The 40,721-nt window shown below is 71.4% G+C and carries 34 protein-coding genes (1 of these 34 only partly in view); 21 read left to right on the forward strand and 13 right to left on the reverse strand.

Annotated features, from left to right (window positions below; all coding sequences use genetic code 11):
* Positions 1-276 carry the end of a spermidine synthase gene (locus HG543_RS02195; RefSeq protein ID WP_246356693.1) on the forward strand. 546 nt of this gene lie to the left of the window's left edge, so only the last 276 of its 822 coding nucleotides appear in the window; its start codon lies off the left edge, out of view; the stop codon is at positions 274-276.
* Positions 277-292: 16 nt separating this feature from the next.
* Here HG543_RS02195 and HG543_RS02200 read toward each other — a convergent pair whose 3' ends face one another.
* Positions 293-1,282 carry an AraC family transcriptional regulator gene (locus tag HG543_RS02200; protein WP_169342958.1) on the reverse strand — a complete coding sequence of 330 codons (990 nt, stop codon included), beginning with the start codon at positions 1,280-1,282 and terminating at the stop codon, positions 293-295.
* Between the two features lie 177 nt (positions 1,283-1,459).
* On the opposite strand from HG543_RS02200, the gene HG543_RS02205 reads away from it, so the two are divergent.
* The 4 genes from HG543_RS02205 to HG543_RS56145 all read left to right on the forward strand — a co-directional run bounded on the left by HG543_RS02205 (position 1,460) and on the right by HG543_RS56145 (position 3,505).
* A complete protein-coding gene (locus HG543_RS02205; protein ID WP_169342959.1) occupies positions 1,460-2,113 on the forward strand; it encodes an NAD(P)-dependent oxidoreductase in 654 nt (217 codons plus the stop codon).
* Between the two features lie 7 nt (positions 2,114-2,120).
* Entirely contained in the window at positions 2,121-2,603 is a 483-nt protein-coding gene (locus HG543_RS02210) for an anthrone oxygenase family protein (protein WP_169342960.1), read from the forward strand.
* An 87-nt stretch (positions 2,604-2,690) separates the two neighbouring features.
* Positions 2,691-3,047 (forward strand): YciI family protein, encoded by a 357-nt coding sequence (locus HG543_RS02215; protein ID WP_169342961.1) that lies wholly within the window; start codon positions 2,691-2,693, stop codon positions 3,045-3,047.
* 332 nt (positions 3,048-3,379) lie between these two features.
* Positions 3,380-3,505 (forward strand): hypothetical protein, encoded by a 126-nt coding sequence (locus HG543_RS56145; RefSeq protein WP_281404352.1) that lies wholly within the window; start codon positions 3,380-3,382, stop codon positions 3,503-3,505.
* Positions 3,506-3,907: 402 nt separating this feature from the next.
* Here the strand turns inward: HG543_RS56145 and HG543_RS02220 are convergent, their stop codons facing one another.
* Positions 3,908-4,792, reverse strand: a complete 885-nt coding sequence (locus HG543_RS02220; RefSeq protein WP_169342962.1) for a DMT family transporter — start codon at positions 4,790-4,792, stop codon at positions 3,908-3,910.
* A 123-nt stretch (positions 4,793-4,915) separates the two neighbouring features.
* Between HG543_RS02220 and HG543_RS02225 the strand changes: the two genes are divergently transcribed.
* From HG543_RS02225 to HG543_RS02235, 3 genes are all read left to right on the forward strand, one after another.
* Complete coding sequence (locus HG543_RS02225; RefSeq protein WP_169342963.1) at positions 4,916-5,812, forward strand: LysR substrate-binding domain-containing protein; 897 nt, start codon at positions 4,916-4,918, stop codon at positions 5,810-5,812.
* Positions 5,813-5,879: 67 nt separating this feature from the next.
* Positions 5,880-6,371: a MarR family winged helix-turn-helix transcriptional regulator gene (locus HG543_RS02230; RefSeq protein ID WP_169342964.1), complete on the forward strand. Its 492-nt coding sequence runs from the start codon at positions 5,880-5,882 to the stop codon at positions 6,369-6,371.
* Complete coding sequence (locus HG543_RS02235) at positions 6,361-7,089, forward strand: DUF8817 family protein (protein WP_169342965.1); 729 nt, start codon at positions 6,361-6,363, stop codon at positions 7,087-7,089. Before HG543_RS02230 ends, HG543_RS02235 begins: the two co-directional genes overlap by 11 nt.
* Here the strand turns inward: HG543_RS02235 and HG543_RS02240 are convergent.
* Complete coding sequence (locus HG543_RS02240; RefSeq protein ID WP_169342966.1) at positions 7,079-7,687, reverse strand: hypothetical protein; 609 nt, start codon at positions 7,685-7,687, stop codon at positions 7,079-7,081. The two genes, HG543_RS02235 and HG543_RS02240, sit on opposite strands and share 11 nt — an antisense overlap.
* Before the next feature lie 223 nt (positions 7,688-7,910).
* Between HG543_RS02240 and HG543_RS02245 the strand changes: the two genes are divergently transcribed.
* Positions 7,911-8,951: a pirin family protein gene (locus HG543_RS02245; protein ID WP_169342967.1), complete on the forward strand. Its 1,041-nt coding sequence runs from the start codon at positions 7,911-7,913 to the stop codon at positions 8,949-8,951.
* A 29-nt stretch (positions 8,952-8,980) separates the two neighbouring features.
* Here the strand turns inward: HG543_RS02245 and HG543_RS02250 are convergent, their stop codons facing one another.
* Complete coding sequence (locus tag HG543_RS02250) at positions 8,981-10,183, reverse strand: serine hydrolase domain-containing protein (RefSeq protein ID WP_169342968.1); 1,203 nt, start codon at positions 10,181-10,183, stop codon at positions 8,981-8,983.
* 154 nt (positions 10,184-10,337) lie between these two features.
* Between HG543_RS02250 and HG543_RS02255 the strand changes: the two genes are divergently transcribed.
* Both HG543_RS02255 and HG543_RS02260 read left to right on the forward strand, forming a co-directional pair.
* On the forward strand, positions 10,338-10,769 hold the full coding sequence (locus tag HG543_RS02255; protein ID WP_169342969.1) for a YciI family protein: 432 nt from the start codon (positions 10,338-10,340) through the stop codon (positions 10,767-10,769).
* A 57-nt stretch (positions 10,770-10,826) separates the two neighbouring features.
* Positions 10,827-12,134, forward strand: a complete 1,308-nt coding sequence (locus HG543_RS02260; protein ID WP_169342970.1) for a sigma-70 family RNA polymerase sigma factor — start codon at positions 10,827-10,829, stop codon at positions 12,132-12,134.
* A 15-nt stretch (positions 12,135-12,149) separates the two neighbouring features.
* Here the strand turns inward: HG543_RS02260 and HG543_RS02265 are convergent, their stop codons facing one another.
* The 4 genes from HG543_RS02265 to mutS form a co-directional block, all read right to left on the reverse strand.
* On the reverse strand, positions 12,150-13,949 hold the full coding sequence (locus tag HG543_RS02265) for an N-acetylmuramoyl-L-alanine amidase (protein WP_169342971.1): 1,800 nt from the start codon (positions 13,947-13,949) through the stop codon (positions 12,150-12,152).
* 85 nt (positions 13,950-14,034) lie between these two features.
* Positions 14,035-14,799, reverse strand: coding sequence for a DUF3592 domain-containing protein (locus tag HG543_RS02270; protein WP_169342972.1), 765 nt, complete (start codon positions 14,797-14,799; stop codon positions 14,035-14,037).
* Positions 14,800-14,868: 69 nt separating this feature from the next.
* Entirely contained in the window at positions 14,869-15,903 is a 1,035-nt protein-coding gene (locus HG543_RS02275) for a DUF3616 domain-containing protein (protein ID WP_246356694.1), read from the reverse strand.
* 104 nt (positions 15,904-16,007) lie between these two features.
* A complete protein-coding gene (gene mutS, locus HG543_RS02280; RefSeq protein WP_169342974.1) occupies positions 16,008-18,773 on the reverse strand; it encodes a DNA mismatch repair protein MutS in 2,766 nt (921 codons plus the stop codon).
* A gap of 160 nt (positions 18,774-18,933) precedes the next feature.
* Here mutS and nhaA point away from each other — a divergent pair, with 160 nt between their 5' ends.
* Both nhaA and HG543_RS02290 read left to right on the forward strand, forming a co-directional pair.
* Positions 18,934-20,283 carry a Na+/H+ antiporter NhaA gene (nhaA, locus tag HG543_RS02285; RefSeq protein WP_169342975.1) on the forward strand — a complete coding sequence of 450 codons (1,350 nt, stop codon included), beginning with the start codon at positions 18,934-18,936 and terminating at the stop codon, positions 20,281-20,283.
* A 24-nt stretch (positions 20,284-20,307) separates the two neighbouring features.
* A complete protein-coding gene (locus HG543_RS02290; protein WP_169342976.1) occupies positions 20,308-22,005 on the forward strand; it encodes an AarF/UbiB family protein in 1,698 nt (565 codons plus the stop codon).
* Positions 22,006-22,040: 35 nt separating this feature from the next.
* Here HG543_RS02290 and HG543_RS02295 read toward each other — a convergent pair whose 3' ends face one another.
* Together HG543_RS02295 and HG543_RS02300 are read right to left on the reverse strand one after the other, a co-directional pair.
* Positions 22,041-22,505, reverse strand: a complete 465-nt coding sequence (locus HG543_RS02295; protein WP_169342977.1) for a DUF2267 domain-containing protein — start codon at positions 22,503-22,505, stop codon at positions 22,041-22,043.
* A gap of 220 nt (positions 22,506-22,725) precedes the next feature.
* Positions 22,726-24,042 (reverse strand): amidohydrolase family protein, encoded by a 1,317-nt coding sequence (locus HG543_RS02300; RefSeq protein ID WP_169342978.1) that lies wholly within the window; start codon positions 24,040-24,042, stop codon positions 22,726-22,728.
* Between the two features lie 214 nt (positions 24,043-24,256).
* Between HG543_RS02300 and HG543_RS02305 the strand changes: the two genes are divergently transcribed.
* Positions 24,257-25,381, forward strand: coding sequence for a right-handed parallel beta-helix repeat-containing protein (locus HG543_RS02305; protein WP_169342979.1), 1,125 nt, complete (start codon positions 24,257-24,259; stop codon positions 25,379-25,381).
* Positions 25,382-25,461: 80 nt separating this feature from the next.
* Here the strand turns inward: HG543_RS02305 and HG543_RS02310 are convergent, their stop codons facing one another.
* From HG543_RS02310 to HG543_RS02320, 3 genes are read right to left on the reverse strand one after another with little or no spacing between them, the layout of a single operon-like run.
* The gene (locus HG543_RS02310) at positions 25,462-28,581 is read right to left on the reverse strand and encodes an efflux RND transporter permease subunit (RefSeq protein WP_169342982.1); all 3,120 of its coding nucleotides are present in this window, start codon (positions 28,579-28,581) and stop codon (positions 25,462-25,464) included.
* Positions 28,578-29,798 (reverse strand): efflux RND transporter periplasmic adaptor subunit, encoded by a 1,221-nt coding sequence (locus HG543_RS02315; RefSeq protein WP_171818206.1) that lies wholly within the window; start codon positions 29,796-29,798, stop codon positions 28,578-28,580. Before HG543_RS02315 ends, HG543_RS02310 begins: the two co-directional genes overlap by 4 nt.
* A gap of 5 nt (positions 29,799-29,803) precedes the next feature.
* Complete coding sequence (locus HG543_RS02320; RefSeq protein WP_169342983.1) at positions 29,804-31,204, reverse strand: TolC family protein; 1,401 nt, start codon at positions 31,202-31,204, stop codon at positions 29,804-29,806.
* Between the two features lie 293 nt (positions 31,205-31,497).
* On the opposite strand from HG543_RS02320, the gene HG543_RS02325 reads away from it, so the two are divergent.
* From HG543_RS02325 to HG543_RS02355, 7 genes are read left to right on the forward strand one after another with little or no spacing between them, the layout of a single operon-like run.
* Positions 31,498-33,357 carry a MopE-related protein gene (locus HG543_RS02325; RefSeq protein WP_343073250.1) on the forward strand — a complete coding sequence of 620 codons (1,860 nt, stop codon included), beginning with the start codon at positions 31,498-31,500 and terminating at the stop codon, positions 33,355-33,357.
* Between the two features lie 21 nt (positions 33,358-33,378).
* Positions 33,379-34,077, forward strand: a complete 699-nt coding sequence (locus HG543_RS02330; RefSeq protein ID WP_169342985.1) for an ATP-binding cassette domain-containing protein — start codon at positions 33,379-33,381, stop codon at positions 34,075-34,077.
* Positions 34,074-34,847, forward strand: a complete 774-nt coding sequence (locus tag HG543_RS02335) for an MlaE family ABC transporter permease (RefSeq protein ID WP_169342986.1) — start codon at positions 34,074-34,076, stop codon at positions 34,845-34,847. Before HG543_RS02330 ends, HG543_RS02335 begins: the two co-directional genes overlap by 4 nt.
* Positions 34,844-35,590 (forward strand): MlaE family ABC transporter permease, encoded by a 747-nt coding sequence (locus HG543_RS02340; protein ID WP_169342987.1) that lies wholly within the window; start codon positions 34,844-34,846, stop codon positions 35,588-35,590. The genes HG543_RS02335 and HG543_RS02340 overlap by 4 nt, the downstream gene beginning before the upstream one ends.
* 7 nt (positions 35,591-35,597) lie before the next feature.
* Positions 35,598-36,344, forward strand: coding sequence for an ATP-binding cassette domain-containing protein (locus HG543_RS02345; RefSeq protein ID WP_169342988.1), 747 nt, complete (start codon positions 35,598-35,600; stop codon positions 36,342-36,344).
* Positions 36,337-37,347, forward strand: a complete 1,011-nt coding sequence (locus HG543_RS02350) for an MlaD family protein (protein ID WP_169342989.1) — start codon at positions 36,337-36,339, stop codon at positions 37,345-37,347. Before HG543_RS02345 ends, HG543_RS02350 begins: the two co-directional genes overlap by 8 nt.
* Before the next feature lie 19 nt (positions 37,348-37,366).
* Positions 37,367-40,120 carry a phospholipase D-like domain-containing protein gene (locus HG543_RS02355; RefSeq protein WP_169342990.1) on the forward strand — a complete coding sequence of 918 codons (2,754 nt, stop codon included), beginning with the start codon at positions 37,367-37,369 and terminating at the stop codon, positions 40,118-40,120.
* The last annotated feature ends 601 nt before the right edge of the window (positions 40,121-40,721 follow it).

The raw sequence follows: 40,721 nt of genomic DNA on the forward strand, positions 1-40,721 counted from the left end.
AACGTGCTGCGGTTCCCCGGCAAGTGGAACTCCTCCATGGCTCGCACCTGGAAGGAGAGCTTCGCCCAGCTCCACACCTTCACCGTGGAGGAGTCCGCCAATCAAATCCTGGTCGGCCTGTCCGACTCGAGGCGGCGCACCCGCGCGGAGCTGAACGCTCGCGCCGAGCAGCTCGCGCGTGAGTGGGGCGTCGCCTTCAGCCTGCGCTCACGGGTGGCCCGGGAGTACCGGGAGTCTCCCTGGAAGGGTTCCGCCGCGAAGACGGGCCCGAAATGACGGCACGGCGTTCGTGTCAGTTCCGCTCGCTCACCAGCGGAGGGCGTGCACTCGCGGCCTCGGGGTTCCGCCTCACCGCTCCCGGTGAGATGCCGATGAAGCGCTTGAAGGCGCGGCTGAACGCGGCCTCGGACTGGTAGCCCAGGCGGCTCGCCAGCTCGCCGAGCGCCGGCTTCTCCTCCTTCAGCGAGTTGAGCGCCACGTGCATCCGCCAGCGGGCGACGTAGTGCATCGCGGGCTCACCCACGAGCTCGGTGAAGCGCGCCGCGAAGGCCGAGCGTGACATCGCCGCCTCGGACGCCAGCGACGCGAGCGTCCACGCACGCGCGGGCTCGCGGTGGATGAGCATCAGCGCGCGGCCCAGCTGCGGATCCTGGAGCGCGCCGAGCCAGCCCGTGCGCGCCGCGGGGGCCTTCTGCATCCACGCGCGGATGGCCTGGATGACCAGGATGTCCGCCAGCCGGGTGATGACCGTCTCCCCTCCCGGGCGCAGCTCCCGCGCTTCGAGCGCCATCAGCCGCAGCGTGCTCTGCATCCAGTCCGCGTGGGCGGAGTCCGCCGCGTCCTGGTGGATGACGCGAGGCAGGAGCTTCAGGAGCGGATGCGCCGCGGGATGGTCGAAGCGGACGACACCGCAGATGAGCGTCGTCCCCGCGCCCCCGCCTCCGTACCGGAGCAGCGAGTACCGCTCGCTGAGCATGTCCTGCGGAAGGCCGACCACGTCCGGCGTGGCCACGCCCGGCTCCGTCCAGAGCCGGTGGCCCGCGCCGTGCGGAACCAGCGCGAAGTCCCCCGGCTGGAGGCAGAGCGGCTCGCCGCCCCCGGATTCGAGCCAGCACCGCCCCGCCGTCACCACATGGAACCAGAGGCAGTCCGGCATCGCCGGCATCTCCAGCCCCCACGGTGCCGTCAGCTCCGACCGGCAATAGAAGGTGCCCGTCATCCGCAGGAAGTGCAGCGCCTCGCCGAGCGGGTCCACCGGAGTCCACATCCGCCTGTCCGTCATGCCCCCAGGATGCCCACGGCCCACCCGGTCCGTCCAGGCATCCTGGACGAATGAGCATGAATGAGCGACGTCCGGTCATTGAGAGTCCAGCCCCAGGAAGCCATCTTGGACGTGTGAAAGCGGCCCCACGCCCTTCCGACGGACGGAAGCGGGACATGGGGCCGAAAGGGAGCGGTCATGAGAGTCCTGGTGGTGGGTGCAACGGGAGGTTCCGGTCGGGCCACGGTGAACGCGCTGCTGTCCGCGGGGCACGAGGTGACGGCCTTCGCCCGGAGGCCGGAGGCGCTCGGCGTCACGGCGGAGCGCCTGAAGGTCTTCCAGGGGGACGCGATGAAGCCCGGCGACGTGGAGCGGGCCGTCCAGGGACAGGACGCGGTCATCGTCACGCTGGGCATCACGGAGAACGCCCTGCTCGTCCGGCTGCGCGGCAGCGCGGGCACGCCGCTGGACGTGCGCTCGGCGGGGACGCGAAACGTCATCGCCGCCATGCGCAAGCACGGCGTCCGCAAGCTGGTGGTGCAGACCACCTATGGCGTGGGCGAGACGAAGGGCCGGCTGCCGCTGTCGTGGAAGCTGATCTTCGCGCTGCTCCTCCAGCCGCAGATCCGCGACACCGAGCGTCAGGAGCGCGAGGTGCGCGAGAGCGGCCTCGACTGGGTGCTCGCGCAGCCCGTTGGGCTGACGGACGACGCGAAGGAGGAGGTCTTCCCGTCGCCCGTCGGGGAAGCCCGGGGGATGAGTGTCTCCCGCCGGAGCGTTGGCCGCTTCCTCGTCGAGGCGGCGGAGAGCGCGCGGTACATTGGCAGGTCGGTGGCCCTGTCCGCCGCGTGAGCGTCCCATGCCCCACGGTCAACCCCTCGCGTGGCCGCTGCTGGCGGCCCTCGGCTCCGGCCTCATGGCCGGTGTCTTCTTCGCGTTCTCCGCGATGGTGATGAAGGCGCTCGCCCGCCTTCCGCCCGCGGAGGGCATCCGCGCCATGCAGTCCATCAACGTCGTGGCGCTGACGCCGGCCTTCATGACGGTGTTCTTCGGCACGGCCGTGGTGTCGGTCGTCGCGGCGGTCTTCGCGCTGCGCGCCTGGGAAGCGCCGAGCGCGCGGTACGTGCTGCTGGGCAGCGTGCTGTACGTGTTCGGCGTCGTGGTTGTGACGGCCGCGTTCAACGTCCCCCGGAACAGTGCGCTGGCGGCCGTGGACCCGGCCCACGTCGATGCCGCGGCGCAGTGGACGCGCTACGTCTCGGGTTGGACCGCGTGGAACCATGTCCGCATGGTCGCGGCGCTCGGGGCCCTGGTGTCGTTCCTGTTCGGGCTGCGGGTGTGACCTACCTGCACAGTTACATGTCGGAAGAACGACACACCGGGGCAGGAAGGGCTGGGTTAGTCTGCGCGCCCAGAGAGGAGCCGACACATGCCGTACATGCTGATGATCATGGAGCCCCGAGGGCAGCGACGGACCCGCACCCGCGAGGAGGGAGAGCACGTCTTCGAGCGGATGGTGCGCTTCGGAGAGGACCTCAAGTCCCGCGGGCTCCTGCTGGCGGTGGAGTCGCTCCAGTCGGACACAAAGGGGGTCCGGGTCGAGGTGCGCAACGGCAAGCGCAACATCAGCGACGGCCCGTTCACCGAGGCCAAGGAGATGATTGGGGGCTTCTTCCTCCTGGACTGCAAGACGAAGGAGGAAGCCGTCACCATCGCCCAGCAGTGTCCCGCCGCCGAGTGGGCCACCATCGAGGTGCGCGGCGTGGGGCCCTGCTTCGACGACTGAGCGTGCCGTTCGCGCGGCGGGTGGACGGCCCGCCGCGCATCATGCGGGTGACGTCAAGCCCAGAATACCCCTCGTGGGGTAGTCTCCTGATGCTCGCTTGAGCGAAGGAGGCTGGTGTGCTGCGTCAGGAGAGAAAGGTGTTACCGAGACTGCTGATGGGAATCGGCCTGCTCGGAGCCTTGCAACTGCCGACAGCTCATGCGGAGCCTCCCCATACGAAGGCCCCCGGATGCATCAAGCGTGGATGGCCCGCGACCGTCACATGCGGAAGCACTGCGTGCTTCGTTTCGAGCTGTGGCGAAGGAAAGTGTCCCTACTGCTTCATTGAGGGCATGGAGAACCTCGCCATCAAGGGATGGGCAGTCTACACGTGCATGAATGGCGACACCGTGACAGGGAAGGCGCTGCTGTTCAACACGCTGCCCCTCAATGCGCGCCTGGGACCCTTCTGTGGCTGAGGTTTCGTGGGAGCAGGAAGCTGCCTTGGTGGCTGAGGCGCTCAACCTCCTGACCGTGCTGGCCGCACCTCGTCTCTACGCAAGGTGGTGCATGCAAGCCCCGCCTGCGGAACTGCTTACAGCGCTCCGGTCCCGCATGGCGGCGCTCGCAACTTTCTGCGCGAAGGCGTGGGGGAGCCCAGATGCGGAGCGCTTCCGGTCAGCAGCCCCCAAGGTGCAGACGCTTTCCGAGGCCCTGTCAGGCGATTCCCCCGGTAACCTCATGGAACCCGGATGGAACGCCCAGGCTCGCGAGTGCTTGGACGCGCTGGGGATCCCGGTGCCTCCTGAAGGCTGGGAAGCCTTCGAGGGGTGGCGTGCCGGCGGTGAGTGAGAGGCGGACCGCCCTTTTTGCAGTGACTCCTACCCCGCCTTTCGCTGGCTCAACCCCACGCTGCCGAGGATGAGCGTGCCCGCGACGAGCATGGTGGGCGTCATCGGCTCCCCGAGCAGCAGCCAGGCCCAGGCCACGCCGAACAGGGGGACCACGTAGGTGACGGTGGAGGCCCGAGCCGCGCCGATGCGCTGGATGAGCCGGTAGAAGAGGACGTACGCGAGGCCCGTGCACAGCACGCCGAGCATCCCCGCCGCCAGCCAGGACACCGCCGGAATGGGCTGGGACGGCCAGGTGGCCACCGCGAACGGCAGCATCAGCAGCGCCGCGCAGGACAGCGTGGCCGCGGCGACCGCGCCGGCCGGCAGGCCGTTGAGCTGACGCCGCACCAGGTTCGAGCCGATGCCGTACAGGAATGCGGCCGTCGTTCCCGCCGCGGCGGCCTCGCCGATGCTGGCCCCCGCCATCTTGCCGCTGGCGAGGATGACCACGCCCACGAAGCCCGCGAATATCGCCACCGCGCGCCGAGAGCCGATGCGCTCCTTGTAGAAGAGGAAGGCCACCAGCGCGGTGAACAGCACCGACATGCTGTTGGAGATGGCGCCGATGCCGGCCGGTGCCCGTTGCGCGGCCCAGGCGAACAGCGCGAACGGCACCGCCGAGTTGATGGCGCCAATCAGCGCCAGCTTCGGCCAGAGCGCCGGCCGCAGGGACGCCCTCGCCCGCCACAGGAATGGCATCAGCACCAGCGCCCCCAGCGCGAGCCGCAACTCCACCAGCGGCAGCGCGCCGAAGTCCTTCGCGGACACGCGCATGAACATGAACGATGCGCCCCAGATGGCGCCCAGCACGCCCAGCTCCAGCGGGGTGAGCCACGCGGTGGGGAGGGAGGGAGAAGAAACGGAACGGGTCATCGGAGAGGCATTCATGGCGGTGACACCAACCTTGCTCTTGTCTGCCCCGTATATTCGTCCCTGGGCGTTTACTCACAAGCGCATCCTTTTCTGGCCAGCCACAAGTATGATTTGAGGCTCCTCATGACATCTCGCGCCGAATGGCTCCCCGCCCTGGCGGCCTTCGAGTCCGCCGCCCGCCACCAGAACTTCGCTCGCGCCGCGGAGGAGCTGCACCTGACCGCCAGCGCGGTCAGCCACCATGTGCGCAGGCTGGAGTCGCTGCTGGGCGTCGCCCTGTTCCAGCGCCATGCGCGCGGCGTGTCGCTAACGGCCGAGGGCCGGCTGCTCGCAGACACGGCCGGCAGCGCGATGTCCTCCGTGGACGACGTGCTGCGCGGGCTGAGCACCTCACGCGACGAGAAGAACCGCGTGCGCATCACCACCCTGCACTCGCTGACGTACACCTGGCTGCTGCCGCGCCTGCCGCGGTTCGCCGCCGCGCATCCCCACATCCGCATCCACGTGGACACGGCGGCGGCGCTCACCCGGTTCGACGAGGGCGGCCCCGACCTCGGCATCCGCTACGGCGACGGCCATTGGCCCGGACTGACGGCGCTCCACCTGATGTCGGAAACGATCTTCCCCGTGGCCGCGCCCACGCTGCCGGGCTTCCGGGACGTCCGCGAGGCGGCCGATGTCGCGAAGCTGCCGCTGGTCGCGGACCTCGCCCACCATGGCTGGCCGGACTGGTTCCGCGCCGCGGGCGTGCGCGGAGCCCCGCCCGATGAGCGGTACAACTTCAGCGACACCACCGACGCGGTGAAGGCCGCGGTGCATGGCCTGGGCGCGGCGCTCGGACGCGACAAGATCATCACGCCGTACCTCGCCGACGGACGCCTCGTGCGCCTGCCCGGGCCCGCCATGCCCGCGCGCCCCAGCTACTACGTGGTCTACCCGGCCCACCAGCGGCTGCGGCCGGCCGCACGGGCCTTCATCGACTGGGTGATGAAGCAGCCGGAGGCGCCCGCCCCGGTGTAGCGCCGGGCCCACGGCCCCGGGCAGCGCCCAATTGACAGTAACCTGTCATGATGGCAGATCCCTGTCCATGAACAAGCCAACGGCGGCGGGGGAGCTGTTCACCGAGCTGGTGCTGGAGGTGTTCCGCGTCAACGGGCTCGCGCTCGAGGCGGGCGACCAGCTGAGCGAGCCCGTGGGCCTGAGCAGCGCGAGGTGGCAGGTGCTCGGCGTGGTGGACCACGAGCCCGCGCCCGTCGCGAACGTGGCCCGCATCATGGGCCTGACGCGGCAGAGCGTGCAGCAGACCGCCGACGCGCTGGAGCGCGATGGCTTCGTCGAGTACCTCCCCAACCCGCATCACCGCCGCGCGAAGCTCATCGCGTTGACACCCCGGGGACGCGAGGCGCTCCGGAAGGTCGAGGCGCGCCACGCGGCGTGGGCGAACGCGCTAGGCACGGAGGTGGACCTGAAGAACCTGCGGGCCGCGGTGAGTGGCCTGCGCCAGGTCCGCGAGCGCCTGGAGGCACACGCCTCCGCATCGGCCCACGACGCGCGAACCGGAGGTCCCCATGACGGGTGAGACGACGATTCCCATGCTGCCCTGTGTCTCGATGGACGAGACACTCGACTTCTACCGGGCCCTCGGCTTCGAGATGACCTACCGGCAGACCCGGCCGAACCCGTACTCGGTGGTGCGCCGCGGGGGCTTCGAGCTGCACTTCTACGGACTCCCGGGCCTGAACCCGGCATCGGCCCACAGCAGCTGCCTCATCGTGGTCCCCGAGGTCGCCCCCCTGCACGAGGCGCTCTCCGAGGCCCTGCGGCGGACGCTCGGCAAGCTCCCCGTCGCCGGCATCCCCCGCATCACTCGGATGAAGCCGGGCCAGGGCCGCTTCACCCTGGTGGACCTGTCCGGAAACTCCCTCATCTTCGTGAAGCGGCTGGAGGCTGGAGCCAAGGAGGAGGACGACGCACCCCGCGCCGGCTCCCCGCTGGCGAAGGCACTCGCGGCCGCCGCCCGCCTGCGGGACCTCAAGACGGACGACGCCGCGGCGGCGAAGGTCCTCGACGCGGCGCTCGCGCGGGACGAGCCGTCGGACCCTGTCGAGCGCGCCCGGGCGCTCGCCGCCCGCGCCGAGCTGGCCGTGGCCCTGGGAGAAGTGGAGCGCGCCAGGGCCCTGCGCGCCGAGCTTCAGGCCCTGCCCCTTCCCGACGAGGTCCGCGCCGACCTGCGTGACGAGCTGCGGGCGGCGGACGACCTGGAGCGCGCGCTCGGGAAGCAGGACTTCAAGGCCTGAGCGTCTCGGGCTGGGGACGTGGTCGGTGCTTGCCGGTGCACCACGGCGTGAAGGTCGCCATGGCCAGCGGGAGCGGCTCGGACTCCGGGAGGGGCTCGAACCGCTTCACGAGCCCCATCAGCGTGCCGGGCTTCTCGGGTTCGATCCAACCGAACCCCAGGGTCTGGAGCCCGTCCCGGTGCGGAGTCAGGAGGAGGTTCGACTCGTAGACCACCTGCCCGTCGAGAACGAAGAGGAGCGCGCTCTGGACCGTCGCCATGTCCGCTCCGGACGGCGGCTTGAACGCCAGATGCTTGAGCTCCTCGAGGACGGCGCGGTCCTTCAGGACGAGGCAGCCGCGCGGCAGGGCTCCCTTCAAATCGCTCACGTCCGCGGGCTCCAGGACCACGTAGGCCGCCCAGTCCCCCTGGTCGAAGTGGAACCCGCGGAACGGCGCGACGGTGTAGGGCGGCGCCGACGCGGAGGCCCTGGCCGTGTCGTCCGGTCCGGGCTCCTCCTCGGCGGTCGAGGATCGGCGACACCCCGCGGAGGGAAGCGTGGCGAGCAGCAGGGCCGTAAGACCGGCCAGGCCCTTCCTCTGATACGTGCGAGCGTCCATGGTCCCCCATCCGAGGCGCCTGGGTGCGCCCCCGGGCGGGACGCTAGCACCGCCGTTGCGAAACAGAGGTCCGGGGGATTAATGACTCCCACCGGAATCAATCGCGAGGTGGACGTTGGACGACGCAGTGAGCCGGAGAGCAGCGCTGAAGGTGATTGCGGCGGCGGGAGCCTCGACGGTCACCGCGTGCTCGCGAGGGTCCGGGAAACCAGAGGAGCGAGGGATGAGTCAGCAGGAGAGCAAGCAGCCGAGCGCCATCATCAATGCCGCCCCCCTGAGGGGCATGCCGTGGCGGACGCCGGATCCGTTCCTCTTCTGCGTGCACCACAACGACCGCTACCCGGCGGGCAACGAGCGGATGGGACCGGTCGCGTCGCTGGCGGGCCGCAACCTGGGCCAGGACTTCGACGGCCGGGACGGCTGGAACATGTACCACGGCACCGTCGTCCCCGGCTTCCCGCAGCACCCGCACCGGGGCTTCGAGACGGTGACCATCGTGCGCAACGGGCTGCTCGACCACTCGGACTCGCTCGGCGCGGCGGCGCGCTTCGGCGGCGGTGACGTGCAGTGGATCACCGCGGGCAGCGGGCTCTTGCACTCGGAGATGTTCCCCCTGCTCCAGAGCGACAAGCCGAACCCTGTCGAGCTGTTCCAGATCTGGCTCAACCTGCCCCGCGTGGACAAGCTCGCGAAGCCGCACTTCTCCATGCTCTGGGACCACGTCATCCCCCGGCACGTCGCGAAGGACGAGGCGGGCCGCGCCACCGAGGTCACCGTCGTCGCGGGCCGGCTGGGCGACGTGAAGGCTCCCCCTCCCCCGCCGAAGTCCTGGGCCGCGCGAGAGGAGGCGGACGTGGCCATCTGGACCGTCAAGATGGCGCCCGGCGCGCGCTGGACGCTGCCCGCGGCGGCGCGTGGCACGAACCGCATGTTGTACTTCTTCCAGGGCTCCGGGCTGCGCATCGGCGGCGTCGCCATCCCGGCGTCCCACTCCATCGAGCTGCGCGCCGACGTGGCGACGGAGCTGGAGAACGGGCCGGACGCGGCGGAGCTGCTGATGCTGCAGGGCAAGCCCATTGGCGAGCCCGTCGTGCAGTACGGCCCGTTCGTCATGAACTCGCGGCAGGAGATCCAGCAGGCCTTCGCGGACTACCAGCGCACCGGCTTCGGCGGGTGGCCGTGGCAGAGCGACGACCCCGTCCACCCGCGCGAAGAGGGACGCTTCGCGCGTCACGCCGACGGCCGCATCGAACGGCCTGCCTGAGCCGGGCCCGCCGCCCGCCCCGCGCCCGCTCAGTCGTCGATGGCCTGGTACACGAGCGTCCCGAAGTCGAGGAACGCCGACGAGAACTCCGGGAACATCAGGCGCTGCGTCATGAGGATGGCGACGAGTTCCTCCTTCGGGTCCGAGTACCAGAGCGTGCCGAAGCCACCATCCCAGCCGAAGCGCCCGGGGACCGCCGCCACGCCGTCGCGGCGGGTCACCATCGACAGGCCGAATCCCCAGCCCTGGTTGTCCCAGAAGCCCGGGAAGAAGCCCGAGACGGCCTTCTGCTCGGGCGTGAGCTGATCCGTGGTCATGAGCTCCACCGAGGGCCGCGACAGGATGCGCTCGCGCCCGAGCTTCCCTCCGTTCAGCAGCATCTGGCCGAAGGCGAGGAAGTCGTCAGCGGTGGACACCAGCCCGTTCGCTCCGTTCGGAAACGCGGGCGGGCGGCTCCACTGCCCGTCCACTCCATCCTCGAGCTTCAACGCCCCAGTGCCCGGGTCGAACGCGTAGCAGCTCGACAGTCGCTCGCGCTTCTCCGCCGGCACGCTGAAGCCCGTGTCCTTCATGCCGAGCGGCTCGAAGATGCGCTCGCGCAGGAACGCCTCCAGTGACTGGCCCGACGCACGGGCAATCAGCACGCCCAGCAGCTGCGCGCCCGTGTCGTACATCCATCTCTCGCCGGGCTGGTACATGAGCGGCAGCGTGGCGAACCGGCGCAGCCACTCGTCCGGTGAATGGGGCGTGGCCGGCGTCGGCGGTCCGATGCCGAGCCGCTGCGCGTTCATGGCCTGCTGGATGGGGTATGTGCTCGACGGCTCCATGATCATCCCGAAGCCCCATCGGAACGTGAGCACGTCGCGCACGGTGATGGACCGCCGCGCGGGCTCGGTGTCGTCGAGCGGTCCGTCGAGCCGCTTCAGGACCTTCCGGTCCGCCAGCTCGGGCAGCAGCCGCTCCACCGGCTCGTCCAAGCGCAACCGGCATTCCTCCACCAGAATCATCGCCGCCACCGCGGTGATGGGCTTGGTCATGGAAGTGATTCGGAAGAGCGTGTCGCGCCGCATGGGAGCGCCGCCCATCGCCTGCGTGCCCAGCGCGTCCACGTGCACCTCGCCCCGCCGGCTGACCAGCGTGACGAGCCCGGGAAACTCACCGCGCTCGACATAGCGGGCCATGACGTCGTGCATGCGGCCAAGCCGCACCCTGGACAGATTTGCAGCACTCATCACCTGTTCACCTCTCGCGCTCGATTCCCCTGGGATTCCGGCCGCGTGGCCCTCCCAGGGAAATGGGTTCGTAATTCATGTCGAATTGGCGGGGGCTGAATCGACGTGGAAATGAAGGCCGGCACACGGCCTCGCCACCCGAAAGGACCCGACCATGCGCTTCATGATCTTGATCAAGGCCAACCCGGACTCCGAGGCCGGCGTCATGCCGAGCGAGAAGCTCCTCACCGAGATGACGAAGTTCAACGAGGAGCTGGTGAGGGCCGGCATCCTGCTCGCCGGCGAAGGGCTCCACCCCAGCGCGAAGGGCGCGCGCGTCCGGTTCTCCGGCAACAAGCGCACCGTCATCGACGGCCCCTTCGCGGAGACGAAGGAACTCATCGCCGGCTTCTGGCTGTGGGAGGTGAAGTCGAAGGAAGAGGCCATCGAGTGGGTCAAGCGCGTGCCGAACCCCGACGGCGGAGAGTCGGAGATTGAAATCCGCCAGGTCTTCTCCCCGGAGGACTTCGCGGCGAGCGACCCCTCGGGCGAGATCATGAAGAAGGAGCAGGAGCTTCGCGCCCTCACCGAGTCGCGACTCAATTGAACAGGCGGGCCGCTCCGCGCCTTGCACCGGCGGGGGCAGATGCACTAGTCGAAAGCCGTGACGGCTTCCGATACGCATCGAGCAATCCAGGCAGTGTGGAGAATCGAATCGCCCCGGCTCATCGCGGGCCTCGCGCGCATGGTGCGCGACGTGGGCCTGGCGGAGGAGCTGGCCCAGGACGCGCTCGTCGTCGCATTGGAGAAATGGCCCAAGGCGGGCGTCCCGGACAACCCCGGCGCGTGGCTCATGGCCACCGCGAAGCACCGGGCCATCGACCACATGCGCCGGGGCAAGCAGGTCGAGCGCAAACACGAGGAGATTGGCCACGAGATGGAGGCCAAGCAGGAGGCGGCCATGCCGGACCTCGACGCCATGATGGATGACGACGTCGGCGACGACCTCCTGCGCCTCATCTTCACGGCCTGCCACCCCGTGCTGTCGACCGATGCCCGCGTCGCGCTCACGCTGCGCCTGCTCGGTGGCCTGACGACCGAGGAGATTGCCCGCGCGTACCTCGTCCCCGAGCCCACCGTCGCCCAGCGCATCGTCCGCGCCAAGCGCACCCTCGCCGAGGCGAAGGTCCCCTACGAGGTGCCGCGCGGGCCCGAGCTCGCCGAGCGCCTGTCGTCGGTGCTGCAGGTCATCTACCTCATCTTCAACGAGGGCTACTCGGCCACCGCCGGTGACGACTGGATGCGGCCCGAGCTGTGCCAGGACGCGCTCCGGCTGGGCCGCATCCTCGCCGAGCTCACGCCCCGGGAGCCGGAGGTGCACGGACTCGTCGCCCTCATGGAGATTCAAGCGTCACGCGCGCGGGCGCGGGTGAGCCCGTCCGGCGCACCCATCCTGCTGCTGGAGCAGAACCGCGCGCTGTGGGACCAGCTCCTCATCCGCCGCGGGCTCGTGGCCCTGGAGCGCGCCCTGAAGCTGGGCGGAGCGCCCGGCCCGTACGTGCTGCAGGCCGCCATCGCCGCGTGTCACGCGCGGGCGCGCACGGCGGAGGAGACGGACTGGGAGCGCATCGCGGAGCTCTACGGCGTGCTGGCCCGCGTCGCCCCCTCCCCCGTCGTCGAGCTCAATCGCGCGGTGGCCGTCGCCATGGCACACGGCCCGGCGGAGGGACTGGAAATCGTCGACGCGCTGATGTCGGAGCCCTCGCTGGAGGGCTACCACCTGCTGCCGAGCGTGCGCGGGGACTTCCTCTTCAAGCTGGGCCGCCTCGGCGAGGCGCGCGCGGAGTTCGAGCGCGCGGCGTCACTCACGCGCAATGCCCGCGAGAAGGAGCTGCTGCTCGGGCGCGCCGCGGCGTGTGGCGACGTGGCGCCCGAGGTGAAGCCTCCCAGGTCCCGCAACCGGCGGAACTGAAGGGGCGCCCGCGCTTCAGTCCACCTTCGCCACGCGGCGGCGGTCGCCGATGAACTCCTCGACGCCGTGGGCAATCGCCTTCGCGAGCTCGGCCTGGTACTCGCCCGAGGCCAGACGCTCCTCCTCCTCGGGGTTGGAGAGGAAGGACGTCTCCACGAGGATGGCCGGCATCTTCACGCCCAGCAGCACGTAGAACAGCGCCTCCTTGTGGCCCAGGTCCTTGATGCCCGAGTACTTGCGCGACAGGCCCGTCACCAGGGCGCGCTGCACCTGGTTGGCCAGCCGCGAGGACTCCTCGGTGTTCGCCTTCGTCGCCAGGTCCGCGAGGATGAACTGCAGGTCGCTGATGCCCTTCTCCGACGACGCGTTCTCCCGCGCCGCCAGGCGGATGGAGTAGCGGTCCGCCGACGTGTTCAGCGTGTACGTCTCCACGCCGCGCAGCTTCCGGCTCGCCGCCGCGTTGCAGTGGACGGAGATGAACAGGTCGCCGTGCTCGGCGTTGGCGAACTTCGCGCGGTCCTCCAGGCGGATGAACCGGTCATCGTCACGCGTCAGCACCACCTCCAGGCCCTTCTCGCGCAGCTGCTCCGCGAGCTTCTTCGACACGGTCAGGGCCACGTCCTTCTCGCGCGTGCCCCCCTTGCCGATGGCGCCCGTGTCGTGGCCGCCGTGGCCAGGGTCGATGATGACGCGGCGGACCTTCAGCCCGAGCTGCTCCGCCAGGGTCAGCTCCGCGCTCTTCGACTGCTTCGCCACCGCCTTCAGCCGCGCCTGCGCCACCCGGTCGTCCACCGGACGGGTGATGGGCTTCGGCGGCTCGGGCGCGGCGACGGTGATTTCGAACGGCGCCTCGGCGGCCTTCGTCTTCGGCTCGGACTTCTCCGCCGCCGCCACCGCCACGTCCGTGGCCGGGGACTTGGGGGCCTCGGGCTTCACGTCGGCCGGCTTCGGCTCGCGGGCGGGCTCCACGTCGGCGGGCTTCTTCGGCGCGGCGGCCACGGCGGCGGGCTCGTCACCCGGGGACTTCGCGTCGCGGGCCGCGGCCTCTTCGTCCGACGGGCGCTTCGACTCGGGCGTCTTCGCCTCCTTCGCGGCCAGGGCGGCCGCCACCGCGGCGTCGAGCCCCTTCTCCTGCGCCTCGGGCTCGGCGCGGGCGCGCGCGGGCGCGTTCGGGTCCAGGCGGGGAATCATCGGCGAGGGCTCGCGCGCGAGCTTCTCGATGGCATCCACCAGCGAGGAGTTGGGGCGCTCGGCCTGGGCCACGGCGGTGGCCTTCGACGCGGGCGCGGGCTTCTGCGCCGGCGCGCTCTTGGGAGCGGGCAGCGTGGCCAGCAGTTCCTTCATGTTGCGCGCCTGGTCCCCCTTGGAATGCGCGGCGAGCGCCTCCGTGAGGGTGCGGCGCGCGGCGTCCGGCTGGTCCAACCGGTTCACCTGGATGCGCGCGAGCGCCAGCGCGGCGTCATCCGCCAGCTTGTGCCGGGGGTGCGCGCTCAGCAGCTTGTTGTAGTGGGCGATGGCCGCCTTGAGGTCCTCCTCCACGAAGGAGACGCGGCTCAGCTCCTGGAGCAGCTCCGCCGCGGTGAAGAGGGCGTCCGGGGCACGGGCCGACTTCGGGTGGTGACTGGCCACCGCCTCGAACTTGCGGACGACGTTGAGCCAGTGGTGACGCAGCTTGCGCCGGGCCGCGTCGTCCTTGAGCGCGTAGTACGCGCGCCGCGCGCCCTGGTAGGCCTCCTCGGCCTCGTTCCGCTTCGCCGCTCCCACCGTGCTCGGGGCGAGCAGCAGCAGCAGGGGCAGGACGAGAGCGAGGCGCATGGATTCCTCCGGCGGACTGGGAGCTACAGGCGTGTGTCACACGGCCCCATGTCACCGGCAAATTTTCGGCCCCCTCCGTCTCCCGTCAGCGCACCCAACCCAGCGTCTTCACGAGGTCCTGGTCGATGACGCGCGCCCAGCCGGGTTGGCGGGGCACGACGGCCGCCAGCACCTTGTCGCCGTTGCGCACGGGCGCCCTGCCGGGGCGCACCCGCGCGCGCACCGCGTGCTTCACGTCCTGCCGGAAGTAGTGCGCGGGAAACACCACCTCGCGCCGCGTCTCCGGCAGCGGCCCGTCGGGCGTCAGCCACACCAGCGCGCCCAGCCGCAGCGGCTCCACCTCCGCGCGCCACAGCCGACGGACCTCCCACGCGAAGAGGCCGAGCGCCAGGAGCACGCCCAGGCCCAGGCCCCACGGCAGCAAGCCCACGCGCGAGGCCCGCGCCCGCGCGAAGCCCGCCTCGCGGGGACGGTCCGGACGCAGGGGGTCCACGAGCAGCTTCACCCGCGCGCCGCGCCCCAGCCCCTCCGCGTACTCCGCGAAGGTCGTCACGCCGGACACCGAGTGGTCCACGGAGTTGAAGGTGTAGAGGACCTCGAGCGAGCCCTCCGCGCCGTCACGGGCGTCCGGGGGCGGCAGCCGCGAGGCCACCACCAGTCCCTCCACCTCTTCGGCGCGCGCGGTGAAGGACTGCTCCTCCACGAAGAAGCGCCCGGCCCAGGCGGCGCCCGCGCCGAGGAGCGCGATGACGGCGAGGCCCAGCACCGCGCCCCGCACGAGGCGCCCTACCGCGCCGGGCACCTGCGCGAGTCGCACCTTCCGGGGCGCATGGGGAATGGCGAGCTGCATGCGGCCCGCAGCCTACTCCACCCGCGCGTCCCCACCGCGTCCCCGTCTCCGCCGGCCGGCCCGCCCGGCTCAGGTCTGCTCGGGCGGGAGCCGGACCCACACGCCGCGGAAGCGCTTGCGGCTCGGGTCCTTCAGCTTCTTGCACTCGACGCCGTCGAGCGGGAGGGAGCCGTCGTCACTGAGGAGGAGGATTTCCTCCGCCGTCTCCGGCGTGAAGAAGGCCTCGGGGTTGAGCCCGGTGAGGTCCACGTCGCGGACCTCGACTGGGGCGTCATCCCCGCCGCGCCACGTGAAGAGGCGCGAGGTGGCCTCGCTCGCGGTGCCGCCGCTGATGATGAGGTAGCGCCCGCGCCACCACGACAGGGAGCGGATGCCCAGGCCGCCCAGGTCCAACAGCTTCGGCTCGCCCAGGCGGGCCCGCTCGCCGTCGCGCACCATCTCCTTCGGATTCAGGATGGGCACCACCAGCGCCTTCCCCTCGGGCACCGGACTGCGGAAGCCGATGATGAGCGAGTGGCCATCCGCCATCGCCGTCATGCCCTCGATGTTCAACCCGCCGGGGGCCTTCGGCGGCAGCGCCTCGGCCTGGGCCAGGGAGAACCGGGCCAGCCGCGGATCCGCCAGGAGGTCATCCAGCAGGTGCGTGTACGCGCGGCCCACCAGCTTCGGGCCGGCATCCGTCTCCTGCGTGGCGAAGAAGCGCAGGCGGCTCGGCTGCTTCTTGCCGGAGCTGTTGCGGCCGTGCGACGTCAGCCAGAAGGACAGCGACTCCAGTTGCGTGGCCGCTTCGATGTCCGTCTCCGGCGCCTTCTTCTTGATGGGCAGCTCCAGGTCCGGTGACAGGTCCACGCTCTGCACCGGCACTCCACCCCGCTTCGCGTCGTAGACGCGGAGGATGTTGTCCTCGTCGTCGCCCACCACGAACTTCTCGCCGCCGAGCGCCACCGCCCCGGAGGCGTCACACATTCCCTCGAAGACGATGGGCGCGCGGCCCTGGACGGTGCTCGCGGTGCTCACCGGAGCGGCCACAGGTTGTTGCTCGGGCACGCCACGGGCGGCGCAGCCCGTGGCCAGGACTCCCACACAGATGAATGCCAGCCTCATGGACCGACATTCATTGGCACGACACCCCGCTTCGGGGAGTGGCGCGAGACGGACTGTCATCCGAGCGACAGGCGGAAGCCCGCTGAGAGCCCGCCTGCCCCCGTCTACTCCAGCTCCCGCTGCAGCCGGGCCAGCAGGTTGAGCGCGTCCAGCGGTGTCATCCGGTCGATGGTGATGGCCTTCAGCGTGTCCATCACCTTCTGCTGCGCGGGAGACAGCGACGGCCCGGAGGGCTGCAGCGTGGGCGCCGGCTCCGCCACGAAGAGCCCGAGCTGCCCGGTGGAAGCGCCCTTGCGCGCCGGCTGCCGCACCGCCACCCGGGGCCGGCCCGCGTCGTCCAGCTCGCCCGACTCCAGGTTCTGCAGGAGCTCCCGCGCCCGCGCCACCACCTCGGGCGGCAGGCCCGCCAGCTTCGCCACCTCGATGCCGTACGAGCGGCTCGCCCCGCCCGGCACCAGCTTGCGCAGGAAGATGACCTTGCCGCCCTGCTCCTTCACGGCGATGCACAGGTTCTTCACCTTCGGCCGCTCGCGCGCCAGGTCCACCAGCTCGTGGTAGTGCGTGGCGAACAGCGCGCGCGCCCCCACCTTGTCGTGCAGGTGCTCCGCCACCGCCCAGGCGATGGAGAGCCCGTCGAACGTGGACGTGCCGCGACCAATCTCGTCCAGGATGATGAGGCTCTTGCGCGTGGCGTGGTGGAGGATGTGGCTCGTCTCCGTCATCTCCACCATGAAGGTGGACTGCCCGCGCGCCAGGTTGTCCGCGGCGCCCACGCGCGTGAAGATGCGGTCGCACAGGCCGATGCGCGCCGACTTGGCCGGGACGAACGAGCCGGCCTGCGCCATCAGCGCCGTCAGCGCCACCTGCCGCATCACCGTGCTCTTGCCGGCCATGTTGGGGCCGGTAATCACCAGGAGCTGCGCGTCCTCCGGGTCCATGCGCACGTCGTTGGGGACGAAGGACTCCCCCGCCCCCAGCATGCGCTCCACCACCGGGTGCCGCCCGGCGGTGATGGACAGCACCTCCGACGCGTCCACCTCCGGCCGCGTGTAGCCGTACTCCGCCGCGCAGCGCGCGAAGGACAGCAGCGCGTCCGCCGCCGCCACCGCCTCCGCCGCCGAGCGGATGCGCGGCGCCTCCGCCACCACCTTCGCCCGCAGCTCCTCGAAGAGCTGCAGCTCCAGCACGCACCGCCGCTCCTCGGCGGTGAGCACCTGCTCCTCGTACTCCTTCAGCTCCGGCGTGACGAAGCGCTCCGCGCCCACCGTGGTCTGCTTGCGGATGTAGTCCGAGGGCACCAGGTGCAGGTTCGCCTTCGTCACCTCCAGGTAGTACCCGAAGACCTTGTTGTAGCGGACCTTCAGCGAGGAGATGCCCGTGCGCTCCTTCTCCCGCTGCTCAACCTGCAGGAGCACGTCCTTGCCGGACGTGGACAGCGCCACCAGCTTGTCCAGCTCCGCGTGGTAGCCGGAGCGAATCATCCCGCCTTCCTTCAGCGTCACCGGCGGCTCGTCCGCCACCGCCCGCAGCAGCAGCTCCGCCAGCTCCGGCAGCGCCCCCAGGGGCCCCGCCAGCGACTGGAGCAGCGCGGACTGGCACCGCGCCAGCGCCGCCCCCACCCGGGGAAGCTGCGCCAGCGACAGGCCCAGGGCGCGCAAGTCCCTCGCGTTGCCCGCGCCCAGCGACAGCCGGCCGCACAGCCGCTCCAGGTCGCCCACCTCCTTGAGGAGGGTGGCCAGCTCCTCGCGCCACACGCTGCGCGCGGACAGCTCCTCCACCGAGTCCAGGCGCGCGTGGACTTCCGGCAGCGAGCCCAGGGGGGCGGCCAGCCAGCGCGCCAGCTTGCGCGCGCCCAGGCTCGTCACCGTCCGGTCCAGCACGCCCAGCAGCGAGCCCTTGCGCCCGCCGTCCCGCTGGGAGCGCAGCACCTCCAGGTTGGCCCGGGAGGACTCGTCCATGAGCAGGTTGCCGGCGCGCTCCTGGCGGCTCAGCCGGTCCACGTGCGCCGCGGCCGTCTTCTGCGTGTCCTTGAGGTAGCGCAGCGCCGCGCCCGCCGCCCCGGTGGCCAGGGGCGCGTCGTCCAGCCCGAAGGCGGACAGCGACTGCACCGAGAAGTGGCTGCGCAGGTAGCCCGCCGCCCGCGTGGGCTCGAAGGCCGCCGCTTCACCCTCCGCCACCGCCGGCGTGCGCGACAGCCGGCCGCACAGCTGGGCGATTTCCGCCGAGTTTCGCTGCCCCACGGGCACCAGCAGCTCCCGGGGCTCCACGCGCGAGAGTGACTCGGCCAGCTCCGCCACGGTGGCGGCCTCGAGCGCGAGGAACTCGCCGGTGGACGCCTCCAGGAGCGCCGCGCCCCAGCCCCGCTCGCTCCAGCACACGGCGGCGAGGAAGTTGCTGGCCTGCGGCTCCAGCACCTCCTCGTCCAGCACCATGCCGGGCGTAATCACCCGCGTCACCTCGCGGCGGACGATGCCGGGCCCGCTGCCGGGCTCCTCCACCTGCTCGCAGATGGCCACCTTCAGGCCCTCTCCGATGAGGCGGGCGATGTAGCGGCGGGCCGAGTGGTACGGCACCCCGCACATGGGCACCTTGTCCGCGCCCTTGGCCCGGGCGGTGAGGGTGATTTGCAGGAGCTCCGAGGCCTTGACGGCGTCCTCGAAGAACATCTCGTAGAAGTCCCCCAGCCGGAAGAAGAGCACCGAGTCCGGGTGGAGGGCCTTCAGCTCCAGGTACTGCCGCATCATCGGTGTCAGGGAGGCGATCTCCCGCGCGCCCGCTCCCTCGCCCGGCCCCGGGCCGACGTCCTGAGTCACGTCACCGGAGGGGTCCACCGCTGCCTTCGTTGCCTTCGCCTGCTGCGTCACGGCCATCCCTGCCCTTCTCTCACGACCCGACCTGCGGATCAATGAACGCGCCACCCTACCTGCCGCGTTCCCTTAGCACCCACCTCCGACACCCCGACACTTCGCCAGCCAGGGGCATCCGAAAACGGGTGCGCCCGCCCGCCAGGACGTGCATCTTGCCGGCGCCATGGAGACGCCCCCTTCCGTTCCTCGCGCGGCGCCACCGCCACCCGTCCCCGCGCTGTTCCGCGTGGCCATCGCCCCGGTCCAGGCCTTCTTCCGGCTGGAGGCCGCCAGCGGCATCCTCCTGGCGGTCTGCGCGGTCGCCGCCATGGTGTGGGCCAACTCGCCCTGGGCCGCCATCTATACAGGCCTGTTCGACGCCCGCCTGGAGCTGGGGGTGGAGGGCATGCGGGCCCACTTCACCTTCCGGGAGTTCGTCAACGACGGGTTGATGACGCTCTTCTTCTTCGTGGTGGGCATGGAGATCAAGCGGGAGCTGGCCGCGGGCGAGCTGCGCTCGTTCTCCCGCGCGGTGCTGCCGCTCATCGCCGCGCTGGGCGGCATGGTGGTGCCCGCGCTCCTCTACGTCGCCTTCAACGCCGGCACCCCGTCCATGGCCGGCTGGGCCATTCCCATGGCCACGGACATCGCCTTCGCCATCGGCTGCCTCACGTTGGTGAAGGCCCGGGTGAGCCACGGGCTGGTGGTGTTCCTCACCGCCCTGGCCATCTTCGATGACATCGGCGGCATCCTCGTCATCGCGCTCTTCTATGGGTCCGGCCTGCACGTGGAGTGGCTGCTGGCCAGCGTGGGCGTGGTGGTGGTTCTCCTGGGCTTCGGCCGCTTCTACGTGCGCAACGGCATGCTCTACGCGCTGGCCGGCGCGGCGCTCTGGTACACCCTGCACCACGCGGGCATCCACGCCACGCTGTCCGGCGTCGTGCTCGGGCTGTGCATCCCCGCGCTGCCCATCCGTAGCGGCCGCGAGGTGCTGAGCGAGCTGCACCAGTTCGTGGACAGCTGCATCCTGCAGAACGCGGATGAGCAGGTGAGCGGCGCGCAGATTCTCTACATCGAGGAGCGGCTGGAGGACGTGGAGTCGCCGCTCAACCGCTTCGTGCACCTGTGGCACGGGTACGTGGCGTACGGCATCGTCCCGCTGTTCGCGCTGGCCAACTCCGGAATCTCCCTGGAGGGCATGGGGCTGGGAGACCTGCTCAAGCCCCTGCCGCTCGGCATCATCGTGGGGCTGTTCGTGGGCAAACAGCTGGGCATCTTCCTCTTCACCTGGGTGGCGGTGAAGGCGCGGGTGTCCGCCATGCCGGGCGGGGCCGGGCCGGGCCAACTGCATGGCGTGGCGGTGGTGGCGGGCATCGGCTTCACGGTGGCGCTGTTCGTGGCGGGGCTGGCCTTCCTCCAGGACGCGGAGCTGCTGAGGGAGGCCAAGCTGGGCATCCTGGTGGGCTCGCTCGTGTCCGCGGTGGTGGGCTACGTCCTCCTGCGCTTCGTGGCGAAGCCGGCGGTCCCGGCATAACGTAGGGGACAAAGGGGCGGCGCCGTGATTCTCCAGGACCTCAACCGCGTTCGGCAGATCTCCGTCATCGCGGTCCGGCATGGCTTCGGCGAGCTGGCCGAGCGCGCCGGGCTGTGGCGCATCCTGGGCCGCAAGGAGAAGGTGGAAGTCTCCCCGGAGGCCCAGCGCGCCTCCACCGCCCGGCGCTTCCGCATGCTGCTGAGTGATTTGGGCCCCACCTTCATCAAGCTGGGCCAGGTGCTCTCCACCCGCGCGGACCTGCTGCCCGCCGAGTACATCGACGAGCTGTCGCTGCTGCAGGACCACGTCGTCCCCATTCCCCTGGAGCAGGTGCACGCGCAGATTCGCGAGTCGCTGGGCAAGGAGGTGCAGGACCTGTTCGCGCAGATAGACCCGGTGCCGCTGGCCGCCGCGTCCATCGCCCAGGTGCACCGCGCGATTACGCTCCAGGGGGACGAGGTGGTGGTGAAGGTGCAGCGGCCGGGCATCGCCGCGAGCATCGACTCGGACCTGGGGGTGCTGCGCAGCCTGGCGCGCCTGTTGGAGGCCGTGGTGGAGGAGACGGGCGTCTACACGCCCTCCGGCATCGTGGACGAGTTCGACCGGGCCATCCACGAGGAGCTGGACTTCATCAACGAGGCCAACAACATCCGCGCCTTCCTGGAGAACCACCGGGAGCGGCCGTACCTCAAGATTCCGCGCGTGTACTCGGAGCTGTCCAGCCGCACGGTGCTGACGCTGGAGTTCATCCGCGGGGTGAAGATCAACCAGGCGCAGCTGGCGGAGGAGGACCGGAAGGTCATCGCGCAGCACATCCTGGAGGCGTCGTTCCGCCAGCTCTTCGACGACGGGCTGTTCCACGGGGACCCGCACCCGGGGAACATCCTGCTGCTGGAGGGCAACCGGCTGGCGCTGCTGGACTTCGGCGTGGTGGGGCGGCTGACGCGGCCCATGCAGGAGACGCTGGTGATGCTGTGCCTCGCGGTGGCGCTGAAGGACAGCGACTCGGTGGCGCGCATCCTCTACCGCGTGGGTGTGCCGGACGCGCGCGCCAACCTGGTGGGCTTCCGCAACGACATCGAGGGCATCCTCGGCCAGCACCTGGCCACCACGCTGGGCCAGGTGGACACGCGCTCGCTGCTGCGCGACTTGCTGGACCTGGCGGTGAAGTACCGCATCCGGATTCCGAAGGAGTACGCGCTGCTCAGCCGCGCGTCCGTGTCCACGGAGGGCATGCTGCGCAGCCTCTACCCGGAGATGAACATCATCGAGGTGGCGCTGCCGTACGCGAAGGAGCTGCTCGCCGGGCGGTATGACCCGTCGCAGCTGCAGGGCGGGCTGATGCGGACGCTCCTGCGCTTCCAGTCCATGGCGGCGGACCTGCCCACGCAGCTGTCGCAGATTCTCTTGGACATGGAGTCCGGCAAGTTCACCGTCACGGTGCGCGCGGACCAGTTCGAGAAGCTCAACGAGAATCTGCGCAGCGCGGCGGTGATTGCCTTCCTGGGCCTGTGCGCCTGTGGGTTCATCGTGGGGGCGTTCATCGCCTTCGCGCCGAAGCCGTGGATGTACGGCGGGGTGCCGGTGCTGGGCGTGGTGGGCATCGCCCTGGCGGCGGCGCTGTTTGGCGCCGTCCTCACCTGGTACCTCTTCGGCGGGCGCGGGCTGGGCAAGGTGCGGCTGAGCCGCTTCCTGAAGAAGCAGAAGCCGAAGCGCAGGTAGGGCGGACCCGCGCAGGTCCGCCCTACCTCCTGTCGCTACACCGGCCGGCGGAACAGGTCCGCGAGGTCCGCGGGGAGCTGCGAGGCCACGGCGGCCACCTCGTCCTCGGGGATGCGGTCTCGGACGGCGGTGAAGACGGTGGTCACCACGCGGAAGGCCTGGTCCACGGGGATGCGCAGGTGGTCCGCCACGTCGGAGATGAACTCGTCGCGCGACATCCGCTTCGCGTGCGACGGGCCCCGGTGGATGTCACAGGCGCCGATGAGCCGGCCAATCCGGTCTCCCAGCGCGCGCATCAGCTTCACGTCCTCGCCGTCGGACAGGCGCCGCGCCAGGGTGCAGAGCACGGCGTCCGCCGCGTCGCGCGAGTTGACGCCGTTCACCCGCAGCTCCTGGCTGTTCTGCAGCTCCAGCATGAAGGCCTGGCGGTCCGCGGGCTCGTCCCGTCCCTTCACCGGCTCGGCCGAGAAGTCATGAGGGGGTTCGGTGTGCTGCGCCATGGGGTCGTCTCCTTGTTCGCGGTGTGTAGGGAGTCATGGCGTGTCCGCCTGACGTCAGTCACGGTGGCCATGCCCCGCGCCGCCATCAGCCGGGAGCCGACGGCACCTCCCGCCGCGAGCCCGGAGCCGGGAGCCCGCTGGGACGTACGCCCCTGCCCTGCTCACTCCGCGGCAGGCGCGCCGTGGAGACTCGCGGCAACCGCCCGCTCCCGTGGCGCCCTCACTTCGCGGCGGGGACCTCGGGCGGCTTCGAAGCAGCGGGAGCCAGTGTGTTCAGCACCACCGCCCCACCCTTCATGACGAACCGGACGCGCTGAAGCTCGGTGATGTCGGCCAGCGGATCTCCCGAGACGGCCACCAGGTCGCCGTAGCGTCCCGGCTCCAGCGTGCCGACGTGCTGCTGGAGGCCGAGCAGCTCGGCGGCCCGCGAGGTGGCCGAGCGCACGGCCTCGATGGGCGGCAGGCCCGCGCGGTGGAGCGCGATGGGCTCCATGGCATTGCGGCCCTGCTGCCAGGCCGTGCTCGCGTCGAAGCCGCTGACAATCTTCACGCCGAGCTGGTGGGCGAGCGCCACCATCTTCCGCGCCCCCGCCAGCCGTTCCTCGAAGCGCTGGCGCGCGGCCGCGTTGGGAGCGCGCTCCGCCAGTGCCTCGAGGATGCCCACGGTGGGCACCAGGAAGGCGCCCTTCTTCTGGAGGAGCTCCAGCGCGGCGCGGTCCGCGTCGTGGCCATGCTCGATGGAGTCCGCCCCCGCAGTGAGCGCGTTGCGGATGGCCTCGGGGGTGTTGGCGTGGACGGCGGCCTTGCGCCGGGCCTTGTGCGCCTCCTCGATGATGACGCGCAGCTCGTCGACGGTGAGCGTGGGCGTGGCCCAGTCCGCGTAGATTTTCAGCAGGTCCGCGCCCTGCCCCAATTGCTCGCGCGCGGCGCGGCGGGCCTCCTCCACGCCGCTGACGAACTGTGCCCCCGTGGGCAGGTCCTTCACGTCGGGCGAGGTGCCGAACGGGTGGTACGCGCCCACCGCCGCGATGCCCTTCGTGGCCACCAGCATGCGGGGCCCCTCCACCAGCCCCTGCCGGATGGCGTCGCGCAGGGCCACGTCCGCGAAGCCGCTGCCCTCGTTCTCCACGTCGCGCACGGTGGTGAAGCCGGCGCGCAGCGTGGCCCGGGCGTTGGCCGCACCCTCCAGCGCGCGGGTGGCCTGGGACTTCTTGAGCAGGGCCAGCTCGTAGCCGTCCGGCGTCTCCTCCTGGCGCGCCATGAGATGCGTGTGGCCGTCGATGAGCCCCGGCAGCACCGTGGCCTCGCCCAGGTCCACCACCTCCGTGCCCTCGGGAATCGCGAGCCCCGGGCCGGCCTTCACGATGCGCTCACCCTCGATGAGGATGACCGGCTGGCTCACGTACCTGCCGCTCTTCACGTCGAGCATCCGCGCGGCACGCACGGCCACGCGGCGGGGCGTCGCGGCGGGCTGGGCCGTGGCGACGGCGCCAAGGGTCAACGTCAGCAGGGACAACACACGGGCAAGCCGCTTCACGAAGCCTCCAGTGGAAAACAGAAACGCTACGCAGCGTAGCGCGCGGCGGGGCGGGTGAGGCCGCGACGTCGGAAACCCGACGCGTCCCTCGAATCTCTGAGGTTGTCAGCCGCTCACCCTCAGATCTTCGAGGGGCCCATCCGCTCGCATCGCGCGTACACTGCTTCGCGAAACAGGGGCCGGCCATCTCGTCACCTTCACCGGAGGGAGAGCCATGTCCTGGAAGCACCCTGCATCACTCTCGCTGCTCACGCTGTGCCTCACCGCCTGCGGCGGACCGCCCGACGCAGGCGCGCCCGAGGAGACCGCCGCCACGCGGGAGGCGCCGGCCCATACCTCGGAGGCCGCCGAGCACACCTCCCCACCGCCTGATGGGGACACGGTGCCCCCTTCCGGAGACGAGGGCTCCGATGCCACGCCCTCCACGCCAGGTGACGCCGCTTCCGGCGAGGGAGCCGGCCGGGACGAGCCGCCGCCCGCGGCGCCGCGTGTCCCCAGGCTCCTCATCGTTCCCAAGCAGTACCCTACCATCCAGGCCGCGGTGGACGCCGCGGAGTACGGGGACACCATCCACGTCGCGCCCGGCATCTACACGGAGCACCTCCGCCTGAAGAGCGGCATCCGCCTGTCGAGCCTCGGCGCGCCCTACACCTTCCTGGACGCGAAGGGCGCTTCCCGGAACCTCATCGACTTCACCGGCGCCACGGACGTGATCATCTCCGGCTTCACGTTCCGCAACGTGGGCTCCGACACCCACTGCGTCATGAACAGCGACCTGACGCGCTGGTGCTCGGGCAACTGGTACGCCGCGGCCGTCTACGCGGACGGGCACTGGCCGTCGTCCGCGCGCGTGGAGAACAACATCTTCGAGCACAACGGCAACGCCGTGCTGCTCTACTTCCAAGCGAAAGCCGAGGTGCGCCGAAACCTCTTCCGCGAGAACGACCACGCCCTCACCTTCCCCCATTTCCAGGACAGGGCGACCGTCGAGGGCAACATCTTCTGGAACAACCGCGAGCTCGCCATCGGCGTGATTGCCGGCTACATCGACATCCGGCGCAACTTCATCGCGGGCTCGGCCGTGGGCATCCTGCACAGCTACGTCCAGACCGGCGATATCCGCTGCAACCTCTTCTTCCGGAACGGGGAGCACGTCGCGGAGACGCACCATGTCCCGCAGCGCGTCCGCCTGGGGGAGGATGGCAACGTGGTGCTGGACCCGCTCTTCATGGACCCCGAGGCCGGAGACTTCCGCCTCCACCCCGACTCGCCCCTGAAGACGCTGGAGTGCCTGGGCGACCTCGGCCATGAGGGCCTGGGCCCCGAGTCCAAGGACTGAAAAAAGCCGACGCCGCCAGCCCCACCCGGAAACCCCGGGAGCGCTGGCGGCGCGCGTGGAACGGAACCTCCGTTCCGCGGTCAGCCGTGGGTGGCGGGCCGGGCCTCGTCGGTGCGAGGCGGGTGCGCTCCGGCCTCGTCGTCCGGCGTCTTGCCCCTCCAGGTGGCCAGCCGCGTCTTCATGCGGTCCGCCACCACGTAGAAGGCGGGCACCACCAGCAGGCTGAGCACCGTGGACACGGACAGGCCGCCCAGCACCGCGATGGACATGGGCGCGCGCGTCTCCGAGCCCGCGCCCAGCGCCAGCGCCGCCGGCACCGCCGCCATCATCGTCGCGGTGGACGTCATGAGAATCGGCCGCAGCCGCACCGGGCCGGCGCGCTGCATGGCCTGCACCGCGTCCGCCCCGCGCTCGCGCTCCTGCAGCGCGTAGTCCACCAGGATGATGGAGTTCTTCTTCACGATGCCCATCAGCAGCAGGAGGCCAATCATGCTGAAGATATTCAGCGTCGTCCCCGTGGCCAGCAGCGCGAAGGCCGCGCCCGCCACCGACAGCGGAAGAATCGTGAGCACCGTCACGGGGTGCAGGAACGAGTTGAACTGCGCGCCGAGCACCATGTACGCCACGCCAATGCCGAGGAAGAGCGCGAAGAACAGGCTGTTCATCGAGTCGCGGAAGGCCACGCTCGCGCCGCCCGCCACCACGCGCACGCCGCCGGGCAGGTCCTTGGCGAGCTGCTCCACCTGCGCCAGCGCCTCCTGCTGATTCGAGCTCGGCGCCACGTTGCCGTAGATGCTGATGGCGCGCTCACGATCCCTACGGGTGATGGCCTGCAGCGCCGGGCGCTCCTCCTGCGTCACCAGCGAGGACAGCGGCACCAGCGCGCCGCTGGCGGTGCGCACCTTCAGCACCGACAGGTCCTCCGGCCGCGAGCGCTGGTCCGCCAAGAGGCGCATGCGCACGTCGATGCGCCGGCCGCCGGTGCTGTACTTGCCCACGCGAATGCCGCCCACCAGCGCGTTGATGGTGGTGGCCACCGCCTGGATGGGCACGCCCAGGTCCGCCGCGCGCGCCCGGTCCGGCGTAATTCGCAGCTCCGGCATGCCGAGCTGGTAGTCCGAGTCCACGTCCACCACCTTGCCGCCGGCCTGGAGCTTCTCGCGCATCTCCGTGCTGGCCTCCACGAGCTGCTCCCAGTCCGAGCCGCGCACGCTGAACTCCACCGGGAAGCCGCGCTGCGCGGTGAAGCCGCTCTGCGACTGGTCCTGCACCACCGCGCGCAGGCCCGGGTAGCTGTTCAGCTCCTTGCGGAGGATCTGCTGGAACTCCGCCTGGGGCATGCGCTCGTCGGGCGGCTTGAGGCTGACGAACATGATGCCGCTGTTCACCGCGCCGCTGCCGAAGCCTCCCACCACGGAGAAGACGCGCGTGACCTCCGGACGGCTGCTGGCGAACTCCTCCGCCCTCTTGAACAGCCGGTCCGTCTCCTCCAGGTTGCTGCCCACCGCCGTCTGCAGGCGCACCAGCAGGCGGCTCTGGTCCTGCGAGGGAACGAACTCGCTCGGCAGCGCGCGGAAGGCGAAGGCGCTGATGCCCAGGATGACCACCGACGCGCCCAGCACCCACCAGGGCCGCTTCAGGCCCCAGGCCAGCGTGCGCCCGTAGCCGCGCTCCAGCTTCTCGAAGGCGCGGTCCACCACCACGCCCACCCGGCTGCGGCCCTCGCGCGACGTCTTGAGGAGCTGCGCGCACCGCGCCGGCGCCAGCGTGATTGCCTCCACGTAGGACAGCAGCACCGCCACGCAGAGCGTCACGCCGAACTGGAGGAAGAACTTGCCGATGACGCCCTTCATGAAGACGACGGGCAGGAAGATGGCCACCACCGCCAGCGTGGCCGCCAGCGCCGCGAAGGTGATTTCCGCGGTGCCCTCGCGCGCCGCGCTCACGCGGTCCTTCCCCTCCTCCGCGTGCCGGAAGATGTTCTCCAGCACCATGATGGCGTCGTCCACGACGATGCCCACCGCCAGCGCGAGCCCCAGCAGCGTGAAGGTGTTGAGCGTGAAGCCGAGGAAGTAGATGACGGCCACCGTCCCCAGGAGCGACATGGGGATGGCCAGCACCACGTTCATCGTGGAGGACAGCGAGCCCAGGAACACCCAGCAGACGAAGGCGGTGAGGATGCACGCCAGCAGCAGCTCGAACTCGATTTCGTGGACGCTCTCCTCGATGAACTGCGTCGAGTCGAAGTTGATGCCCAGCTGCATCCCCTCCGGCAGGTCCTTCTGCATCTTGTCCAGCTCGGCGCGGATGCCCTGGGCCACCGCCACGGCGTTGGCGCCGCGCTGCTTCTTGATGCCCAGGCCCTGCGCCGGCTCGCCGTTGATGCGCGCCGCGCGCCGCACGTCCTCGAAGCCGTCCTCCACCAGCGCCACGTCGTGCAGGTAGATGGGCTGGCCGCCCTGCTCGCGGACGATGATTCTGCGCAGCGTCTCCAGGTCCAGCGCCTCGCCCATGACGCGGACGTTGACCTCGCGGCCCTCCGTCTCGATGCGGCCGGCGGGCAACTCCACGTGCTCGCGCTGGAGCGCGGCGGTGATGTCCGTGACGGTGAGGCCGAGCGCGTCCAGCTTCTGCGCGTCCACCCAGATGCGCACGTTGCGCTCCAGCAGGCCGCCCAGCTGCACCTCGCCCACGCCGGGCACCGTCTGCAGGCGCTCCTTCACGCGGTAGCGGGCGTAGTCACCCACCACCTGCTGGCTGAAGGGGCCGGAGACGCCCACCCACATGATGGGCTGGTCCTCGGGGTTGTTCTTGGAGATGACGGGCGGGTCGATGTCCTGCGGCAGCCGGCGCGCGGCCTGGCTCACGCGCGTCGTCACGTCCTGCAGCGCCAGGTCCACGTTGCGCGACAGGTCCAGCTCCACCGTGATGCTGCCGCCGCCCTGGCGCGCGTTGGAGGTGATGCTGGTGACGCCCTCCACCTGCGTCACGGCCTCTTCAATGGGCTCGATGACGTCGCTCTCGACGGCCTCGGGGTTGGCCCCTTCCCAGGTGACGCCGATGTTGATGGTGGGGAAGTCGACGTCCGGGAACTGGCTGATGCCGATGCGCTGCGCGGCCACCAGTCCGAAGACGATGGTGGCCGCCATGATCATCCACGCCAGGACGGGCTTCTTGATGCAGGCTTCCGTGAGGCTCATCTGCGGGCACCTCCGCCGCTGGTACCGCCGCCGCCCTCGGGCTTCGCGCCCGGCTCTCCCTTGAGGGTGGGCTTGGGGCCCTCGGCGATGCGCACCGCCACGCCGTCGCGCAGGGCCTCGCCGCCGCGCACCACCAGCGTCTCGCCGGCCTTCAGGCCGTCGCGCACCTCCACCCGGCCATCCGCCGTGCGCATGCCCAGCTCCAGCACGCGCTCGCGGGCCTTGTCGCCCTCCACCACGTACGCGAGGAAGCCCTTCTCGCTGGCGCGCACCGCCGTCTGCGGCACCACCGGGCTGCCGCCCCGCGTCTCCACCGGCACCGCCACCGTGGCGAAGGAGCCCGGCCGCAGCCGCTTCACGGCCTCGCCGGAGATCTCCGCCGTCACCGGCACCATGCGGCTGGCGTCGTCCGCGGCCTCGGCCACGTGGGTGATCTTCGCGGTGAAGTCGCCGCCCAGCGAGCGCACGGTGAAGCGCGCCGGCATGCCCGGCTGGATGCGCGCGACGTCCGCCTCGGGCACGGTGAAGCGCAGCAGCATGGGCTCGCGCCGCAGCAGCGTGGCCATGACGAGGCCCGGCTGCACGTACTGGCCCGTCTGCACGGTGCGCGTCTGCAGCACGCCGTCCATGGGGGCGCGCACGTAGGCGTCGCGCTGGTTGAGCTGCGCCTGGTCCAGGAGCGCCTTCGCCGCGGCGACCTCCGCCTCCGCGGTGCGGGCGCGCGTCTGGTACGTCTCGAGCTGCTCGGTGGGCAGCAGGCCCGGCCGCGCCTCGTTGACGGCGGCGCGGCGCTCGGCGCCGGCCTGGGCCTCCACCAGCGAGGCCTTCGCCTTGGCCAGCGCGGCCTCCGCGGAGCGCACGGCGATGGCGTAGCGGGCGGGCTCGATTTCCGCGAGCACGTCACCCTTCTTCACCGCCTGCCCCTCCGTGAAGAGCACGCGCTCCACGGCGCCGGCCACGCGGGCGGTGATCTGCACCCGCTCGAAGGCCTCCACGGAGCCCACCGCGTTCACCACGTACTCCACGTCGCGGGCCTCCACCGGGGCCACCTCGACGGGGAACTGGATGGGACCGCGGCCACCGGGGCGGCCACCGCCACCCCCGCCCTGGGCCGCCGGCGCGCCGGGGCCGGCCTTCGACGCCTCCGCGTCCTTCTTGCAGCCGGCCCCCATGGCCAGCACGGCCACCGCCAGCGTCAGCTTGGTTGCGCGTCGCATTCCCTTCACGGTTCCTTCCCCAAAGGATCGAGTCCGACAGCCGCCCTGAGTCCGAGGAGCGCCACGCCCAGCGCATAGCGGCTCTGCGCCTGGGACACCTCCGCCTCGAAGAGGCGAAGCGAGGCGTCCGCCACCGTCAGCGCCGTGGACAGGCCCTGACGGTACAGAATCCCCTGCTCCTCCGCGTTCTGCCGCGCGGCGCGGACCGCCAGCTCGCTCTGCGTGAGCGCGGCCTGCGCGTTCTCCAACCCCACCCGCGCCCGCTGGATGTCCACGTCCACGCGGCGCGTGCTCGCCTGCTCCTCCAGCGCCGCGGCCTTCGACAGGGCCACGCGCTCACGGCGCTCGGCGTAGCGCTCGCCGCCGTCGAAGAGCTGCCAGGTGAGGTCCACGCTGAAGAAGCCGTCGCCGGTGCGCCCGGTGAGACCTGCCTCGTTGGTGAGCCGGTAGGTGTACGACGCACCGAGCGCGGGCAGCAGCCGGGCCAGCGGCTCCTTCGCATTGGCCTTCAGCGACTCCACCCGCAGCCGCGTGGAGAGGATGTCCGGGCGGCGGTCCGCCGCGCCCTGGGCGAGCGCCTCGTACACGCTCAGCGGCCGGGCGGCGTCCGTCAGCAGCGCGTCCGGCGGGGCGAGGCCTCCCTCCACAGGCTCCACCAGCAGGTAGCCCAGCTCCAGGCGGCTCGTCTGCGCGGTGTTGCGGGCGTTGGTGAGCTGCACCTCGGCGCTGGCCACCTCCAGCTCCGCGCGCGTCACGTCATTGGTGCTCGCGAGGCCGGCCTTCGCGCGGGCCTGGGCGTCCTCCAGGGACTGCCGGGCGAAGGCGAGCCGCTGCTCGGCGGCCTGGAAGACCTGCTGATCCGCCAGCGAGACAAGGAAGGCGTTGGCGGCCTCGAAGGCCACCTGGCGGCGGGCCTCCACGGCGTCCAGTCCGGCGGCCTCGCCCTCGAGCTTCGCGGCCCGGTACAGGGGGAAGCCCCGGGCGTCGAACAGGGTGGCGCGCGCGACGATGTTGGCGCCGAAGGCGTTGTAGCGCTGGAGGATGACCTCCTCGCCGCCCACGTTGCGCGTGGTCTGGTTGGGGCGCCGCGTGTAGGTGCCGGTCGCCGTCAGCTCCGGGAAGAAGAAGGCGCGGGCCCGGGCCACGCGGGCCTCGGCGGCCTGGGCGCGCTGCTGGGCCGCCAGCGCCACCTCGTTCCGCTCCGCGGCCAGGGACACCGCGCGCTCCAGCGTCAGCGACGCGGCCTGGGCGGGTGCGGGGGCCGCACCGGGCGTCGGGGCCGCCCCGTTCACCGAAGCGTCGGGAGGCGTACCGGGAGTGCCGGCCTCCTGGGCCAGGGCACCGGGCGCGGACAGGGCGAGCCAGGCACACAGGGGCGAGGCGAGAGCGAAGCGGGCGGCGGACATGTGCGGGCGGAAGGGAGTCTTTCCCAGGGGAGCGGTTCGGCGCGCCATATAACGAAGGTGACGGAGGTGGGGCTATGGCCATTCGCGCGTCTGGACGGTGCCCGGCGCGGCGGACTATGGGTGACTGCGGGGTCTCCTAAGTTTCTGACCTCGGTGCGTCATGAAGTCGGGCGGCAGGCGCGCCCGGGAATGCACAGGCAATGCGTTTATTCCTGCTCGGTGTGCTGGCGGCGTCGGTTTTCCTATCAGGGTGTCGGAAGGAAGAGCCCCCTCCCGACGCGGGCGCACTGCGGGTGGCCATCACCTATGCCACCTTCCACCCGGGCTGCCTGACGCTGTCGGTCGTGGACCGGGAGGACCCGTCCCGGACGGACGTCGCGCAGGTGCCGGTGGAGGCCGGCGGCTCCAGCGGTACGGAGCTGGTGGCCATCCTCGGACGCGAGGGGTGGAGCCGGAACCTGACGCTGACGGCGAGCGCGCGCGAGCGCTCCTGCAATGGCCCCGTGGTGGCGGAGCAGTCCGTCGAGGCCCAGGTACCGGTGGAGGGCATCACGGAGACGCGGCTGGCACTGCGGGCCGAGGACCTGGACGGTGACGGCTACGTCTCCGCGCGAGGCGAGCGCCCCGGCTCGGACTGCGATGACGACGACGCGAACATCCACCCGGCGGCGACGGAGCTGTGCGACGGCATCGACAACAACTGCGCGAATGGCGAGGCCGACGCGCCCGACGCCCTCACGTACTACGCGGACGCGGACGGAGACGGCTACGCGGCCTCGAACGCCCAGCCCCGTCCCGCCTGTGTCCCGCCCTCGGGGTTCGTCACCCAGTTGGGTGACTGCAACGACGCGGACGCCCGCATCCACCCCGGCCAGCAGGAGTCCGTCTGCGATGGCGTGGACGAGGACTGCGACGGCGTCCCGGACGATGACGGCTTCGCGGTGGGCACCTCCTGCACCACGGCCCAGGGCTGCGCCGGGATGAGGAGCTGCCAGTCGACGTCGTCCGCCGCGTGCGTCAGCCAGCAGCAGCCCTCGGACTGGTACGTGGACGAGGACGGGGATGGCAGGGCCGGCGCGGCGGTGGGCCCCGGCTGCGTGGCGCCCGTGCCGGGAGCCACCACCGAGCGCACCGACTGCGACGAGAGCACCCGCTTCGCCTCCACGGGCGCGCGCGACGTGTGCGACCGGCTGGACAACGACTGCGACGGACAGGTGGACGAGGACGACCCCGGGTGCGCCGCGGTGACGTGGAGACAGGACACCGTCGGAGTCGCGACCGGGAATTGGAACGCGGTGGCTCCGTATGGACAGGACCGGGGCTGGCTGGCGGGTGACGCTGGCAGGGTCGTCCACGTGAGCGGGACCGCCTTCGACGCGGTGACGAGCTGCGCCGGCGAGTGGCGGTCCGCATGGGCGGCGAGCAATGGGCGCGTGTTCCTCGGCGCGTCCACGGGCGAGTTGGCCACGGTGCGGCCCGACGCGCTCGCCTCGTGTGAGCGGGTGGGCGGCCCGGGGAGTGCCCCCCTCAACGGGATGGTTGGCTTCGAGCAGGGCACCACGGTGCGGCTGTTCGCGGTGGACAGTCAGGGCCGCGTCATCCGCTGGGAGTATGTGGAGGGCGCCCCGACGCAGGCCGCGCCCCAGCTCGTCACCCAGGTGGCCTCCAACCTGCGCGCCATCCATGGCCTGGGTCCGGAGACGCTGCTCGCGGTGGGCGCGGAGACGGTGGGACTCACCGAGCGCCCCGTGGCTTGGCGCGCGCCCGCGAGCGGAAGCACATGGACCAAGGAGAACCTGGGCGTTCCGACGAGCACCGGGTACCTGCGGGCGGTGCGCGTGCTGACACCGCGACTGGCATACGTGGCGGGAGACGATGGCCTGCTGCTGGAGCGCTCGGGGACGACGTGGACGGCGAGGAGCGGCCCCACGCCCTCGGGCAGCGGCACGCCAGACTATCGGGCCCTGCTGGCCTTCGGGCGCACCGCGCTCTACGTGGTGACCTCGACGTCGAACGACCTCCACTTCTTCGACGGCACGGCCTGGAACAGCGTCATCGTCGCGGCCGAGACACTCAACGCGCTCGAGGGCACCGGCCCTGGCGACGTCTGGGGCGCGGGCCATGACGGTGCCCTCGTCCGCTGGCGGCCCTGAGACGGGAACGGACTGTCGGCCATGGACCTTCGCGCGGACGGCCTCACGGTGCGGTACGGGACGCGCACGGTGCTGGCCGGCGTGGACTGTGCGCTGCCTCCCGGCACACAGGCGTTGGTGCTGGGGCGCTCGGGCTCCGGGAAGACGACGCTGCTGAAGGCGCTTGCGGGACTCATTGCCCCGGCGGAAGGCCGCGTGCTGTGGGACGGGCAGGAGGCCTCGCGCCTGCGACTGGAGGAGCGGCGTGAGCGACAGGCCGCCTTCGGCATGGTGTTCCAGACGGACGCGCTCTTCGACTCGCTCACCGTGCGCGACAACGTGCTGCTGCCCCTCGCGCGCCGCCGCGTACCGGAGGCGGAGGCCGCGGCGAGAGCGGACGAGGTGCTGCGCGCGGTGGGGCTTTCGGACGCGGCGGGCACCCTGCCCGAGCGGCTGTCCGGCGGCATGAAGAAGCGCGCGGGCCTGGCGCGAGCGCTGGCGGCGCGGCCGTCGGTGCTCCTGGCGGATGACCCCTTCGCGGGGTTGGATCCAGGCACGGCGCGGCAGGTGGCGCGGGTGCTGCTGGAGGTCTCCGGCGGCGGCACGCTGCTGGTGGCCGCGCCCGAGGCCCCGGTGGACCTTCCCCTGCCCCGCTGGCTGTACCTGCGCGGCGGGCGGCTGGTGCACGACGGGCCGCCCGCGCCGGAGCTGGAGCACGCGCCGGACGAGGTGCTCGGATGAAGGCACTGGCCTGGGTGGGGCGCATGGGCCTGGACGCGGTGCGTGGCGCGGGCGCGCTGGGGCTCGTGGCCGGGCGCACGATGCTGGGGCTGCCCCGGCTGGAGCGGCGCGAGCTGGCGCGGGCGCTGGTGCAGTTCGGCTACGGCTCGCTGCCGCTGGCGCTGGCGACGGCGGCGCTGGCGGGCGTCATCGTCGTGCTCCAGGCGGGGCTCTACATCCAGCGCTTCGGCGCGCGGGCGTTCCTTGGGTGGGCCTCGGGGTACGGGGTGCTGTGGGAGTTCGGCCCGCTGCTGCTGGGGCTCATCATGTCCGCGCGCATCGGCGCGAGGAACGCGGCGGAGCTGGCCACCATGCAGGTGGGCGGGCAGATTGAGGGCCTGCGCGGCATCGGGTTGGACCCGTTCGCCATCCTCGTGGCGCCGCGCGTGGTGGCCATGGAGCTGAGCATGCTGGCGCTGAGCACCTTCACCTTCCTGGTGGCCATCCTCTTCGAGGCCGGGGCGGCGCTCCTCACGCTGGGCCTGCCGTTGCGGGTCTTCTTCGGGACGTTCGCGCACATGCTGAGCCCGTTGGACATCCTCGGGGGCGTGGTGAAGACGGGTGCCTTCGGGCTGGCCATCTCGCTGATGTCCACGGCGGTGGGCCTGTCCGCGCGAGGCGGCGCGCGCGCGGTGGGCCAGGCGGCGGCGAGCGCGGTGGTGCGCGGGTGCGCGGCCATCTTCGTGCTCGACTTCCTGCTCACCTCGCTGCTGTCGAGGTGGATGGCATGAGCGCGGTGCTCTCCTTCTTCGGAGCGCCGGCGGTGATGCTGGCGCGCACGGTGCGCGCCTCGGTGCGCAACGGCGTGCCCTGGCGCGAGTCGCTGGCACAGCTCCACGAGCTGGGCGGGCGCAGCGTGTGGCTGGTGATGTCCGGCATGGCCTTCTTCGGGGCGGTGCTGGTGACCATCGCCAACAGCCAGGCGCGGCGCTTCGTGGGGAACGTGGCGGTGCTGGGGCCGGCGTACTTCGAGCTGCTCATCCGCGAGCTGGGCCCGGTGATGTCCGCGCTGCTGACGGCGTCTCGCGCGGGCGCGAGCCACGCGGCGGAGCTGTCCACCATGAGCGTCAACGAGCAGGTGGAGGCGCTGGAGATGTCCGCGGGAGACCCGCACTCGGACCTGGTGGCGCCGAGGGTGGTGGCCGGGGTGCTCGGAGTGCCGCTACTGAGCGTGCTGGGGACGATAGCGGCGACGCTGTCGGCGGTGGCGGTGGCGGGGTTCGCCTTCGGTGTGGACGGGAGGTCCTTCATGGACCCGCGCTACGTGGACGCGTGGGACATCCTGGCGGCGCTGCTGAAGGCGGCGGGCTGCGGGTTGTACATTCCCCTGGCCGCGGCGGTGGCGGGGCTGAGGGCGCGGGGCGGCGCCGAGGCGGTGGGCGAGGCCACCACCGCGGGCGTGGTGGCGGCGAGCCTGGGGTGCCTGTTGATAGACCTCGCCGTGTCCCTCGCCTTCCACCTGCTGCGCCTGTGAGCCGAACGTGAGCCCCTCCTCCACCGAAGACACGCTGCGCTTCACGGACGTGCGCGTCGCGTTCGAGGCGGGACGGCCGGTGCTGCGAGGGCTGACGGCGGAGGTGTCCACGCGGGAGCTGACGTTCATCGCGGGGGCGAGCGGCTCCGGGAAGAGCGTGCTGTGCCGCATGGCGGTGGGGCTGCTGCGCCCGGACGCGGGACAGGTGGAGCTATGGGGCGAGCGGGTGGACACGCTGCCCGAGCGCGAGCTGGTGCGGCTGCGGCGCCGGGCGCCGTACCTGGTGCAGGGCCCGGCGCTGCTGGACTGGCGGACGTTGCGTGAGAATGTGCGGCTCGCGGACCCGCGGGCGCCCGCCGAGGACGTGGAGGCGGCGCTGGCGCAGGTGGGGCTGGTGGAGTGGGCGGACCGGCTGCCGCCGGAATTGGGGCCGGGCGCGAAGAAGCGGGCGGCGATTGCGCGGGCGTTGGTGCTGAAGCCCCGCTACCTGTTGCTGGACGAGCCCACCACGGGGCTGGACCGGCGGGCGGCGTCGCAGGTGGAGGACGTGCTGGCGTCACTGAAGGCGCGGGGGCTGGGCGGGTTGGTGGTGACGCATGACTACCGGCAGTTGAAGGGGCTGGCGGACCGGGTGCTGGTGGTGGCGGGCGGACAGTGCGCGTACCTGGGCCCGCCGGCCGCGTTCCTGGAATCCTCCGCGCCCGAGCTTCGGGTGCTGACGGCGCCGTTCATGGAGGGCGAGACGAATGGATGAGCGACGGTTGGAGCTGAAGGTGGGCGCCCTGGTGCTGGCGACGGTGGTGGGCGTGATTGCGCTGCTGTGGCTGATGGGCGAGCTGACGCTGGGCTCCGAGGCGGGGCTGGCGGTGGACTTCGGCCACACGGGCAACGTGGTGGAGGGCGCGCCGGTGAAGCTGGGCGGCGTGCAGGTGGGACGCGTGCAGGCCATCCGGTTGCTGCCGGAGCGGCGGGACTCGCAGGGCCGACCGATGCCGGTGCGCATGGACCTGGCGGTGGCGCCGGAGGCGCTCGGCGCGCTGCGGAAGGATGCGCGGGTGACGGTGGCCACGGTGGGCATCCTGGGTGAGCCGTATCTGGAATTGAACCCGGGTTCGGCACAGCACCCGCTGGGCGCGGGCGAGGCGGTGCGCGGGACGGATGCGCCGAGGTTGGATTTGCTGGCGGAGCAGCTCTCGCGCTTCGTGGAGATGCTGTCCGCGATGCTGGAGAAGGACCCGGAGGCGGTGACGGAGCTGGCGGCGAACGTGTCGCGGCTGACGAAGACGCTGGACCGGATGCTGACGGAGAACGAGGGCGACGTGAAGGTGCTGGCCTCGGAGCTGGCGGCGGCGTCGAAGGACCTGCGGCAGCTCGCGGGCTACGCGCGCGAGTCGTTCCAGCCCGGAGGCAAGGGTGCGCGGCTCCTGGAGGACGCGGCGGCCACGGCGGCGGTGATGCGCAGCGAGCTGCCGGGGCTGACGAAGTCCGCGGGCACGACGCTGGACAGTCTGGCGGCGGTAACGGGCGCGCTGGGCCCCGAGGACGGGCAGCGCGTGAAGGTGGCGCTGGAGCGCTTCACGAACGCGGCGGGACAGCTGGAGGGCATCGCCGCGAGGGCGGACCGGGTGCTGGCGAAGATTGAAGGCGGCGAGGGCACGGCCGGCGCGGTGCTCCAGGACCCCACGCTGTACAATGAGCTGCGCACGCTGGTGACGGACCTGCGCAAGCATCCGTGGAAGGTTCTCTGGAAGGACTGAGGCTCCCGCCGAAAGCGCCATGTTCCGACGCCTGCTCATCCTCTTCGATGCCAGTGCGGACCCGGAGCAGGTGCTCACCGCCGCGCGGCGGCTCGCGCCGGCCCCGGACAGCGTGCACCTGTACGGCCTGTCCCCCGAGCGAAGGGATTTGGAGGCCCCACGACCTCCGAGCCTCAACGCCCTCGACCGGTTCTGGGAGGCCGCGAAGGACTGGCACGTGGGCACGGGCATCGGCCACCAGTTGGAGGACCACCTCGACGTCGATGCGCTCACGCTCTCGGCCCGGCAGCACCATTCCGAGCTCGTGGTCATCGGCCCGCTGCTCGGCACGTCGCCCCATGCCCGCGCGAGGGTCATCCTGTCGCTCGCCATCCGCGAGCGGCTGCACGTGCTCTCCGTGGGTGCCCACTGTCCCACAGTGCCCTCCCCCACTTCGCGCATCACCCTCGCGGTGGCGCCGGATGGCAGGGGCCTGGGCTCGGTGGTGGACCTCATCACGAAGCGGGGCCTTCCACGCACCGAGCTGATCGCGCTCACCTCCACCGAGGCCCCCGGACGGGCCGACCAGCTCCACGCCCTCTCCCGCGCGCTGGGCGTCTCCGAGACGCTGCGCATGGAGTCCCTGGCCCAGAGCGTCCTGGGCCGCGCGGAGGCGTTCGAGTCGGCCGCGCGGCGCTGCGGGGCGGACCTCCTGCTCGCCCCCGCCGACGCCGTCGATGACATGGAGGCGCTGATGCTCGGGCTCTTCGGCGCCAGGGCCCTTCAGGACGCGCACGTCCCCACGCTGCTGCTGCCGCGCACGCTCCCCACATCCCCGCTGTTCGAGGAGCGCCATGCCGTCTCGGACTCGCTGCTCCTGCCCGGGCTGGAGCCCCGGTTCGCCATCGAGCGCGTCGGACTCCTGTTGAATGTCTCCGTCCCGGAGCCCGGTGTCCTCACCGTCTTCGAAGGCGGCAGTCCGCTCGGAAGTTCCCAGCACCAGGGAGGCACGGCCACCCTGCCGGCGTCGTGGTTCTCCCACGTGCGGAGCGGGCACCTGCCAGCCCTCGCCTTCACCTGCGACTCCGCCCCGGGCGAGCCCATCCCCTGCCACCTGCTGGCTCCCGAGCGGCCCCTGCTGCTCGTCGACAGCCGCCTCGCCCTGGAGCCTCTTGGAGATGTCCTGGCGAGGATGAGCGGTACGAGCCATCCCGTCTTCGTCCGTCTGCGGGACAGCGAGCCGCTCGACACGTGCCGGGAGCGGCTGCGCAAGCAACTGCCAGGGCTCATGCCACCGCTCCTCGTCGACGCCAGCGCCTGGCTCGACGACTTGCGCGCCGACGATGTCCCGCGTCAGGTGGATGCCCAGCGCCTGCTGCGCGTGGCCGTGCGCCTCGCCATGGCGGGCGCCGCCATCTCCGCCGTCATCACTCGCGACGAGCACAAGCCCGTCCACCCCTTCATCCGCACGCTCACCGAGAGCGAGCTGCTCCTGCTGTCCGAAGGCGACGCTCCGGCGCCCCTGCTGCTGCCGGAGGCGCCCGACACCATCTCGCGCGAACTCGCCCTCGCTGGAGGTGGCCAGTGCGCCGGGGGACATGCCATCGACTTCGAGTTCGACAACGCCGCCGCGCGAGAGTCGGCGATCGCCGCCATCGACGCCGCGCGGAGCACCGTGCATTGGCAGTGCTACATCGTCGAGGACGACACCGTCACGGCGCGCTTCGCGGAAGCACTCCAGCGCGCCGCGGGCCGGGGCGTGCACGTGCGGCTGCTCGCGGATGCGCTCTACAGCGGACACGAGACCTTCGGGGTCATGAACCCCGTCCTCGTGAAGCTCTCCAAGACACCGAACATCGAGGTGCGAGCCATCGCGCCCCTGTCCGGCCTGCCGAGCCTCTCCGCGCTGAAGCAGCGCAACCACCGGAAGATGCTCCTGGTCGACACGGAGCAGGCCTTCATCACCGGGCGCAACATGGGCGCGCCCTACTACACGGGCTTCAACGAGGTGGCGCTCCGGCGGACCTCGCACTACCGCGACGTGCCCTGGCTGGACTGTGGCGCGCGGCTCTCCGGCCCGCTCGTCTCCGACCTCGAGCGTGCCTTCCTCGCCGAGTGGACCCGCGCGGGCGGAGCACCCTACCCCGTGCCCGTCGCCGCACCGGCCGGAGAGATGTCGGCGCGGCTCGTCCTGCACGAAGGGCTCGAGGACACGCACACGCTGGACACGCAGCTCGCCCTCATCCGGCACGCGAAGTCACGGCTGGTGCTGGTGAATACCTTCCCGCTGCTCCTCGAACTGCAGAACGCGCTCGTCGCCGCGCTGCGCAGGGGCGTGCGAGTCGAGGTCCTCTTCGGCAGCGTCCGGCCCCACTACGGCCACCAGGACCACTTCGCCGGCGGCACCTTTCGCGAGGTGGCGGACCGGTACGTCCGCAGCCGCCTGGACGCGGTGATTGACGCGGGCGGCATCGCCTACGAGTTCGCGATGCCACCCGCCCCGGCCTGGGAGCCCGAGCTGGAGCGGGTCTTCCCGCATGTGCACGCCAAGCTCCTGGTCCAGGACACGGCCACGGTCGCCGTGGGCAGCGCCAACCTGGATGTCACCGCTGCCTACTGGGAGAGCGAGGCCCTCCTCGTCGTCCACGATGCGCCCTTCGCCGAGCGCATGCTCGCGGCGCTGGAGCCGCTGCTCGCGACGTCCCGCAGAATCGACCGCGAGGACACCCGCTGGCGCACCGAGGCCGAGCAGCGCGCCTGGGTGGGCCGCAACTGGCCCTCGCTCGTGGGCTGATTCAGGATGCCGTAAGGCACTGCACGGAGCAGGGCGCCGCCTGGCGAAGCTCGGACCGGAGCGACGCACGGAGCAGCGGGAGCGAGCACGAACTCGCGCCAGAGGGCGTGTCCCGCTCCAGGAGCAGCCGCCACCTCGACGAACTCCCGTCGCTCCAAGCGCTTCTGGCCCGGAGTCGCGGGCTGTTGCAGCATCCCCGGGCACCTGAGTCGAGAGCGGAGTCCCCGCGCTGCGCATACCCAAGTCGTCCCTTCCGGATGCCTCCAGCGTCGCGGCACCCGCATGCAACGCGACTGGCGCACCGGACCCCGAGCCTTCCGTCGCAGCCTCCTCCAGAGGAGGAGTCCCCGCGCCTCCATCCTCAGCGCCTTCGGTGCCAGCACCCTCCAGCGGAGGAGTCCCCGCGCCCTCTGTCTCAGCGCCTTCGGTGCCAGTGCCCTCCGAAGGAGGCGTTCGCTCGCCTCCAGCCCCGGAGTCCTCCTCCGCCGCCAGCGCCTTCCAGAGCACCCGCCCCATGGGGATGACGTTCTCCAGCGCGTCCTGCTCGTCGCCGCGCGCCACCGCCCGCACCAACTCCGCCAGCGCCCCCCAGAAGCTGTCT

It is taken from the genome of Pyxidicoccus fallax (genome assembly GCF_012933655.1).
Lineage (GTDB): Bacteria > Myxococcota > Myxococcia > Myxococcales > Myxococcaceae > Myxococcus > Myxococcus fallax.

Coding starts and splice junctions, on each gene's coding strand:
- nhaA (WP_169342975.1), top strand. CDS start 18,934: ATGGAGACGCCCCCTTCCGTTCCTCGCGCGGCGCCACCGCCACCCGTC.
- HG543_RS02330 (WP_169342985.1), top strand. CDS start 33,379: ATGGACCTTCGCGCGGACGGCCTCACGGTGCGGTACGGGACGCGCACG.
- HG543_RS02275 (WP_246356694.1), bottom strand. CDS start 15,903: ATGAGGCTGGCATTCATCTGTGTGGGAGTCCTGGCCACGGGCTGCGCC.
- HG543_RS02240 (WP_169342966.1), bottom strand. CDS start 7,687: ATGGACGCTCGCACGTATCAGAGGAAGGGCCTGGCCGGTCTTACGGCC.
- HG543_RS02245 (WP_169342967.1), top strand. CDS start 7,911: ATGAGTCAGCAGGAGAGCAAGCAGCCGAGCGCCATCATCAATGCCGCC.
- mutS (WP_169342974.1), bottom strand. CDS start 18,773: ATGGCCGTGACGCAGCAGGCGAAGGCAACGAAGGCAGCGGTGGACCCC.
- HG543_RS02350 (WP_169342989.1), top strand. CDS start 36,337: ATGGATGAGCGACGGTTGGAGCTGAAGGTGGGCGCCCTGGTGCTGGCG.
- HG543_RS02220 (WP_169342962.1), bottom strand. CDS start 4,792: ATGACCCGTTCCGTTTCTTCTCCCTCCCTCCCCACCGCGTGGCTCACC.
- HG543_RS56145 (WP_281404352.1), top strand. CDS start 3,380: ATGGAGAACCTCGCCATCAAGGGATGGGCAGTCTACACGTGCATGAAT.
- HG543_RS02270 (WP_169342972.1), bottom strand. CDS start 14,799: ATGCAGCTCGCCATTCCCCATGCGCCCCGGAAGGTGCGACTCGCGCAG.
- HG543_RS02265 (WP_169342971.1), bottom strand. CDS start 13,949: ATGCGCCTCGCTCTCGTCCTGCCCCTGCTGCTGCTGCTCGCCCCGAGC.
- HG543_RS02255 (WP_169342969.1), top strand. CDS start 10,338: ATGCGCTTCATGATCTTGATCAAGGCCAACCCGGACTCCGAGGCCGGC.
- HG543_RS02200 (WP_169342958.1), bottom strand. CDS start 1,282: ATGACGGACAGGCGGATGTGGACTCCGGTGGACCCGCTCGGCGAGGCG.
- HG543_RS02225 (WP_169342963.1), top strand. CDS start 4,916: ATGACATCTCGCGCCGAATGGCTCCCCGCCCTGGCGGCCTTCGAGTCC.
- HG543_RS02320 (WP_169342983.1), bottom strand. CDS start 31,204: ATGTCCGCCGCCCGCTTCGCTCTCGCCTCGCCCCTGTGTGCCTGGCTC.
- HG543_RS02305 (WP_169342979.1), top strand. CDS start 24,257: ATGTCCTGGAAGCACCCTGCATCACTCTCGCTGCTCACGCTGTGCCTC.
- HG543_RS02215 (WP_169342961.1), top strand. CDS start 2,691: ATGCCGTACATGCTGATGATCATGGAGCCCCGAGGGCAGCGACGGACC.
- HG543_RS02340 (WP_169342987.1), top strand. CDS start 34,844: ATGAGCGCGGTGCTCTCCTTCTTCGGAGCGCCGGCGGTGATGCTGGCG.
- HG543_RS02355 (WP_169342990.1), top strand. CDS start 37,367: ATGTTCCGACGCCTGCTCATCCTCTTCGATGCCAGTGCGGACCCGGAG.
- HG543_RS02310 (WP_169342982.1), bottom strand. CDS start 28,581: ATGAGCCTCACGGAAGCCTGCATCAAGAAGCCCGTCCTGGCGTGGATG.
- HG543_RS02250 (WP_169342968.1), bottom strand. CDS start 10,183: ATGAGTGCTGCAAATCTGTCCAGGGTGCGGCTTGGCCGCATGCACGAC.
- HG543_RS02315 (WP_171818206.1), bottom strand. CDS start 29,798: ATGCGACGCGCAACCAAGCTGACGCTGGCGGTGGCCGTGCTGGCCATG.
- HG543_RS02335 (WP_169342986.1), top strand. CDS start 34,074: ATGAAGGCACTGGCCTGGGTGGGGCGCATGGGCCTGGACGCGGTGCGT.
- HG543_RS02295 (WP_169342977.1), bottom strand. CDS start 22,505: ATGGCGCAGCACACCGAACCCCCTCATGACTTCTCGGCCGAGCCGGTG.
- HG543_RS02205 (WP_169342959.1), top strand. CDS start 1,460: ATGAGAGTCCTGGTGGTGGGTGCAACGGGAGGTTCCGGTCGGGCCACG.
- HG543_RS02235 (WP_169342965.1), top strand. CDS start 6,361: ATGACGGGTGAGACGACGATTCCCATGCTGCCCTGTGTCTCGATGGAC.
- HG543_RS02230 (WP_169342964.1), top strand. CDS start 5,880: ATGAACAAGCCAACGGCGGCGGGGGAGCTGTTCACCGAGCTGGTGCTG.
- HG543_RS02210 (WP_169342960.1), top strand. CDS start 2,121: ATGCCCCACGGTCAACCCCTCGCGTGGCCGCTGCTGGCGGCCCTCGGC.